The sequence below is a fragment of the Nesterenkonia aethiopica genome, assembly GCF_039534665.1.
Classification (GTDB): Bacteria; Actinomycetota; Actinomycetes; order Actinomycetales; family Micrococcaceae; genus Nesterenkonia; species Nesterenkonia aethiopica.
In genome coordinates, this window is the sequence record NZ_BAAAVT010000008.1 from 114449 (window position 1) to 170000 (window position 55552).

The window sequence follows — 55552 nt, forward strand, 5'->3', positions numbered from 1 at the left end:
GCCCGGCCAGCTCAAGGCGCAGGTCGGTTCCGGTGCGCTGACCGTCCGGGTGGTCGAGCCCGCAGACCGGGAGCAGGCGGCGGAGCTGCTGGCTCGCACGATCGAGGCCGAGGTCACCCGGGAGCCTGATCCGACGGCGCTGACCGCGCGGCTCAATGAGCGATCCCGGGCCGCAGCGGCCCTGAGCGCCCTGGAGGAGGCGCATATCGACGTCGAGACCTTCGCCCTGGGCCAGCCCAGCCTGGACGAGGTCTTCCTGGCGCTGACTGGGCATCGCGCCGAGCACGAAGGCGAAGAGGAGGGGGCCGCCGCCGACGAGACCGACGGCGGCCCAGACGACCAGGCGGAGGCGACCATCCGATGAGCATCAACGGGACCACCACGCTGCACGAGTCCGAGCGGATCCGCCACATCCTGGTCAGCCCGGAGGACCGCCCCGCCCGGGCCGGTGCCTTCAGTGCCTCGATGACCTATGGCTGGCGCGCGCTGCTGAAGATCAAGCACGTCCCCGAGCAGCTCTTCGACGTCACGATCTTCCCGATCATGATGACGGTGATGATGACGTACGTGTTCGGCGGGGCCATCGGTGAGGCGATGGCGGGAGGCGACTCACAGTCCGCCGTCGACGCCTACGTGCAGTTCCTGATCCCCGGGGTCTTCGTGCAGACGTTGGTGATGATCACCATGTACACGGGGCTGACCCTGAATCGGGACATCTCCAAGGGCGTCTTCGACCGCTTCCGCTCCCTGCCCACCTGGCGGCCCGCGCAGCTGGTGGGCGCGCTGCTCGGCGACCAGGTGCGCTACACCATCGCGGGGGTGATCATCCTGGTGGTGGGCGTCATCATGGGATTCCGCCCCGGCGGTGGGCTGACCGGTGCGGTCGCGGCCTTCGCGCTGCTGCTGGTCTTCAGCTTCTGCCTGTCCTGGGTGTGGACCACGGTGGCGCTGCTGATGCGCACCGAGCAGGCCGCCATGGGGGTGTCCATGTTCATCTTGATGCCGCTGACCTTCGTGTCGAACATCTTTGCGGATCCGCAGACCATGCCGGGCCCCGTGCGGGCCTTCGCGGAGATCAACCCGGTTTCCACCGTCGTCGCCGCGGTCCGGGATCTCATGGACGGCACCTACGACGTCGGCGGCCTGACCATGGTGCTGGTCTACTGTGCGGTGCTGGTGGTGGTCTTCGGGCCGCTGTCCATGCTCATCTACAACCGGAAGAGCTGAGCGGCCCGGGTGTGCCCGGCGCGGCTCATTTGATGAAGCGGATGCTGATCGGATACCGGTAGGGACGCCTGTTGTAGGCGGCGATGGCCGCCATGATCCCGAAGACGATCGCGCAGACCCAGGCGATGAAGATGATCAGCGCGCCGATGAGGATGACGGTCAGGATGCCGCCGACCACATAGGCGATGAACAGCGTGATCTGGAAGTTCAGGGCCTCCTTGCCGTGGTCGTCGATCATCCGGCTGCGTTCGCGGAAGACGAGCCACACCACCAGCGGGACCAGCCAGGACAGGAACACGCCGCCAAGGTGGACGGCCACGCCCCAACCCTGCTCCTCACCGGGGGTGAGCGGCCGCACAGGACCGGCCGGCACCCCGCCGTAGGCGGACTGCTGCGGCTGTCCGGGCCCGGGCTGTCCGGGGTCTGCCGGGTGGGGCTGTCCCGGGGCGTTGTGGGCATCCTGCGGGTCCACGGGCTCAGGGCCCTGCCCAGTCGGGGGCTGTGTCATGGCTCCTCCTCGCATCGTGATGAGCGTCCAGGTGATGCTCAGCTTAGTGCGCGGGCGGCTCAGTGGATACGGTGGTCAGCATGCGAGAGCTGTCTGTGACCGAATCGGTGCCGGAGGACGTCGTCACCCTGGTCCGTGAGGCGCGCCAGGTGGTGGCGCTCAGCGGAGCCGGAATGTCCGCCGAATCCGGCGTGCCCACCTTTCGGGAGGTCCAGCGCGGTCTCTGGGAGCGGTTCTCCGCCGAGGAGCTGGCCACCCCGGACGCCTTCGAGGCGGATCCGGCCCTGGTGTGGACCTGGTACCGCTGGCGGCAGGCACTCATCGCCGCGGTCGAGCCGAACCCCGGGCATCGCGCGCTGGCGGCCTGGCAGCGCCACCTCGCCGACCAGGGCGGTTGGCTGGCGGCGGTCACGCAGAACGTCGACGACCTCCACGAACGTGCCGGCACGGACGTCCTGGCCCACCTGCATGGCAGCATCACCACCCATCGCTGCGCCGACTGCCAAGAGCCCGTCGAAGTTCCCGACCCGGCCTACGATGGGTTCACAGTCCCGCCCGAGCCTGAGCAGCCTCCCCGCTGTCCGGCCTGCCAGGAGGGGCTCGCGCGCCCCGACGTCGTCTGGTTCTCGGAGATGCTCCCGGCGGAGGCCTTCGACGCCGCCACCGCCGCCATCCGCGCCAGCGACCTGGTGATCGTGGTGGGCACCTCCGGCATCGTGCAGCCGGCGGCGTCGCTGCCCCTGCTGGGCCTGGAGCGTGGCGTCCCGCTGATCGAGATCAACCCGGAGGAGACCGGGCTGACGGAGGTCATGGACTTCGCGATCCGCGGCCGCTCCGGCGAGGTCCTGCCCCGGCTGCTGGCCGCCGCCGGCATCCCCCTCGACAGAAGGTGACGCGTTGACGCTGTGGGAATCCGTGCTCCTGGGCGTGATCCAGGGGCTGTTCATGTTCATCCCGGTGAGCTCCTCCTCCCACCTGGTGCTGACCCAGCACTGGATGGCGGCGACCGGCTCGCCGCTGCCGTCTCCGGAGACCCCGGAGATGCTCCTGTTCAACCTGGTGGTCCACCTGGGGACGATGGTCTCCGTGGTGGTGGTGATGCATCGTCCTCTGGGGCGCCTGCTCTCCGGAACCCTCCGGGAGCTGCGGTGGTGGGCGCGACGTCGCACCCTGCGCCACATGATCCACCTGAAGCTCATGCTCTTCGGCGTGGTCACCACCGGGGTGACCGGCGTGCTGGGACTGCTGGTCCGCGAATACGGCACCGGAGTGTTCGCCACGCCGTGGGCGGTGTCGCTGATGCTGCTGGTCACCGGGGCGATCCTGTGGTGGACGGATTCGGTGCGTGAGACCTGGCGCGGCGCGGCGCAGATGACCATCTGGGTCGCGCTGCTGATCGGCCTGGCCCAGGCCGCCGCGCTGTTCCCCGGGCTGAGCCGCTCCGGGCTGACCATCGCCATGGCGCTCGCCCTGGGCATGCACCGCAAGATCGCCGCACAGTACAGCTTCTTCGTGGCCATCCCGACCATCGTCGCCGCCACGGGCGTCCAGTCGTTGAGCCTGCTCGACCATCGGGGCCCGCTCGGGGTGGGCGTCGACGCCTATGTCGTTGCCTTCGTGGTGTCCGCCGTCGTCGGGGCCGGAGCCCTGTGGTTGGTGCTGCGCATGCTCTATCGGGGTCACTTCCGGGTCTTCGCGGTGTACGTGATCCTCCTGGCGATCGTGACCCTCATCCTCCAGCCGGAGGATGACGCGCTCGAGCTCGCGGCTGCAGACGACGCGCCGACCGTCGTCGACGAGGAGGCGGCCCCGTGATCTGGCTCTACCTGCTCGCGATCGCGCTGCTGGGCGCCGTCGTCGTGCTGCTGACAGGCCGTGTCGAAGGAGCGGCGCCGCCTGCCGAGCTGCCGCCCGGTGACGACGTCACGTCTCTCCTCGCCGCGCGAGAGGGCCGTCCGCTCACCGCCGACGACCTGCGCGGACTCCGCCTGGACCCGGCGTTGCGCGGATATCGCATGGACCAGGTGGAGGCCCTGCTGGACGCTCTCACCGCCCAGCTGGAGCAGGACTCCAGGGAGAGGGGCGAAGACACACCCGGGTGACAGGCGAAGATGCCGCGCTGATCAGGACGTTCACCGGCCGTCCGGGTGACATTCCTCCCATGTGGGGGATAATGGAGACGGATGTGTCACACATCCGCACAGAGGAACACCAGAAGGGAAGCACTCGATGGCTGCAATGAAACCGCGTACCGGCGACGGTCCTATGGAGGTAGCTCAGGAAGGACGCAGCCTCATCATGCGGGTGCCCATCGACGGTGGTGGTCGCCTGGTGCTGGAGATCAACGAGGAGGAGGCACAGGCCCTCAAGGAGTGCCTGGTCGACGCCGTGGGGGAGTGATCCCCTGTCCAGGGCCTTCCGGCTCAGCGCTTGACGGCGACGAGCAGCCCGGTCCCGGTGCCGAGCATCGTGGTGACCAGGCGCTCGTCGTCGCGCACTGAGCGTTCCACCGCGCGCCTCCGGCGGGTGGACTCTTCCCGGACCGCGGGACGTGGCAGCCGGTCGTGGTCGAGGGCGTCGTTGACGGCCAGCAGCCCGCCCGGGCGCAGCAGGCGCACCCCCTGCTCCACGAACTCGTCGAGCTCCGGGCTGTCCGCATCCAGGTGCACGAGGCAGTAGCCGCCGCTGGTCAGGCGGGGAAGCACCTCCTCTGCGCGGCCGGTGATCAGGCGGGTGCGGGCCGAGGGCACCCCTGATTCCTTGAACGTGGTCCGCGCCGCCTGCAGATGATCGGCGTCGGGATCGATGCTGGTGAGCACCGCGTCCGGCGCGGCTCCGCGCAGCAGCGACAGTCCGGAGACGCCGACGCCGGTGCCGACCTCCACGAGCCCTCGGGCGCCCATGGCGGCGGCGAGCACCGTCAGGGTGGCGGCCACGCCCTCGCTCACAGGAGTGACGCCGAGGTCCTCTCCCCGACGTCGGGCCGCCTCGAGGATGTGATCCTCAGCATGATGCTGTTCGGCGTACTCCCAGCTGGCGTGCTTGGCCGTCTGGGGACTGGTGAGGGCTCTCATAGATCCTTCCTGCGCTGACCTCGGGCTCTGCGGGAAGCGCCGAGGCGGGCCCGGACTCGGGGCCGGAGCGAGAGTCGCCGCCGGGCTCGTCCCCATCCTATAGAGCCGCGAGCCTTCTCAGGATATTCACAGCGCGCACCCAGACTCTGCTCTCACAATGGTCCCCGATGTCCCCGTCCGCCACGCGCCGTCACCTCAGCGACGACCGGTCAGCCAGGCCCCGAGCCGGCTGGCTGGTGGTGATGTGCCTCATGGTCGCCGTCATGGGGGCCGTCGTGGTGTTCGCCGCGGCATGGGTCCTCGGCGGCCGCGCCGTCTCCGCGCCGGCCTCCGTGGAGGCGCTGGCGCCCGCCGACGGCGGCGTCGGCTCCCCGGCCACGTCGGCCCCGGCCGGCGCCTCCGAGCCGCTGGTCCAGGCCGACGGGACCGCGCAGCTGCCCGGCGCCCTGACCACGACCACCGTCCACGAGCTGCGACTGGACCACCTGGACGACCTCAAGCCGCTAGGCTGGACCGTGGGGCACCTGGTGGACTTCGGCTTCGGCTTCGAGCCGCAGCGGCTGGAGACCGGGGTGGTCGACGGCGTCCGCACGGTGGAGCTGCAGTTGGCCGACGGAGCGGACCGCATCAGCGTGGCGGAGACCCGCTCGGAGTCAGAGGACGTCGGTCTCACCTCGCTGCGGGAGAAGCTGGCTCCCATCCTGGACGAGGATCTGGTGGAGCACTATCGGGTCACCCTGGGCACGGGGGAGGGCTGCGACCTCTTCGTCTCCCGGGCCGGGGACCGCTGGACTGCGGCGGTGGAGACGGACGACGCGCAGTATGTGATCACCTCGAACCTGGCCGAGTCCTCGGCGGAGCAGGTGGCGGACTGGGTGATGGCCTCCGACCGGGCTCGGGTGCAGATGCTGCCCACCGACCCTTCCGCCAGGGACCGTCTGGCCCGGGGCCTGGACGAGCTGTTCCGATGGAACGACTGAGTTCACGGTAGATTTGGTCTGTGCTTGGTATCAACGGTTACGAGCTCATCATCCTGGTGGTGCTCGCTCTGGTCATCCTCGGCCCGGAACGGTTGCCGCAGTATGCCCAGACGCTCGCTGAATGGGTCCGCAAGGCCCGGGGCATGGCTGAGGATGCCAAGAAGCAGTTCAAGGAGGAGACCGGGACCGACTTCGACGACGTCGACTGGAAGAAGTACGACCCCCGGCAGTACGACCCCCGGCGGATCATCCGCGAGGCGCTGGCTGAGGAGGTCGACACCACCCGGCGCGCCGTGGGGGAGGTGCGGGACGCGGCCCGTCTGGAGCCGCCTCGGCGCCCCCGGAGCGGTGCAAGCGGGTCCCGCAGCAGCGGGTCCGGGGGCAGCGGCGCAGGAGCCCGCGGCGCGACGCCAGGAGCCCGCAGCACGACCGGGTCTGGCCGCGACGGCGGAGCCGCCCGCCGTGCCGGCACCGCTGGGGCCGCCCACCACCAGAAGTCCGCAGACCCCCGGGAGGTCTTCGGGGCCGGGAAGGACGCCAAGAGCTCGGGCGCACTGGCGGCCGGGCTGGCCGGTGCCTCCGTCGCCGGAATCACCGGCTCGGCCTCGCTCGACGACGGCGACGGTGCGGGATCGGCCGACACGCCCCCGACGCCGGCGCCCTTCGACGTCGACGCCACCTGAGCCGGGTCCGTCAGCTCACGGTCCGTCATCCGGTGGTCCCTCCGCCGGTGCCGGGTCCGCCGGCGCTCCCTCAGGTCGGACTCGAAACCTCTGAGGACACGTCCCTCTGACGCGCCTATCGTGTGGTCCACACCTTCAGCGGAGGGCGTCACACCGCTGGACGAGGCGAGGCCGGGAGGACCACATGGGTGAGGCGACGACGGAACGACGATTCATCAAGTCCCTGGGAAGTCTGGAGACGTTCTTCCTCGGATTCGGCGCGATGATCGGCTTCGGCTGGATCGTGCTGACCGGAGATTGGCTGAACAGCGCCGGCACGTTCGGCGCTGTGACCGCCTTCGTCATCGGCGCGATCATCATGGCACTGGTCGGGCTGGTCTATTCCGAGCTGGTCTCGGCGATGCCCCTGGCCGGCGGGGAGCACAACTACCTGCTGCGAGGCTTCGACCCGCGGTTGGCGCTGCTCGGCTCCTGGGGCATCGTGGGTGGCTACATCACCGTCGTCGCCTTCGAGGCGGTGGCCATCCCTCGTACGGTGGCCTACATCTTCCCGCAGGTGCATCAGATCCCGCTGTGGACGATCGCCGATTCCCAGGTGCACTTGACTTGGGCGCTCATCGGATCCGGCACCGCGGTGCTGCTGACCTGGCTGAACATCCGCGGCATCAAGCCGGCCAGCCTCTTCCAGACCTCGGTGATCATCTTCGTGGTGGTGGTGGCCGTGGTCATGCTGGCCGCTGCGATCTTCGGCGGGGAGCCCTCCCATGCGGAGCCTCTGTTCACCGGGGGCGGGGCCGGCATCATCGCCGTGCTGGTGATGGTGCCCTTCCTCTTCGTCGGCTTCGACGTCATCCCGCAGTCCGCGGAGGAGGTCAACCTTCCGGCCCGGAAGATCGGTCGCCTGGTGGTCGTCTCGGTGCTCGCCGCGGCCGCGTTCTACATCCTGATCGTGCTGACCACCTCGGTGGCGCTGCCGGCCACTGAGATGGGCGATTTCGATCTCGCGACCGCCGACGCCATGGCGGTGCTCATGGGCTCCCAGTTCTGGGGGAACCTGGTGGTGGCCGGAGGCCTCGCGGGTCTGCTGACCTCCTGGAACGCGTTCCTCATCGGCGCCTCCCGGCTCATCTGGGCCATGGCGAACTCGGGCATGCTGCCTGCATGGTTCGCCGTGCTGCACCGCCGCAACGGCACCCCGGTCAACGCGCTGCTGTTCATCGGCGGGATCTCGGTGATCGCCCCGTTCTTCGGTGAGGTGATGCTCGTCTGGCTGGTGGACTCCGGGTCGCCGAGCATCGTGATCACCTACCTGCTGGTCGCCCTGGTGTTCCTGGTGCTGCGCCGCCGCGAGCCGGACATGCCTCGGCCCATGAAGGTCGGCAGCGGCTCGCAGGCCGCAGGGACGGCCGTCGGCGTGGCCGCCGTCGCGTCCTCCGCGCTGATGCTGATCCTCTACCTGCCGGGCATGCCGGCGTTCCTGGAGCCCCAGCCCTGGATCATGTTCGGGCTGTGGTGGCTGCTGGGCATCACCTTCATGCTCCGCCTGCCCGGCGGGGTGACGCCCGGGCCCCGGGCGGAGGAGGACCTGCTGGCCGCCCTCGCCGCCCGGCGTCGTCGCCGCTCCGGCTGAGCGCCGGACGGATCAGATGGCCTTCAGGCTCAGCTTGCCGGCGCTGCGGGCCCTGAGCAGCTGCACCCCCAGCACGGCGATCACCAGGGCCACGCCGATCACGTCGTAGAGGACGTCGGCGGAGAGCATCATCACCGCGCCGACGGCCAGCACGAGGCGCAGATACCAGGCCACGACCACCATGAAGTGGCCCTCCAGTGCGACACCCAGCAGCAGCACCGCCACCAGGGCGGAGGCGACCACCGTCACTCCGGTGAGCAGGTCGACGTCGCGCAGCAGCAGGTCCGGGTTGTAGACGAACATGTAGGGGATCACGAAGCCGGCGGAGGCCAGCTTGAAGGCCGCCCCGCCGGTGGCCATGGGCTTGCCCCCGCTAATGCCCGAGGCGGCGAAGGCCGCCAGCGCCACCGGTGGGGTGATGTTCGCGAACAGGCCGAAGTAGAAGACGAACAGGTGGGCCACCAGGGGCTCCACCCCGAGCGTGGTCAGCGCAGGGGCTGCCATGGTGGCGGTGACGATGTAGGCCGGGATCGAGGGCAGTCCCATGCCGAGGACCAGGCAGGCCAGCATCGTCATCACCAACGTCCAGAACAGCACCCCGCCGGAGAGCTGCACGATCGCCGAGGCCAGTGTCACCCCGAATCCGGAGATCGTCACCACTCCCACGATCACGCCCACCGAAGCGCAGGCCACCGCGACGCCGAGGGCCGACCGGGTGCCGTCCTCCAACGCCTGGAGGATGTCCCGCAGACTCATCCGGCTGGTGCGCCGCAGCATGGCCACGGCGATGGTCACCAGGATGGTCAGGAACGCCGAGTACAGGATGGTGCGCCCGGAGAAGAACAGCATGTAGAGCAGGAACACCAGCGGGATCAGCAGGTGGCCGCGGTCCTTGAGGACGCCCAGCACATCCGGCAGGTTCTCCTTGGCGATGCCCTGCAGCCCCATCCGGGTGGCCCGCAGGTGGATCTGCGCGATCAGGCTGACGTAGTACAGCAGTGCCGGGACGATGGCCGCCAGGGCCACGGTGGTGTATGGAACGCCGATGGTCTCGGCCATGATGAAGGCCGCCGCACCCATGATCGGCGGGAGCACCTGGCCGCCGACGGAGGCACTGGACTCCACAGCCCCGGCGAAGTTGCGGCTGTAGCCGATCTTCTTCATCAGCGGGATGGTGAACGCCCCGGTGGAGACCACGTTGGCGATGGCCGAGCCGTTGATCGAGCCCATGAACCCGGAGGCCAGGGTGGCGACCTTCGCGGGGCCGCCGCGGCCCTGTCCGGCGATCGCCAGCGCGAGGTCGTTGAACATCTGGCTCATTCCGGACTTCGCCAGGAAGGCGCCGAAGAGGATGAACAGGAAGATGTAGGTCGAGGAGACGCCGATGGCGGTGCCGAAGATCCCCTCGGTGGTGGTGTAGAACTGGTCGGCCAGGGTGTTCCAGTCGTAGCCGCGGTGCCGCAGGAGTCCGGGCAGCTCGCGCCCGTAGAGTCCGAAGAGCACGAACAGCAGCGCCAGGATGGGCAGCGCCCAGCCGGTCACACGACGGGCGGCCTCCAGCACCAGCACCACCAGCAGGGTGGCCACCACGATGTCACTGGTGGTGAACCGTCCTGCCTGGAGCACGATCTGCTCGTAGTTGCTCCACATGTACCAGGCAGGCGCCAGCGAGAGCAGCGCCAGGGCAGCATCGGGGATCCGCCACCACGCGGCCTGGGCCTTCCGCGAGGGCGGGTAGAGCATGAAGACCAGGAACAGGATCAGGCTGACGTGCAGCGACCGGTGGATCAGGGTGGGCGGCGCGCCGAAGTAGGCCGTGTAGAGGTGGTAGACGGCGGTGAAGATCGCCACCGCGCTGATCAGCAGCGCCAGGGGACGCCAGCGGGTCTGTCGGACTCGGGACTCGGCGTCGTACTTCGCGGCGGCCTCCGCAGCCTCCTGCTCGCGGGCGCGGCGCTCCTCCTCCGAGTCGGGAATGACCTCCAGGGTGCCGTCCGCGCTGATCGGCAGCTCTGTCGCGTCGGCGGAGGAGTCGTGCCGGACGCCGCCGGGTGGGCGCTCCGGGCCTGTCGCGCCGTCGTCGGAGGTCTTCTTCTCCCTGATCATGCTGGCCTCAGTTCTACGGGTTCGTTGTCGGGAAGCTGCAGGGGGTCGAGGAGATCGGTGTTCTCGTCGATGCCGATGCGATAGTCCACCCGGTGCGAGTGGATCCAGCGGATCGCCTCGAAGGGGCGGTCGATCTCGGTGATGACCACCCTGCCGTCCTCCAGGGTGACCACACCTTCGTCCAGGGGCATGCCGGCGCCGTACTCCTGGAACTCTGTGCGCACCAGCAGCAGCCCGTCGGCCTCGACGCGATAGCTGTCGGTCCACCGGGAGCGCTCGATGGAATGGACCCAGGAGTGGGTGACGACCGCTCCGGTCTCCACCGGCCAGGAAGCGTAGACCTCCTGCGTGCGCTGGTGGCGGCAGATGAGCTGACGCTCCGATCCGCAGGCGGTCAGCCCCGCCAGCGCGCTCGGTGCGGTGATGACGACGGCGGCCGCCCCACCGACTCCGGTGAGCAGCCGCCGTCGAGTCATGGCCGGGGCGCGGACGGAGCCCGGTGCGGACCGAGCTCCTCGCGCCGAGCCGAGGTCACTCGTCGTCGCCCTCGTCCTCAGCGTCGTCCTCAGCTGCGTCGTCAGCGTCGTCAGCGTCGTCAGCGTCATCAGCGTCGCCGTCCTCCGCGTCCTCGGCGCCGGTGTCCACACCCTGCTCCTCGAAGTACTGGGCGGCTCCGGGGTGCAGCGGGACGACCAGGCCGTCGGTGGCGGTCTCGAGCGTGATGTTCTCCGCCTCGGCGTGGGAGGCGTGGATGCGGTCGATGTTGTCGAACAGGGCGGCGGTGATGTCGTAGACCGCCTCCTCGCTCAGCTCCGAGGACGCCAGCAGGTGGTTGGTGACGCTGACGGTCTCCACGTCCTCCTCGTCCTGGTAGGTGCCCGCCGGGATGACGCTCTCGCCGAAGAACTCGTACTCGCTGAGCAGGTTCTCCCGGCCTTCCCCGTCGATCGGGACGGTGATGAAGTCCGTGTTGGTGGCGAGCTCGGTCAGCGACGGGTTCGGCAGACCCGAGGTGGCGAAGAGGGCGTCGATGTGTCCGTTGGCCATCTGGTCGGTGGCCTCCGCGTAGGACAGGTAGTCCTCGTTGATGTCGTCATAGGACATGTCGTAGGCGCCCAGGACCACCTGCGCGTTCAGCTCCACGCCCGAGCCGACGTCACCGACGGCCACATTGGCGCCGGCGAGGTCCTCCACCGACTCGATGCCCGCGCCGTCCCGCGCGATGAGCTGCACGGTGTTCGGGTACATCGTCATGATCGCGAGCAGACCATCGCGGGGGTCGTCCTCGAACGGACCGGTGCCCTCGAGGGCCTGCACGGTGGCATCCCCCATGGTGAAGGCGATCTCGGCGTTGCCGTCGGTGAGCAGGTTGATGTTCTCCGCCGAGGCGCCGGTGGCCTGCACAGAGGTGTCGGCGCCGAGCTCGTCCGCGAGCAGGTCCGCCATCGTGGCGCCGATCTGGTAGTACACCCCGGAGGAGCCTCCGGTGGCGATCGTCAGGAAGTCGGCGTCCTGGCTGCCGACGTCCTCGCCGCCTTCGGCCGCGGAGTCGCCGTCGTCGCCGCAGGCGGTGAGCAGCAGGGCGGAGGTCGCCAGGACGGCGCCGGCCGTCCGGGCTCGAGGATAGGTGCGGGTCATGGTGTTCTCCCTCGTGGATCTACGGTGCTGGTGCAGGTGCGCAGCACGACGTCCTGTGATGCACAGCACCATCCTAGGCGAGAGGGGTCACCGGAGCAGGGATGACGAGCCGACGCTGTCGGCGCGGAAGGAGGCGGCGGCTCAGGCCGGGCCGAACGGCAGTCGACGTTCCGTCAGGCTCCGGGGCCGCTGGGCGAGCGCGGAGGCGATGCTGCGCAGCGCCGTGCCGGCGGGGGAGTCGGGTGCGGAGAGGACGGCGGGGGCGCCGTCGTCGCCGGCCTGGCGCAGGCCCGTGTCCAGGGGGACGCTGCCCAGCAGCGGAATCTCTCGCCCCAGCTGGTCGGAGAGCCGGTCGGCGACGATCTGCCCGCCGCCGCTGCCGAACAGGTCCAGGGTGCTGCCGTCCGGCAGCGTCATGGGTCCCATGTTCTCCACGACGCCGGCGACCTTCTGCTCGGTCTGGGTGCTGAGCGCCCCCGCCCGCTCGGCGATGGAGGAGGCGGCGGCCTGCGGGGTGGTCACCACCAGCAGCTCGGAGCCGGGCAGCAGCTGCGCCACAGAGATCGCGATGTCCCCGGTGCCCGGCGGGAGGTCCAGCAGCAGGACGTCCAGGTCGCCGAAGTGCACGTCGGTGAGGAACTGCTCCACGGCGCGGTGGAGCATGGGGCCCCGCCAGGCCACCGCCTGGTTGCCGTCCAGGAACATGCCGATGGAGATGGTCTTCACCCCGTGCGCCACCGGTGGCAGGATCATCTCGTCCAGGCGGGTGGGCCTGTCCGTGATGCCCATCAGGTCCGGCACCGAGAAGCCGTGGATGTCGGCGTCGATCAGCCCGACCTTCAGACCCTGGTCGGCCAGGGCGCAGGCCAGGTTCACCGTCACCGTGGACTTGCCGACCCCGCCTTTGCCCGACGCCACCGCGTAGACCCGGGTGAGGCTCTCCGGTTGGGCGAACCGGTTGATGCGTCCGGACTCGCCGCCGCGCAGCTGCTCCTTGAGCTCGGCGCGCTCCTGCGGGGTCATCACGTCCAGCTCGACGGAGGCCGTGGTCACACCCTCGGCGCGCACCGCGGCGGCGGTGACGTCGTCCACGATGCGGCTGCGCATCGGGCAGCCCTCGATGGTCAGCTTGATGTGGATCCGCGCGGCACCTTCGCCGTCCACGGAGATGTCGCCGACCATGCCCAGCTGGGTGATCGGCAGCCGGATCTCCGGGTCCAGGACCTCGGACAGTCGGGTGCGGATGCGCTCGATGACGGGGGAATCAGACACCCGCCCAGTCTAGGGGCGCGGGCCGGGTCGCGTCAGGCGCGCCCATGGTCCCGGCGGCTCGGGGCGGGCATACTGGGCGACTATGGAGGAGAGCAGGGCGCATCCGTTGCGCGGTGACCAGGAGCAGGCCTTCGAAGAGTCCTGCCGCTCGGCGATCGAGCGCCTCTCCGAGGCGGTGGACCTGGTGCTGATCCACAATGAGCGTGCGGTCCGCGGAGATCAGCCTCGCCGCGTGCTCAACCCCATGATCGTCCTGCTGGCCTTCTCTGCGCTGGAACGTCAGCTCGTGGATCTGCACCACCTGGGCCGGGGCCGGCACTGGCACGGGCCCGGCACTGCGCGGACCCCGCACGGCCGATCAGTGTTCGCGGCGGAGGGCGACGATGGCTGGCGCGCGATCCTGGCGGGTCTGACACGGTCGAGGCTGCCGGAGGAGCTGCGGGTGAAGGTCTTCTCCGGGTGGCGAGGTCGGTCACCGCAGGGCCCGAGGCTTGTCACGGGTGCCCTGGGCGCCGACGGTTCGCCCGGTGACCTCGATGAGGAGCTGCGGCGGTGGCGCACCACGCGCAACGGGATCGCCCACCATTGCCTGCCGCAGCAGATGGCCCACGACGACCACGTGGTGCCCCTCTCGGATGCGGCCACGGAGCGCACGACCACGATCCAGGCCGGCGCCGCGCGGGCATGCCTGGCCACGATGGTCCAACTGGTGGACCAGATCACCGTCCATGTGGCCGCGGCGGCAGACTTCCCTGCCGACGCCGTGCCGAGACCGCCCGGCTGGTGGTTTGCCGACGATCCGCCGCAGCGCGTCCGCGGAGTGAGGGATCCGGGACGGCTGTGGGGTCCGCATGACCTCCCGCGCGGGCTCGTCCACCAGCTGGGGCGCTGAGCGCCGCACAGGTGCGCCCAGTGCGAACTCACAGCCGGGCGAGGACCGACCGCGTCCGGGACGGGGCAGAATGGTGGCATGGCGACCAATGCTCCGATGACATCCCCCCAGAACAGCGGGCTGCCCCGCGGTGAGCTCCTGGGCCGTTACCGGTCCTATGAGGATGCCCAGAAGGTGGTGGACCACCTGGCCGCCGCCGACGGCTTCGACATCAAGGCGCTCTCCATCGTGGGCAACGACCTGCGGACCGTCGAGCACATCCGCACCCGGCTGTCCTATCCGCGGGTGGCCGGCGCCGGTGCGGCGCAGGGCGCCATGTTCGGGGCGTTCATCGGACTGCTCATCGTGCTGTTCAGCCCGGAGTCCGGTCTTCCGGACCTGCTGCTGGCGGTCCTGCTGGGCACGGCGATCTGGATGATCGTCGGGGTGATCAGCTACGCGATCCGCAAGGGGCGACGGGACTTCGCCTCGTCGTCGCAGCTGGTGGCGACCACCTTCGACGTCGTCTGTGACTTCTCCGTGGCCCACCGGGCGCGGCAGCTCGTCCCCGGCGCGGGAGTGCGCGGAGTGACCGCCTATGACGACCCCACATCCCAGCCCTTGGCTCCGAACCAGCCGGCGCCGAACCAGCAGCCGTCGGCAGGTGCCGCCGTCGCACCTCCGGCCGCGGGCGCCCCGGAGGGCGCCGGCGATCCTGGTCTGCAGGGCGGCGCCTCGGCGGCGCAGCCTCGCGCGGGCTACGACGACCTTCCTGACGGCAGGCCCCGGTTCGGCGTCCGTGTGGACCAGCAGCCCGTGCAGGAGCAGCCGGCGCAGGACCAGGCTGCGCAGGCGCAGCTGGGCGACGACCGCCCTGCAGCTGACGGGGCACAGGAGGGCCGGCCCCAGGAGTCAGACCGTCAGTGATCGGCGGACAGTGCCTCAGGCCTCAGCGCCGCGCCGCCCGGTGATGGCCTGCCAGAGGAACGCCACGATCACGCCGCCGCCGATGGCGAACAGCCAGGTGCCGAGGTCGAAGAAGGCATCGTTGACGTTGACGCCGAAGATGGCGGAGGCGATGAATCCGCCGACCAGTGCGCCCAGCACACCGGTGATGAGTGCGGCGATCCACCCTCCGGGCTGCTTGCCGGGCAGGATCGCGCGGGCGATCGCGCCCGCGATGAGACCGAGGATGAGCCAGCCGATGATACTCATAGAAGCCTCCTAAGCAGGTCGTCAGGACCTTTCTGGTCCGTGACGTCAGGATAGGACTGCTCGCCGACGGCTGACCAGCAATGATGAGCCGCCTTCACCGTGATCGTCAGGGGCAGCGCGATCCCGTCGACCGTCGAGGGGTCAGATCCGCGCATATCTGCGCCCGAGTGACGCGCGTCAGCAGCGTGAGACGTGCGCAAAAGTGACTCCTGGAATCGGCAGGTGCTCGGAGGACGGCCGGGCGCAGACACAGGAGAGCCCCGGGCGCCGGTGGGGCGCCCGGGGCTCCTCAGCGTGGGGGAGACCCGCCGCTCGGCCGGCCTGACCGGGTCAGGGCGGGCCTCAGCGCTCCCAGATCCCGCGCATCCACGCCTCCACGTCCTCGGCGGTCCGAGGGAGCGCAGCCGAGAGGTTCTCGGCACCGTCGGCGGTGACCAGCACGTCGTCCTCGATCCGTACCCCGATGCCGCGGTACTCCTCGGGCACCGCGAGGTCCTCGGCCTTGAAGTACAGGCCGGGCTCGATGGTGAACACCATGCCCTCTTCGAGGACGCCGTCCAGGTAGAGCTCCCGCTTGGCCTGGGCGCAGTCGTGCACGTCCAGTCCCAGATGGTGGGAGGTGCCGTGCGGCATCCACCGGCGGTGGTGCTGACCCTCCTCGGACAGGGCCTCCTCGAGACTCACCGGCAGCAGTCCCCAGGAGTCCAGGTGCTCGGCGAGCACGCGCACGGCGGTCTGGTGGATCTCGCGGAAGCGGATGCCCGGCCGGACCACCTCGAAGGCGGCGTCGGCGGCGGCCAGCACGGCCTCGTAGACCCGCCGCTGCACCTCGCTGAAGCTGCCGCTCACCGGCAGGGTGCGGGTGATGTCTGCGGTGTAGAGGGAGTCGGCCTCCACGCCGGCGTCCAGCAGCAGAAGGTCGCCCTCGCGCACCTCGCCGGTGTTGCGGATCCAGTGCAGCACGGTCGCGTTGTTGCCGGAGGCCGCGATCGTGTCATAGCCGAGGTCGTTGCCCTCCAGGCGGGCCCGGGCGAAGAACGCCCCCTCCACCACGCGCTCGCCGCGGCTGTGGCCCACCGCGCGGGGCAGTGCGGCGACGACGTCGTGGAAGCCGGCGATCGTGGAGGCCACCGAAGTGCGCAGCTGCTCCACCTCCCAGTCGTCCTTGACCAGCCGCAGTGCGGAGAGGTGCTCGGCCAGCTCGGCGTCCAGCGAGTCGGAGGCCTCCAGGTCCACGCCGGTGTTGATGCGGGAGGTGTCCACCAGGGCGTCGACGTTGAGGTCCACCTCCCGCAGCAGCCGGATCCGGGTGCCGCCGATCTCCACGGCGCCGGCGTTCTTGGTCGCGGCCACCTCCAGTTCGGAGAGGTCGGCGGTGCGCAGGCCCAGGCGCTGGCGGAACTCGTCGAGCCCCGGGCGCGGGCCGATCCAGAACTCGCCGTGGCGGGCGTCGGCGTAGAACTCCTCGGAGTCCCGGCCGGCCATGGGCTTGAAATACAGCGTGCACTCGTGGTGGCCGCCGTCATCGCCGGCACCCTCGTCCACGGGCTCGAACACCAGGACCGCATCCGGCTCGTGGTCGACCCCCAGCCCGGTGAGGTGGGCGAAGGCCGAATGCGGGCGGAAGCGGTAGTCGGTGTCGTTGGAGCGGACCTTCAGCGGTCCCGCCGGAAGCACCAGCCGTTCCCCGGCGAAGGCTTCGGAGACCCGACGCCGGCGCTGTGCCGCGTGGTCGGCCACAGCGTCACGGTCGTGTCGGACGTCCTCGGCCGGCGCCCAGGAGGACGCCATGAACTCGCGGAACGCGTCGGAGGTGGGGCGCTGGGACCGGTTGGAGCCCCGGTCCTCGAGCGGCTGGTCGGCGGACTCGTCCGCCGTCGTCGACGGCGCCTCGCCGGGCGCCCGAGTGGAAGAAGCATGATTCTGCGAACTGAGCATGGACACCAGTGTTCCACTTAACGGCGGCCGCTCCCACCGTGGACGAGGCCACTCACCCGCTGTGGCGGATACAGTGAGTCCATGGGCGTCGACCTCCACACGCATTCGTACTGCTCCGACGGCACACAGTCCCCGGCAGACGTCGTGGCCACCGCGGCGCGGGCAGGCCTCGACGGGCTGGCGCTGACCGACCATGACACCACGGTCGGCTGGGCCGAGGCGATGCGTGCCGCCCAGGAGCACGGGATCCTGCTGATCCCCGGCATGGAGATCACCACGCTGACCGATGATCGCATCAGCGTCCACATGCTCAGCTATCTGCACGATCCGCACCACGAAGGCCTCGCCCGGGCCATCCGCGACGCCCGGACCGGACGGGTGACGCGGGCACAACGCATGGCCGAGCGCCTCAGCGTCGACTTCCCCTTGAGCTGGGATGATGTGCTGGAGCAGGTCGCCGACGGCGCCACGGTGGGGCGGCCTCATCTGGCGGACGCTCTCGTGGCCATCGGTGCGGTGGCCGACCGGCAGGAGGCCTTCGACCGGCTCCTGTTCCGCGGATCCCCGTACTACGTCAGCCAGGAGAACATGCACCCGACCACGGCGATCCGGCTGGTCCGGGAGGCCGGGGGAGTCCCGGTGATCGCCCACTCGATGGCCTCGACGCGGGGGCGGACGGTGTCGATGGATCAGCTGGAGGAGATGATCGAGGTCGGACTGGCCGGCGTGGAGGTCTGGCACCGGGACAATCCGCCCGACGGCCGACGCATCCTGCTGGACCTGGCACGGCGGCACGACCTGCTGACCACCGGCTCCTCGGACTATCACGGCGCGGGAAAACCGAACCTCATCGGAGAGAACACCACCGACCTGGACACGGTCGCGGAACTGCTGGACCTGGCCACCGGCTCTCCGGCGTACGGACGCCTTCCCGGCGTGTGAGTCCCGGCCCTCAGCTCGGCCCCGTCGCCGGGCGGGCGGTGCGTCCGCGTCGACGGGCACAGGTGTCACGCGGGGAGGGCGCGGTTCCGTACACTGGGTGTCCATGACACAGGACGCGACCACCTCCGAGCCGAGCACTCCGCAGCGCGCCAAGCGGATGCCGCGCGAGCAGCGTCGACGCCAGTTGCTGGACTGTGCGCTGCAGGTCTTCGTGGCCAAGGGGTACCACGCGGCGTCGATGGATGACATCGCCGATGTCGCCCAGGTCTCCAAGCCGGTGCTCTATCAGCACTTCCCGGGCAAGCACGAGCTCTTCCTGGACCTGCTGGACACGCACCTGGCGCAGCTGGAGCGGATGATCACGGAGGCGCTGGGGTCCACCGAGGACAACAAGGAGCGCGTCTCGGCCACCATGACGGCCTTCTACGAGTTCATCTCGCGGGAGGACGAGGCCTATCGGCTGCTGTTCACATCCGGGATGGACAACGATGAGGCCGTCGAGACCCGCATGGAGCGCTTCCATGACAATGTGGCCGCCGCCATCGCGGAGGTCATCGCGGACGACACGGGCCAGCCCATGGCGGAGGCCACCCTGCTGGGGCACGGGCTCATCGGCATGATCACCTCGGCGGCCCGTCACTGGAGCCGGCTCTCGGAGCGTCCGGACCTGGACGTCTCCTCGCAGCTGACGTCCCGTTTGGCTTGGCGCGGAATCTCGGGCTTCCCCAAGGAGCCCGACGCCGGCACGCCGGCACAGTAGGTAGTATCGGAGCGGCACAGATCGCGCCGAGCCGAAGGAGTGGCATGGAAGTTCGTATCGGAGTCCAGAACGTCTCCCGCGAGATCGTCATCGAGACCGACGCCTCAGCGGAGGACGTCGAGAAGACGGTGGCTGACGCGGTGGAGAACGCCAAGCCGCTGCTGACCCTCACGGACCGTCGTGAGAAGAAGATCGTGGTGCCGGTCGCCAGCATCGGGTATGTGGAGATCGGCTCCGACACCAAGCAGACTGTCGGCTTCGCCGCAGTCGCCGAATGAAAGAATCTATGACTGAACAGACAGCTGAATCGGCCGAAGGCACCGTGCAGGTCGACGGCGGCGAGACCGCCGAGCCCACGGTGACCTTCGCCGACTTCAACGTCCGCCCCGAGATCGTCGAGGCGCTCGCTGAGAAGGGGATCATCACACCGTTCCCCATCCAGGCGGAGACGCTGCCGATCGCCCTGGGTGGCTATGACATCATCGGGCAGGCCAAGACCGGAACGGGCAAGACCCTCGGCTTCGGCATACCCGCCATCCAGCGCGTGACCGCGCCCCACGACCCCGGCTTCGACGAGATGCCCTCCCCGGGCGCCCCGCAGGCGCTGGTGGTCGCCCCCACCCGTGAGCTCGCCGTCCAGGTGGCCGAAGACATCAAGGTCGCCGGCGCCAAGCGCGGCGTGCGGGTCGCCACCATCTACGGCGGACGGGCCTATGAGCCGCAGATCGAGGAGCTGCAGCGCGGCGTCGAGATCGTCGTCGGCACCCCCGGGCGGCTCATCGACCTGCACCGGCAGCGCCACCTGAAGCTGAAGAACGTCAACATCGTGGTCCTGGACGAGGCCGACGAGATGCTCGACCTGGGTTTCCTGCCCGACGTCGAGACGATCCTCGGCGCGCTGCCGGCCGTGCGCCAGACGATGCTGTTCTCGGCGACCATGCCGGGTCCGGTCGTCGCCATGGCGCGGCGCTACATGACCAAGCCGACGCACATCAGCGCCGCCGACCCCGCCGACGAGGGGGTCACCAAGAAGGACATCCGTCAGGTCGTCTACCGGGCCCACCACCTGGACAAGGACGAGGTCGTGGCCCGCATCCTGCAGGCCGAGGGCCGAGGACGCACGATCATCTTCACCCGCACCAAGCGGCAGGCCGACAAGCTCTCCACCGAGCTCATCGCCCGCGGCTTCGCAGCCGGCGCCATCCACGGGGACCTGGGCCAGGGTGCGCGGGAGCAGGCGCTGCGCGCGTTCCGCAACGAGAAGATCGACGTGCTCGTCGCCACCGATGTCGCCGCCCGCGGCATCGACGTCACCGACGTCACCCATGTCATCAACCTCAACGCTCCCGACGACGAGAAGACCTACCTCCACCGGATCGGCCGGACCGGCCGCGCCGGGCAGAAGGGCACCGCGGTGACCTTCGTGGACTGGGAGGACGTCCCGCGCTGGAAGCTGATCAACCGTGCGCTGAACCTCGGCATCGACGAGCCGGTGGAGACCTACTCCTCCTCGCCGCACCTGTTCACCGACCTCGACATCCCGAAGGGGACCAAGGGGCGGCTGCCGCGGCACAAGCGATCGAAGACGGGCCTGGGCGACGAGCGTCTCGAGGACCTCGGAGGTCCCTCGGCGAAGAAGGAGCGGGGTGGCTCCCGCGAGGGTCGCGGCTCCCGCTCCGGCGCTCGGAGCGAGGGCGGTTCGCGGGGCGAGGGCGGTTCGCGGGGCGGTCGGTCGCGGTCGCGTCGCCGATCGGACTCCGCAGGCGGGCAGGACCAGCAGCGCCAGGAGAGTCAGCAGAGTCAGCAGAGCTCCGGCGGTGGCTCCTCTGCCGAGGGCGGCTCGGGCGGCCAGCGTCGCCGTCGTCGTCGCCGCCGCTCCGGGTCGGGCTCCGGCTCGACAGCAGGCTCCGCGGACTGAGCTCCCGCGGGCCGGTGCGGACCTGGAGATGACGACCTTCGCCGTGGACGGTCCGTCGCTCGTGCTCGAGGGCGAGAACCTCGAGCACCTGCGGCGGCTCCCCGACGGGGCCTTCGCGATGATCTACCTGGACCCGCCCTTCAACACGGGGCGGGCCCAGCGGTCGGTCCGCACGACCTCCGTCCGGCGGCACGACGGCGGCGGACGGGTGGGGTTCGCCGGTCGCAGCTACGACACCTTCCGTGAGCTGCTGGCCGCCTACGACGACTCCTTCCCGGACTACTGGGACTTTCTGGAGCCTCGACTGCTCGAGGCCTGGCGTCTGCTGGATGACACCGGGACCCTGTACCTGCACCTGGACTATCGCGAGGTGCACTACGCGAAGGTCATGTGCGATGCGATCTTCGGCCGCGACTGCTTCCTCAATGAGATCGTCTGGGCCTATGACTATGGTGCCCGGACGAAGAAGCGCTGGCCGACCAAGCACGAGACGATCCTGGTCTATGTCAAGGATCCTCAGCGCTACCACTTCGACTCCGCCGAGGTCGATCGCGAACCGTACATGGCTCCGGGCCTGGTGACCCCGGAGAAGGCCGCCCGGGGCAAGCTGCCCACCGACGTCTGGTGGCACACCATCGTCTCGCCCACGGGTCGGGAGAAGACCGGCTATCCCACGCAGAAGCCCGTGGGGCTCGTACGCCGCATGGTGCAGGCCTCCTCCCGACCGGGCGACTGGGTGCTGGACTTCTTTGCGGGCTCGGGCACGCTGGGGGCCGCCGCTGCGGAGACCGGCCGCCGGTTCGTCTGCATCGACTCCTCACCGCAGGCGGTCGACGTCATGGCCCGGCGTCTGGGCGACCACGCCGAGGTCCACCGGGCGGATCCTCCGCCTGCTGCGTCGGCTGACATCGAGGGCCAGCGTGAGGGTGCTGCGTCATGATCGAGTTCGACCATGTCACCAAGACCTACGCGGACGGCACGACGGCGGTCCGGGACTTCAGCCTGACGGTTCCCTCCCACACCACCACGGTGCTGCTGGGGTCCTCCGGATGCGGCAAGACCACCCTGCTGCGAATGGTCAATCGGATGGTGGAGCCGACCTCAGGTGAGGTCCGCATCGATGGGGAGACGGTGTCCTCGCGACCGCCGGTGCAGCTGAGGCGCAGCATCGGCTATGTCATGCAGCACTCCGGGCTCATGCCGCACCGCCGGGTGGTGGACAACATCGCCACCGTTCCGCGTCTCAACGGTGTCTCCCGGGGTGCCGCGCAGGAGCGGGCTCGTGACCTGATGGAGTTGGTGGACCTGGCCCCCGAGCTGGCACGTCGATACCCGGCCCAGCTCTCCGGAGGGCAGCAGCAGCGGGTCGGCGTGGCACGCGCCCTGGCCGACGACCCCAACATCCTGCTCATGGACGAGCCCTTCGGCGCGGTGGACCCGCTGGTCCGGGTGGAGCTGCAGTCCCAGTTGAGGCGCCTGCAGGTTCAGCTGCGCAAGACCATCATCTTCGTCACCCATGACATCGACGAGGCACTCGCCCTGGGGGATCAGATCGTCGTGCTGCGCAGCGGCGGGGAGGTGGCCCAGATCGGCACGCCCCGGGAGCTGGTGGAGGAGCCCGCCGACGCCTTCGTCTCCCGATTCCTGGGACTGCAGGACGGACGACGGCGACTGCATGCCTCCCCGCGGGTCGGCGGCGGCTGGACGGTCGTCGACGACACCGGGAGACCGGTCGGGCTGATCGAGGGCGAGGACGGCACGGAGCCTGCGGCCCCGTCGCCAGAAGGTTGCTGATGGACTGGGCCCTGGCGAACCTGCCGCGCATCCTGAGCCTGACGGTCGACCATCTGCTGCTCAGCCTTCCCGCCGTCGCGGCGGCCTTCCTTCTGGCCCTTCCGCTGGGGCGTGTCGCCGATCGGCTCGGACGCCTGCGTGAGCCTCTCCTGGGCTCGGTGGGTCTGCTCTATGCGATTCCGTCGCTGCCGTTGTTCATCGTCCTGCCGATCCTCATCGGGACCGGGGTGCGGGACGCTCTCAATGTGACCGTCGCGCTCACGCTGTTCGGTCTGGCGCTGATGGTCCGTTCCGCCGCGGATGCCTTCGGCGCGGTCTCCCACGACGTCCGGCTGGCCGCGGTCGCGGTCGGGCAGTCCCGCTGGGGCGCCTTCCTCACAGTGGAGCTGCCTCTGGCCGGGCCTGCGCTGCTGGCGGGGCTGCGGGTGGTCTCCGTGAGCACCATCAGTCTGGTCAGCGTCTCCGCGGTCCTGGGTGTGGCGAGCCTCGGCTCCCTGTTCACCGACGGGTTCCAGCGTGGCATCGTGCCGTCCATCGCCGCCGGCATCATCATGACCGTGCTGCTCGCCGTCGTCGTGGACCTGCTGCTGGTGGGCCTGGGCCGGCTGGCGATGCCCTGGCAGCGTGCCCAGGCGAGGCGGGCCGGCTCATGACCCATCTGGTGGAGGCGCTGCAGTGGGTCCTCAGCGCCGAGTCCTGGGCGGGTCCGGGCGGTCTCGGAGTCCGCACGGCCGAGCACCTCTGGTACACCCTGCTGGCGCTGGTGCTGTCCACGGCGATCGCCCTTCCTGCCGGGCTGGTCATCGGCCACACCGGGCGGGGCCGGGCGCTGGCCGTGCTCTCCACCGGGGCCGCCCGTGCTCTGCCGACCCTGGGGATCATCACCTTGGCCGGCCTCGCGGTGGGGATCGGGCTGAAGGCCCCGATGATCGCCTTCGTGGTCCTGGCGGTGCCCTCGATCATCGCCGGCGCCTATTCGGGGGTGGAGGCGGTGGACCGCCGCGTGGTCGACGCCGCGCGCGCCCAGGGGCTCAGCCCGTGGCAGGTGCTGGTGACCGTGGAGGTGCCGCTGGGGCTGCGGCTGATCCTGGGCGGGGTGCGTCTGGCAACCCTGCAGGTCATCGCCACCGCCACCCTGGCCGCCTACGTGGGGGCCGGGGGACTGGGGCGGCCGCTGTTCCTGGGCCTGCGCAACCATGACTATGCCATGATGCTGGGAGCGTCCCTCGTGGTCATCGCCGTGGCGATCCTCGTCGACGCCCTGTTCATCGCAGCCCTACGGATTCTCAGGAGGATCCCCGGGATCCACTGAGCTCCAGGAGAGGATGGTCCCCGTGTCCTGCTCGAGCCCCGCCCCCGGCCGTCTCGGCCGTCCTGCCCTCGTCTCCGCCGCCCTGCTGGGACTCGCCGCGCTGGCTCTCAGCGCCTGCGGAGCCGAGGATCCCTTGGCGGACGGGGGCGACGACGACGCCGGCGCCGAGGGCGGAGCGCTGGTGGTCGGCTCCCAGCAGTACTACTCGAACACCATCATCGCGGAGCTCTACGCCCAGCGGCTCGAGGCGGGCGGCCACGAGGTGGACCGGCAGTTCGACATCGGCCAGCGCGAGGTCTACATGCCGGAGCTGGAGGCCGGGGACATCGACGTGTTCCCCGAATATGCCGGGAACCTCCTGCAGTACGTGGACGCGGAGGCTGAGGCCTCCGACCTGGAGGAGATCCTCGCCGGACTGGAGCAGAGCCTCCCGGAGGGGATCACCGCGCTGGCGCCTGCCGAGGCCACCGATCAGGACAGCTTCGTGGTGACCGCCGAGTTCGCACAGGAGCATCAGCTGCGCAGCGTCGGTGACCTTGCGGACGTGGATGAGGATCTGCGGATCGCGGCGAACTCGGAGTTCGAGACTCGTCCCTACGGGCCTGAGGGTCTGCAGGAGGTCTACGGGGTGGAGGTCACCCTGGTCCCGGTGGAGGACTCCGGTGGGCCGCTGACCGTGCAGGCGCTGCTCGACGGGGACGTGCAGGTGGCCGACATCTATTCCGCCGATCCAGCCATCGAGGAGAACGGCCTCGTCATGCTGGAGGACCCGGAGGATCTGGTGCTGCCGCAGAACATCCTCCCGCTGGTCTCCGACTCCGTGGGGGACGACGCCGCGGCGCTCATCGAGGAGGTCACGGCCGAACTGACGCAGGAGGAGCTCAACGGGCTCAACGCCGTCAGTGTGGACGACCAGGCGTCGGCCGCCGACGTCGCCGCCGACTGGCTGGCGGAGAAGGGCCTCGACGAGGCCTGAGCCGCGGAGCAGGGCCCGGCCTCGCCGGGGAGTCGATGGCGCGTGTCTGCGGGAGGTCTCACCCCGTCGCGCAACTCATATGAACACATGAACATAGATGACGACATATGACGTGGAATCTTCGTTTTCCGTCTGGCGTCCAGTAGCGTGGTGCTCACACCAGCAACCATCCAGAGCGGCTGAGAGATCTGGCTCGACGACGCCGCAGCAACCCGGGAGAGCCGGGTGCTAACGCCAGGAGCGATGGAGGAGCATGAGCACTGACGTGTCCGCCGTGTCCGCCCGCCGGCCGAAGAAGCGCCCGAACGGGCAGTGGAAGGTCGACGGCACCGAGCCGCTGAACCACAATGAAGAGTTCAAGCAGGCCGACAACGGGCTGAACGTCCGGGAGCGCATCGAGACGATCTACTCGAAGCAGGGCTTCGACTCGATCGACCCGGACGACCTCCGCGGCCGCTTTCGCTGGTGGGGCCTCTACACCCAGCGTCGCCCCGGCGTGCCGGCCGGGGCCCACAACTCGCTGCCGCCCGAAGAGGTGGACGACAAGTACTTCATGCTGCGGGTCCGCATCGACGGCGGCGCCCTCACCACCGAGCAGCTGCGTGTCATCGGGGAGATCTCCCGAGACTTCGCCCGGGACACCGCCGATGTGACCGACCGGCAGAACATCCAGCTGCACTGGGTGGCCGTGGAGGACGTCCCGGAGATCTGGCGCCGCCTCGAAGCGGTCGGCCTGGGCACCACCGAGGCCTGCGGAGACACCCCCCGGGTGATCCTGGGCTCCCCGGTGGCCGGCATCGCCGCCGATGAGATCATCGACCCCACCCCTGTCATCCAGGAGATCGCTCGGCTCTACATCGGCGATCCCGAGCTCGCGAACCTGCCGCGGAAGTACAAGTCGGCGATCACCGGTCACCCCAGCCAGGACGTGGTCCACGAGATCAACGACTTCGCCCTGGTGGGCGTCGTGCACCCGGAGCATGGCCCCGGCTACGACCTGTGGGTCGGCGGCGGGCTCTCCACCAACGCCCGGCTGGCCGAGCGACTGGGAGTCTTCGTCCGCCAGGAGGAGGCCGCCGAGGTCTGGCATGCCGTCACCCAGACCTTCCGCGACTACGGGTTCCGTCGCCTGCGCAACAAGGCCCGGCTGAAGTTCCTGCTGGCCGAATGGGGGCCGGAGAGGTTCCGCCAGGTCATCGAGGACGAGTACCTGGGCCGTACGCTCACCGACGGGCCGGCCCCGTCCGCCCCGGACACTCCCGGGGACCACGTCGGCGTGCACCGGCAGAAGGACGGCCGGTGCTACATCGGCGTCACCCCCACCGTGGGTCGGGTCTCCGGGACGCTGCTGATCGAGCTGGCGGACCTGCTGGAGCGTCACGGCTCCCACCGTCTGCGCACCACGCCGCACCAGAAGCTCGTGGTCCTCGACATCGCCGAAGACGACGTCGAGACGGTCTGTGCCGCCTTGGCCGAGCTGGGGCTGGATCCCCGGCCCAGCGTCTTCCGGCGCTCCACCATCGCGTGCACCGGCATCGAATTCTGCAAGCTGGCCATCGTGGAGACCAAGACCACGGCGGCCCGGACCATCGATGCCTTGGAGGAGCGGCTGGCCGACGTCGCCGAGCAGATGCCGGAGCGGCTCACCCTGCACATCAACGGCTGCCCCAACTCCTGCGCCCGCATCCAGACCGCGGACATCGGGCTGAAGGGGCAGCTGCTGCCCGACGCCGACGGGGAGAAGACCCCCGGCTTCCAGGTCCACCTGGGCGGCGGGCTCACCTTCGTGGACCGCGATGAGGCCGGTCTCGGCCGGACTGTGCGAGGGCTGAAGGTCACGGCGGAGGAGCTCGTGGACTACGTGGAGCTGCTGGTCCGCCGGTACCTGGACGGCCGACAGACGGGGGAGACCTTCGCCCAGTGGAGCCACCGGGTGGACGATTCCGAGCTGCAGAAGAGAGAGGTCGAGCTGGTATGAGCGCCGCGACCGACACCGCCCTCACCCAGGAGCTGCGCGCCCTGGCCGCCGCCGGCGCCGAGGAGCTCGGCTGGGACGCCCCCGCCGAGGAGGTGATCGGCTGGGCGGCACGGCATGTGGACACCGCCGACGTCGCCGTCGCCTGCTCCATGGCCGACGCCGTCCTGCCGGCGCTGGTCGCGAAGCAGCTGCCCGGTGTGGACGTGCTGTTCCTGGAGACCGGCTATCACTTCACCGAGACGCTGGCCGCCCGGAATGAGGTCGCCCGTCGTCTCGACGTCACCGTCGTCGACGTCACCCCGAAGCTGACCGTGGCGGAGCAGGACGCCGAGTACGGCAAGGACCTGTTCGGCAGGGACCCGGCCGCCTGCTGCCGGATGCGCAAGATGGAGCCTCTCGGGGAGGCGCTGAGCGGCTACAAGCTCTGGTTCACCGGAGTGCGCCGGGATGAGGCGCCCACCCGCGTGGACACGCCGCTGGTCACCTTCGACGAGCTCCACGGACTCATCAAGGTCAACCCGGTCGCCCCCTGGACCTTCGACGACCTGGTCGACCACTCGAACCGCCATGACCTCCCGGTCAACCTGCTGCTGCAGAACGGCTATCCGTCCATCGGGTGCCGACCCTGCACCCAGAAGGTCGCCCCGGGGGAGGACCCCCGCTCCGGACGCTGGGCCGGCAGCGGCAAGGTCGAATGCGGCATCCACACCACCACCGCCACAGGAGCCTGAGATGACCACCGCCACCGCCACGGCCCCACGGGCCGCCGACGTCGTCGACCTCGCCGGCCAGTCCGCGCTGGCCCGCCTGGAGGCCGAGTCCATCCACATCATCCGGGAGGTCGTCGCCGAGTTCGATCGGCCGGCCATGCTGTTCTCCGGCGGCAAGGACTCCGTGGTCATGCTGCACCTGGCCGCCAAAGCGTTCTGGCCCGGGAGGATCCCCTTCCCGGTGGTGCACATCGACACCGGTCACAACTTCGAGGAGGTCCTGGACTTCCGTGACCGCACCGTGGAGCGCCTCGGCCTGGAGCTGGTGGTCGGCAGCGTCCAAGAGCTCATCGACGCCGGCGAGCTCACCGAACGCGCCGACGGCACCCGCAACCCGCTGCAGACGGTGCCGCTGCTGCGCACCATCGCGCAGCGCCGCTTCGACGCCGTCTTCGGCGGCGCCCGGCGGGACGAGGACCGGGCCCGGGCCAAGGAACGGATCCTCTCGCTGCGCGACGAGTTCGGCCAGTGGGATCCGCGCAGCCAGCGCCCCGAGCTGTGGAACCTCTACAACGGACGCCACCGGCCGGGCCAGCACGTGCGGGCCTTTCCGATCAGCAACTGGACCGAGCTGGACGTGTGGCGCTACATCGCCGCCGAGGACATCGAGCTGCCTCCGCTGTACTACGCCCACGACCGCGAGGTCTTCCACCGTGACGGCATGATCCGGGCCGTGGGTCCGCACAGCCGACCCACCGCGGCGGAGCCCACCGAGGTGCTGCGCGTGCGCTACCGCACCGTCGGTGACATGTCCTGCACCGGGGCGGTGCTCTCTGAGGCCGCGGACAACACCGCGGTGCTCCACGAGGTGGCCGCCGCCACCATCACCGAACGCGGCGCGACCCGCGCCGACGACAGGCTCTCCGAGGCCGCCATGGAGGACCGCAAGAAGGACGGATACTTCTGATGACCGCCACACTGTTCCGGCTGGCCACCGCCGGCAGCGTCGACGACGGCAAGTCCACTCTGGTGGGCCGCCTCCTCCACGACGCCCAGGCCATCCTGTCCGACCAGCTCGACGCCGTCGCCCGCTCCTCCAAGGAACGGGGCTTCGGCGACGACGGCGCGGAGCTCGACCTCGCCCTGCTGACCGACGGCCTGCGCGCCGAACGGGAGCAGGGGATCACCATCGATGTGGCCTACCGCTACTTCGCCACCGATCGGCGCAGCTTCGTGCTGGCCGACTGCCCCGGGCACGTCCAGTACACCCGCAACACCGTCACCGGCACCTCCACCGCGGATGCCGTGGTGCTGCTGGTGGACGTCCGACACGGCGTGGTGGAGCAGACCCGCCGCCATCTGGCGGTCGCCCACCTGCTGCGGGTGGAGCACGTGATCATCGCGGTCAACAAGATCGACGCGGTGGACTACCGGGAGGACGCCTTCCGGACCGTGGAGGCCGACGTCGCCCGCATCGCGGCCGAGCTGCAGGCCGACGACGGGGGAGGCTCCGGCGCCACCGCACCGATCGTGGTGCCGGTCTCCGCCCTGCGCGGAGACAACGTGGTCGCCCCGTCCGCCCACACCCCGTGGTACGACGGCGAGGCGCTGCTGCCCATCCTGGAGCAGCTGCCGGACGCCGACCACGCCCGCCGCCGCACCGAACCGCTGCGGCTGCCCGTGCAGACCGTCATCCGGCCGCACTCGGAGTTCCGCGGCTACGCCGGGCAGATCGTCTCCGGGTCGTTGGCAGCCGGAGATGAGGTGCTCATCCAGCCCGGCGGCCACCGCACCACGGTGAGCGCAGTCCACCGCACGGCTCTGCAGGCGCGTGCCGCCGGTGAGGAGGCCGCCGCCGAGGGAACGGGCACCGTGGACGCTGCTGACCGGGCCGCCGCGCCCGAGTCCGTGGTGGTGGAGCTCCAGGACCAGTTCGACGTCGCCCGCGGCCACCTGCTGGCCGCGCCGGAGGCGCCCGCCGTCGAGCGCGACGAGCTGACCCTGTCCCTGGCCTGGCTGGGCGACGGGGCGCTGACCGACGGTGCCCGGGTGCTGGTCAAGCACGGCACCGAGACGGTCAAGGCACTGGTCAGCGAGGTGACCGACCGGCTCGACCTGGCCAGCCTGACCTCTCGGCCCGCGGACCAGCTGGTGCTCAACGACATCGGCACCGTGACCGTGCGGCTGGCCCGTGCCCTGCCTGTGGACGACTACGCCGTGGCCAAGCGCACCGGCGCGGTGCTGCTGATCCACCCGGAGAGCGGAGACACTCTCGCCGCGGGCATGGTGCGCCTGCCCGCCGCTGCGGACACCGAGGCCCAGGACGACGACGCCTGGTTGGCGGAGTGAGCCATGGGCCGCGTCCGCATCACCGCTGAGCAGACCACGGCCCCTGACGGCCGGGTGCTCACCCGGGCCCCCGGCCCGCGCCGGCTGCTCGCCGTCGTCGTCGGGGCCGGCACGGCCCTGCTGGTGGGCAGCACGGCCGTGCTGGCCACCACCTGGCCGCAGGAGGACGAAGAGCCCGAGGCAGTCTCGGCCGAGGAGCTCTACGCCGGTGACCAGCGGGCTGAGGAGCTGCGGCTGGGCTACTTCCCCAACGTCACCCACGCACCGGCCCTGGTGGGGCTGCAGGAGGACCTGTTCGCCGAGCACCTGCACGGCACGGCGTTCCATGCAGAGACCTTCACCGCCGGTCCGGCCGCGCTGGAGGCGCTCACCGCGGGGGCGGTGGACGCCGCCTTCATCGGTCCGAACCCGGCCATCCACTCCTACGCGCAGTCCGGCGGGGAGAGTGTGGTCGTGGTCTCCGGTGCCGCCAGCGGGGGAGTGCAGCTGATCGTCCGGGAGGGCATCGACGCTCCGGAGGACCTGGTGGGACGCGAGCTGGCGACGCCGCAGCTGGGCGGCACCCAGGATGTGGCCGCCCGTGTGTGGCTTCACGAGCAGGGCCTCACCGATGAGGTGGACATCACCCCCACGGACAACCCGCAGGTGCTGCGGCTCTTCGAGCAGGGTCGCGTCGACGCCGCCTGGGTGCCCGAGCCCTGGGCCTCCCGGCTGGTGGAGCAGGCGGGCGGTCAGGTGCTGGTGGACGAGCGCGAGCTCTGGCCCGAAGGAGAGTTCCCCACCACGGTGCTGGCGGTCAACCGCGAGTACGCCGAGGCCCACCCGCAGACGGTCAAGGACCTCGCCGCGGCCACCGACGCGGCGGTGGCCTGGCTGCAGACCTCCGAGGAGGCTGAGGTCCACAGCACGCTCAATGCGCAGCTGAGTGAGGACGTGGGCCTGGAGCTGCCTGAACCGGTGCTCACCCGGGCACTGGCCCACGTGACGTTCACGACCGACCCGGTGGCCTCGGCCTTCCCCCAGCTGGTGGAGGACTCCGTGACTGCCGGGACCGGGCACGACGTCGCCCTCGACGGGCTCGTGGTCCCCGCGCCGGTGGAGCCCGGCTCACCTGAGCCGACTGATGATTCTGAGCCGAGTGATGACTCTGAGCCGAGTGATGACTCCGCGCAGACCGATGATGACGGCGTCCCGAGCGCCGGACAGGAGGACCGATGAACGAGGCCGTGGTGTTCGACACCGTGGACAAGTCCTTCGCTGAGGGCCCCGAGGTGCTCTCGGAGGTCAGCTTCGACATCGCTGAGGGCGAGTTCGTCTGCCTGCTGGGCGCCTCCGGGTGCGGCAAGTCCACTCTGCTGAGCATGATCGCTCAGCTGGAGCGGCCCACCGGCGGCGCCATCGAGGTCACGGAGGGCGGGGCGGCCTTCATGTTCCAGGACGCCTCCCTGTTCCCGTGGCTGACCGCTGAGCAGAACATCATGCTCGCCCTGCGACTGGCCGAGGGGCGCTGCCAGATCCGCCAGCGCAAGGTCCGCCGCCAGCGGGCCGCCGAGCTGCTGGATCTGGTGCGGCTCTCCGAGCACGCCCACCGCCGCCCGCACGAGCTCTCCGGGGGCATGCGGCAGCGCGTGGCGCTCGCCCGAGCCCTGGCCCAGGAGCGGCCCGTGCTGCTCATGGACGAGCCCTTCGGCGCCCTGGACGCCATCACCCGGTCGCTGCTCCATGAGGAGCTGCTGCGCATCTGGCGGACCACCGGGCGCACCATCGTCTTCGTCACCCACTCGGTGGACGAGGCCGTGCACCTGGGCCAGCGCGTGCTGCTGCTGTCCTCCCGCCCCGGGCGGATCATCGGGGAATGGGAGGTCGCCGAGGAGGACCGTGAGGGAGCCCGTCGCGCCGTGCTGGTCGACGAGATCACCGAGCGGCTGCGGAACGAGGTGGGACGCCATGGTGGCGACACCCACTGAGGAGCACACGCGCCCCGACCCGGATCGCCAAGCTCCTGAGCAGGTCGAGCTGCTCCGACACGCGTCCTCGACCGGCTCAGGCCGTGGCCGGGGAGACGACGTCGCCGACCTCTCCCGCGGGCTCGACGCACTGGAGACAGCCGGGGGAGCGCCCCGACGGCGACTCGATCCTCAGTCGGTGCTGCTGCCGGTGGCCGCGCTCGCCGTCGTCGTCATCGCCTGGCAGCTCTATGTGATGACGGGGCACCGGCGCACGGACATGGTGCCCGGGCCGATCGACGTCGCCGGGACCGCCTGGGAGCTGTGGCGGACCGGTGCGTTCTGGGAGGCCGTCAGCACGTCCCTGGGCCGCGGTCTGGCGGGGTTCGCGCTGAGCATCCTCATCGCGACTCCCATCGGGCTGATCATCGCCCAGGTGCGGATGCTGCGCCAGGCCTTCGGACCGCTGATCTCCGGGCTGCAGGTGCTGCCCTCGGTGGCCTGGGTGCCCGCGGCGGTCATCTGGTTCGGCCTGACCGACGCGACGGTGTACTTCGTGATCTTCATGGGCGCCATCCCGTCGGTGGTCAACGGCCTCATCGCCGGTGTCCGGCAGGTCCCGCCGCAGCACCACCGGGTGGGACGGGTGCTGGGGGCGAACCGCTGGCAGATGACCACCCGCATCCTGCTGCCGGCCATCCTGCCCTCCTATGTGGGCGGACTTCGCCAGGGGTGGGCGTTCTCCTGGCGCTCGCTGATGGCCGCCGAGATCATCGCCACCGGAGGCTCCATGGGCTTCGGGCTGGGCACGCTGCTGGACCAGGGGAGGGCGCTGGCCGACATGTCGGTGGTGCTGACCGCGGTGCTGATCATCCTGCTGGTGGGGGTGGTCGTGGAGCTGCTGGTCTTCGCCCCCATCGAACGCCGGCTGCTGACGACGAGAGGACTGTTGGAATCATGACTGAGCACACCACCCCGCGCACCGGGCACGTCGCCCTCATCGGCGGAGGACCCGCGCAGCCGGATCTGATCACCCACCGGGGTCACGAGCTGCTCATGGCCGCCGACGTCGTGGTGGCCGACCGGCTCGGCCCCCGTGGGCTGCTCGACGAGCTGCGCGAGGACGTCGAGGTGATCGACGTCGGCAAGACGCCCGGGCGGCACACCGCCACCCAGGACGAGATCAACGCCCTGCTCGTGGACCGGGCGAGCCGCGGACTGCGCGTGGCCCGGCTCAAGGGCGGCGACCCCTATGTGCTCGGCCGCGGCTCCGAGGAGCGCGAGCACTGCCGACGCCACGGCATCACCGTGGAGGTGGTCCCCGGGATCACCTCGGCGGTGGGGGTGCCGGCGGAGGCCGGGATCCCGTTGACGCACCGGGGTCTGTCCCGCGGCTTCACCGTGATCACCGGACACGACGACCTCGACGTCGTCCCGCGCTCCGAGCAGCACACCCTGGTCATCCTCATGGGCGTCTCCACCCTGCGGCGCACCGCCACGCAGCTGATGGTCAACGGGCACGACGCCTCCACACCGGTGGCGATCATCGAATCCGGAGGCATGGAGGACCAGCGGGTGACCCTGTCCCGGCTGCACGCCGTCGCCGACGTGGCGGCCCGGCGCCAGGTCGCCAACCCGGCGGTGATCGTCGTCGGCGCCGTGGTGACGCTGGCCGACGACTGGCCGCAGCAGCTCGACACCGCCACACCCGCCGCCCCCGCCGCGGCGGCCCTGACCTCCCTCTGACGAATCGAAGGACTGACACCACTATGAGCACTGACATCACGCATCGCATCGCCGTGGTCGGCGCCGGCCCCGCCGGCGTCTACGCCGCCGACATCATCGCCCGCTCCGAGCAGGGCGAGCACATCGCGATCGACCTCTTCGACCGGTACCCGGCGCCCTTCGGGCTGATCCGCTACGGCGTGGCCCCGGACCACCCGCGCATCAAGGGCATCATCAAGGCCCTGCACAACGTCATGGACCGCGGCGGGATCCGCTTCATCGGCAACGTGGACTACGGCACGGACATCACCCTGGCCGAGCTGCAGCAGCACTACGACGCCGTCATCTTCTCCACCGGCGCGATCGATGACGCCGCCCTGAACATCGAGGGCATCGACCTCAAGGGCTCCTTCGGGGCCGCGGACTTCGTCTCCTGGTACGACGGGCACCCGGACTACCCCCGCGAGTGGCCGTTGGAGGCGAAGGAGATCGCCGTCATCGGCAACGGCAACGTGGCCCTGGACGTGGCCCGGGTGCTGTCCAAGCACGCCGATGACCTGCTGACCACCGAGATCCCGGACAAGGTCTACCAGGGGCTGGCGGCCTCGCCGGTGACCGATGTGCACGTCTTCGGACGTCGTGGGCCCGCCCAGGTGAAGTTCACCCCGCTGGAGCTGCGCGAGCTGGCCCACAGCCGTGACGTCGACATCGTGCTCCACGCGGAGGACTTCGAGTTCGACGAGGCCTCGGACGAGGCGATCAAGTCCAACAACCAGGTCAAGACCATGGTCAACACGCTCACCAACTGGCTGGTGGAGCAGGAGGAGCGCGACGAGGACCCGCAGCGGCAGCCGGCCTCCCGTCGGCTGCACCTGCACTTCCTGCATTCCCCCGTGGAGATCGTCTCCGGTGAGGGGGAGCGTGAGGGGCACGTGGACGCGATCCGGTTGGAGCGTCAGGAGCTGGACGGCACCGGCAACGTCCGAGGCACCGGGGAGGTCCTGGAGTACCCGGTCCAGGCGGTCTACCGCGCGGTGGGCTACTTCGGCTCCCCGCTGGCGGACATCCCCTTCGACGCCGACCGCGGCGTCATCCCGCATGAGGCCGGCCGTGTGCTCGGCGAGGACGGCGCGCCGCTGCCGGGGGTCTACACCACCGGCTGGATCAAGCGAGGGCCGGTCGGGCTGATCGGCCACACCAAGGGTGACGCCCTCGAGACGGTGGGCTGCCTGCTGGAGGATCTGCCCTCTCTGCCGGGGCGCGGAGCTGCCGACGGCGCGGCCGAGGCGGGTGACATCGTCGAACTCCTGGAGTCCCGCGGGGTGCAGACCACCTCCTGGGAGGGCTGGCTGCAGCTCGACGAGCACGAGCGTGCCCTGGGCGAGCAGTTCGGGGAGCTGCCGGACGGCACGACTCGTGAGCGGGTGAAGGTCGTGGAGCGCGACGAGATGGTCGGCGTCTCCCGGCAGGGCAGCGCCGTGCGCGTCTGAGCCGGTCCTGCCTCCTGGCGTTGAGCTGGTGCGTTCGGGCGGAAACGTCAGTGGGTGATCGTGGTCTGCTGGTACAGTGCCAGGCGGGGGTGGTCGCCGATGAGGCAGTATGTGCTGGACATCAGGGCGATGAACGGGGGCTCGCCGGGGCGGGTGGCACGGGCTCGGTACACCAGAGCCGCACAGTCTGCGCCCAGCCGGATCAGCTCCGCATCTGAGATCTCGTAGGTGTCCCAGGCGGGCGCCGCATCGAGGGAGCGCACGACGTCGTCACGGCCCAGCACCATGCCGTTGACCAGCACCATCCGCCCCTCGGGGGTCATCAGCTCGCCGTAGAACGCGCCGCCTCGGTTCTCGCACAGGGCGGTCCAGCCGTCGTGCTCCAGGGTCAGCAGGGTTGACAGATCGAGCATGAGGGCACGGTAACAGCTGGGGCACTGGCCCGGACACCCTCCGTCACCGGTGTTGCCTACGCCGGCACCCGCGCTGAGTTGGTCTGGAGTTGTGGGTACTCGACTCGATCGAGTCGAGTACCCACAACTCCAGACCAACTCACGAGAGGGAGAGGGCGAGCGGACAGGAGGGCGAGCGGGAGGGAAGGCGAGAAGGCGACAGGGGCGGGCTCCAGGGAGCCGTGGTCAGGAGGCCTGGGCCTGGGTCAGCCGCTGTGCGACCTCCAGGCGCTCCACGGCGAACTCGCCGGGGCGGTGATGGGGGCAGAAGCCGCCGTCGGGGACCTTCTGCAGGTGGGCGGCCATCTGGGCCAGCTCCGCCGGGGTGAACTCCTCGGCGCGACGGCGCTTGGCGGGCTGCTCCCGCTCGGGCCGCTCCCGCGGCTCGACCTCCAGCCCGAAGATGTCCTGCAGGGCCTGCACGTAGTCCTCGGTCCGGCCCTCGGCCGCCAGCTCCCGGGCACGGACGGTGGGGGTGTGGAGCAGCTTGCGCACGATCCGCCGCACCGCGAACTCGACCTCCTCGGCCGCGGCGGTGCAGCCATGCTGCTTCCGGACCTTCTCCATCTCCGCGTCCAGGACGGACTGGGTGTGGCGGCGCAGGGCCACGATGGCGTCGTCTGCGCTGCGTTGCTGCCGCTCGGTCAGGTACTCCTGGACGGCGGCGTCCACCACCTCGCGAGCCTGCTCCAGCGAGTCCTCGGTCTCCGCCGGGGCGGCCATCTTCACCGACTCCAGAGTGATGAGCTCGACGCCGGGCAGGTCGGCGACCTCAGGGGTGAAGTCATGGGACAGGGCCAGGTCGATGACGGTGAGGTCCTTCTCCCGGCCCTCGGGTCCGATGCCGGCCAGCGTCCGGATCTCCTGGGCGGTGATCTGCCGGTTCCCGCCGGAGCAGCCGATGATCACATCCGCCGCGGAGAAGGCCTCGGAGAGCTCCTCCATCTTCAGCGCCCGGGCTGCGGCGCCGCGCTCGGCCACGAACTGCTCGGCGCGGCCGGATCCGGAGAACACGGCGATGTCGCGCACGCCGCGCTCCTGCAGCTGGGCCAGGGAGGTCCCGGCGTAGGCGCCGGTGCCGATCAGCACCACGCAGGCGTCGCGGTAGAACGCGGCACCATCGCCGCGCATGTCCCCGGCGATGTCCAGGGACACCGAGACGATGGACCGGCCGCGGGAGCCCAGCGCGGTGCGCGCTCCCACGTCCTTGGCCGTCCGGGTGGCCGTCTCGAACAGGCGGGTGAGGTGCCCGGAGACGGTCCCGGCGTTCTGCGCGTCGGCCAGAGACTTGCGGACCTGGCCGGCGATCTCGCGTTCGCCGATGACGGCCGAGTCCAGCCCGGCGCCGACCTGGAAGAGGTGGCTGACGGCGTCGTCCTCCACCAGCGTGCGGAAGGTGGAGGCGATGGTGTCACGGTCCACGCCGGAGGTCTCGGCGACGGCGTCGATGAGCTCCTCACGACTGGCTTCCAGAGCGGCCGGATCGTCCGAGGAGGCCTCGGCGTAGATCTCGAGACGGTTGCAGGTCGCCAGCGTCACGGCAGGCACATCGACAGAACCGGCCACATCGGCCGCTCCTGAGCTGAGGATGCCGACGGTCTCGAGATCGAGGTCGGCGTGGGTAGCCACGAGGGAGAACAGAGTCACGACAGGCTCAATTCTACAACCCGTCGTAGAAAGAGGCAGAATTGGGGGCATGGCTTCTGAAACATTCTCCGGCATGGCCGCCTCCTCGCCGATGACCGCGCCCGTGCGGACCTCCGCGGTCCGCCGCGCTCAGGCGCAGGCTCAGGCCGGCGACGTCCTGCCCTCCGACCACCCGCTGACCAGCGGCGTCACCGCGGAATCCCCGCTGCTGGTGGAGTATCGCGGCGGACGCGACGCCGCCGGAGACCCCGCGCGGCCTGGCCGCCGCCCCGTGTGGTTCATGCGTCAGGCCGGCCGCTCGCTGCCGGAGTACCGCGCCCTGCGGGAAGGCACCTCCATGCTGGACGCCTGCCTGGACCCGGAGATGGCGGCAGAGATCACACTGCAGCCGGTGCGTCGCCACGACGTCGACGCGGCGATCTTCTTCTCCGACATCGTCATTCCGCTGCGCCTGGCCGGCATCGACGTGGAGATCGTGCCCAACGTGGGCCCGGTGCTGGCCCACCCGGTGCGCACCCGCGCCGATGTGGAGGCCCTCCCGCAGCTTGACGACGACGCCTTCGCGCCCATCACCGAGGCGGTGGCCCGGACCGTGGAGCAGCTGGGCTCCACTCCGCTGATCGGCTTCGCCGGAGCACCGTTCACGCTGGCCGCCTACATGGTGGAGGGGCGGCCCTCCCGGGATCACCTGGGCCCGCGCACCATGATGCACGCCGACCCCGAGACCTGGGACGCCCTGGCCTCCTGGGCCGCCGACGTCTCCGGCCGTTTCATGCGCGCCCAGCTGATGGCCGGGGCCTCCGCCGCGCAGCTCTTCGACTCCTGGGCCGGCTCTCTGGGCCGGGACGACTACGCCGCCCACGTGCAGAAGCACTCCGCCGCCGCGTTCTCCCACGTCGCCGGACTGGGCGCCCCGCTGATCCACTTCGGCACCGGCACCGGCGAGATCCTGGACCTCATGCTTCAGGCCGGTGCGAAGGCGTTGGCGCAGGGGGTCCCCGGGGACGACGAAGGAGTCTCCGGGGGGTCGCCATCGCCGGTCGTGGGCATCGACTATCGGGTGAACCTGGCCGAGGCCACGCGCCGCCTGGGTGAGCAGACCCCGCTGCAGGGCAACATCGACCCGGCGCTGCTGACCGCCGACTGGGACGTCCTCGAGGCCCATGTGCGCGACGTCGTCGCCGCCGGCGCGGGCGCGGCCGGGCATGTGCTCAACCTGGGCCACGGAGTGCCGCCGAGCACGGACCCGGAGGTCCTGACCCGCGTGGTCTCGCTGATCCATTCGATCTCTCCGGCGGAGATCGAGCCGACGCGCGCATGAGCCGCTCCGTCGCCGTCGTCGGCGGAGGGATCGCCGGCCTGGTCGTCGCCTGGGACCTGCTCCGCGGCGGCTGGCAGGTGACGCTGTTGGAGGCGGAGCCGCGTCTGGGCGGAGCCATCGGCACCCACCGGCTGGGTGGGATCGAGGTCGACGCCGGCGCGGAGGCCTTCGCCACGCGTTCGCCCGCCGTGCCGCGGCTCGTCGAGGAGCTCGGCCTGGGTGAGCAGGTCATCGCGCCGACGCCGGACGGTGCCTGGCTGCAGCTGCCGGATCTGGCCGCGCCGCTGCCTGCCACGGGGATCCTGGGCATCCCGGCCGACCCGTTGGCCGACGACGTGGTGCGCATCCTCGGGCGTGAGGCCGCGGAACGCGCCTCCGCCGATCTCACGGAGCCCGTGGAGGCATGGCGGCACCGGGAGGACATCACCGTCGGTGAGCTGGTCCTCGACCGGATGGGGCCCGAGGTGCTGGAGCGGCTGGTCACCCCCATCGTCTCCGGGGTCCATTCGGCCCGTCCGGAGGAGCTCGACGTCGGCAACGCGGCGCCCGGGCTGGTCGAGGCGATGCTGCGGGAGGGGTCCCTGGCCCGCGGGGTGGCCGCGGTGCGTGCGCAGGCACCGCCGGGGTCTGCGGTGAATTCGCTGCACGGCGGGATGGCCACGCTCATCCGGGCGCTGGAGCAGCAGCTGCGAGCCGGTGGGGCGGACATCCGCCTGCGGGAGCCTGTCACCGCGCTCGCCGGGCTGCGCGCCGCCCATGATCATGTGGTCCTCGCCGTGGACGCTCCGGCCGCCGCACGCCTGGTGGAGCCTGTTCTGGGCCCGATCGCAGCCGAGGACGCCGACGCCGACGTGCCGGGCGGCTCCGGATCCGGATCCGGATTCGGAGCCGGAGCGCCGGAGCCTCGCGGCCGCGGCGTCGCCCTGGTCTCGATGCTCCTGGACGCCCCGGAGCTGGACGGGCGCCCGCGGGGCACCGGCATGCTGGTGGCCCCGGGCGTCGACGGCGTCGGGGCGAAGGCGATGACGCATGTCTCGGCGAAATGGCCGTGGGTGGCGGATGCGCTGGGCGCCGGCCGGCATCTGGTGCGCCTGTCCTACGGACGGGTGACCGACGCCCCCGGCTCCGGAGCGCTGGGGATGCACTCGAGCGACGCGGAGCTGCTGGCTGCCGCCAGGTCCGACGTCGGCACGCTGTGCGGAATCGGTGGACTCGGGGATCGGGTCGCGGAGGCTGATGTGGTGCGCTGGGAGAAGGCGCTGCCGCAGGCCACGGCCGGGCATGCCCGGCGCATTCGGGGGATGCGCGGCGAGCTGGCCGGCTCCGCGGTGAGCGTGGTGGGCAGCTGGTTCTCTGGGACCGGTCTGGCCCGGGTGGTGCCGGATGCGCGCGCGACCGCCGCCGACATTCTCGCCACATGAGACTCGCCACATGAGACCGGGTCCGTCTGTCACGGACCACAGATTTTCTACATAATGTAGAAGAACGATCGCGCGCCGTGTCAGGCCCTCCCGATAGGGTTGGGGCGGCGCCGAGAAGCAGGAGGAGAGCATGAGCTACGGCCGCAACGCGCAGAGGACCCCGGAAGAGGTCAACAGCTCGGGCAAGGACTGGTACACCCTGTACACGGTCTTCGCCCGCACGGACAGCTCGACGGAGGCCGTCCGCGGCCCGCAGGCCGGCACCGAACAGATCGCCCCGCGGGCCCGGGAGTTCGACGACGCCGTCGCCGCCCTGGCCGAGGACGAGGTCGTCCTGCGCGGCGTGTACGACGTCTCCGGGATGCGTGCCGACGCCGATGTGATGACGTGGTTGACCGCCCACTCCGCCGAGGCCCTGCAGGCGGCGCTGCGCCGTCTGCACCGCACCGGGCTGCTGGGCTCCTCCCGCATCGTGTTCTCGGCGATGGGCGTGCACCGCACCGCGGAGTTCGCCCGCAGTCACGTGCCGGCCTTCACCCTCGGCGTGGACGCCGAGGACTGGCTGGTCGTCTACCCCTTCAACCGGTCCTACGACTGGTACCTCATGGACCCGAAGAAGCGCGGCACCATGCTGCGCGAGCACGGCATGCTGGGCCAAGAGTTCCCCTCCGTGCTGGCCAACACCACCAGCGCCTTCGCCCTGAACGACTGGGAGTGGCTGCTCGGCCTGGAGTCGCCGCACCTGACCGACCTCGTGGACATGATGCGTCGTCTGCGCGAGTCGGAGACCCGATACCACGTCCGGGACGAGACTCCGTTCTACACCGGACGCCGCCTGAAGAGCACTGACGAGATTGCTGAGGTTCTCATCTGACATGACCACCGCACCTGAGAGCATCCCCCAGGCCCCCGCCGAGGGCGAGCGCGCCGTCTACGACGCCGTCCTGCTGGCCAGCTTCGGCGGTCCGGAGGGTCAGGACGACGTCATCCCGTTCCTGCGCAACGTCACCGCCGGCCGCGGGATCCCGGACGAGCGCCTCGAGGAGGTCGCCACCCACTACCGCGCCAACGGCGGCGTGAGCCCGATCAACGAGCAGAACCGCCAGCTCAAGAGCGCGCTGGAGCAGGAGCTCGCTGAGCGCGGGATCGACGTCTCGATGTACTGGGGCAACCGCAACTGGGGCCCCTACTTCACCGACACCTTCCGCCAGATGCACGACGCGGGCCACCGTCGCGTGCTGGTGCTGGTGACCTCCGCCTACGCCGGGTACTCCAGCAACGACCAGTACCTGGAGGACTTCGAGCGGACGCTGAAGGACACCGGGCTGGAGGGCGAGCTGACCCTGGTGAAGGTCCGTCAGTTCTTCTATGACAAGGCCTTCACCCATCCCAACGCCGAGTTCCTGGCTGCCGGCGTCAAGGACGTCCGGGCCCAGCTGGAGGCGGGTGGGAAGCCCGAGGGCCGCATCAAGGTCCTCTTCGTGACCCACTCGATCCCCACGGCGGTGGCGGAACGGCAGGGTCCGGCCCGGATCAAGGAGATCTTCGGCACCGACGTCTACACCGCCCAGCACCAGGCCCTGGCCGACCACCTCATGGACTCCGTGGAGGAGGCCGCCGGGCTGGACCACCAGGTGGTGTTCCAGTCCCGGTCCGGCGACCCGCGCACTCCGTGGCTGGAGCCGGACATCAATGACCAGATCGAGGAGGACGCGGACTCCTACGCCGGTGTGGTGGTGATGCCCTTCGGGTTCATCTCCGACCACATGGAGGTGATCTGGGACCTCGACACCGAGGCCAAGGAGACCGCCGAGGAGCACGGCCTGGCCTTCCACCGGGCGCCGACCACCGGTGTGCACCCGGAGTTCGTCTCCGGTCTGGTGGACATCCTGGGGGAGTACATGCTCGACGCAGAGGGCCGTCCGCTGGCCGCCGGCGAGCAGACCGTGCCCGGTGACTGGAGCGACCTCACCGGCGACGGCGGCTGGGGCACCCCGCTGGAGGACCCCTCCGCCTGAGAGGATGGTCCTGGCACCACGCCGTGGCCGCTGCCGGAACAGGCAGCACCGATCCGCCGCGGAGGGCCTCCGCTCCACCGGGAGCGGAGGCCCTCGCCGCATGATCCGCAGGAGGACGAGTGATGGAACAGTTCCGCGTCGGCACCCGAGGCAGTCGGCTGGCGATGACCCAGACCACCACGGTGGCCCAGGCGCTGAGCGATTCCTCCGGGCTGGGCCATGAGCTCATCACGGTGCGCACCGACGGGGACATCCTGACCGGTCCGCTGGCCCAGATGGGCGGCACCGGCGTCTTCGCCTCCGCGCTGCGCCAGGCCCTGTTCGACCGCACCTGTGACGTGGCCGTCCATTCGCTGAAAGACCTTCCGGCCAAGGACCTCGACGGGCTGAGCATCGCCGCCGTGCCCGTGCGGGAGGACGTCCGTGACGCGCTCTGCTCCGCCGGGGACGCGCCGCTGACCGAGCTGCCCGACGGGGCGAAGGTCGGCACCGGCTCCCCGCGCCGTGCCGCCCAGCTGCTGGCCGCCCGCCCCGACCTGCAGATCGTAGACATCCGCGGCAACGTCGGCACCCGGCTGGCGCGGGTGCGGGGCCGGGAGGACGCCGCGGAGGTCTCCACCCAGGCGCCTGACGCCGCCCGGGGTGACCTGGACGCCGTCGTGCTCGCCGGCGCCGGCCTGCGCCGGCTCGGGCTGGAGCACCACATCTCCGAGCTGCTGGACCCGGGGGTCATGCTGCCGGCCCCCGGCCAGGGGGCGCTCGCCGTGGAGGTCCGCGCCGAGGACGCCGTCGGCCAGGCGCCGTTGGCCATGGCGCTGCAGGCCTACGACGACGCCGCCGCCCGCCTGGAGACCACCGCCGAGCGGGCGCTGCTGGCCCGGCTCAACGCCGGATGCTCCGCCCCGATCGGCGGACTCGCCCGCTTCTCCGAGGACACCGACGGGCCCGCCGTGCTGCAGCTGCGCGCCGTGGTGTGCGCACCCGACGGCTCGGCCGTCCAGCGGGCCCAGGCCGAGCTGCCCCTCGACGCGGCCGGGGGGTCGGTGCCGCGGGCCGTGGAGCTCGGCACGCAGGTGGCCGAGCAGCTGATCGCCGAGGACAGCGGGCTGCTCGCCCATGTGATCGACACCTGAGCCCCTCCGGAGGGCGGAGCGGCTCATCCTGCAGGATGAGCCCAGGTTCCACCTCTGCTCCGATGTGCCGGGGCGGCCCGTCGGCGGATGCTGGAGGCATGATCACTTCCGCTCCGCCTGTGCTGCAGGCCCACTCGCTGTCCAAGACCTATGACTCCGCCCAGGCGCTGGTCGACGCCGGGCTGACCGTCCGCCCTTCAGAGTCGGTGGCCATCATGGGCCCGTCCGGGTCCGGCAAGACCACCCTGATGCATGTGCTCTCCGGCATCCTGCCTGCGGACACCGGCGAGGTGCAGTTCAGCCCCGCGGCGGGACAGGCCCCTCTGAGGATGTCCACCATGGACGCCGAGCAGCGTGCCCGGCTGCGCCGGGAACACATCGGCTTCGTGTTCCAGGAGGGGCTGCTGCTTCCCGAGCTGACCGCCCTCGAGAACGTCGCCGTCGCGCTCATGGTCTCCGGCACGCCGCGGGCCGCGGCCGAGCAGCGGGCGGCCGGCTGGCTCGCCGCCCTGGGCCTGGCCGGATTCGAGCAGCGCCGCCCCGGGCAGCTCTCCGGCGGACAGGCCCAGCGGGTGGCCATCGCCCGGGCCCAGGTCAACGAACCGGCCGTGGTGTTCGCCGACGAGCCCACCGGGGCGCTGGACTCCGCGACCTCCGAGTCAGTGCTGGACGCCCTGCTGAGCTCCACCGTCTCCCGGGGAGCCCCGCTGGTCATGGTCACCCATGACGAGTCCGTGGCCGCCCGCTGTTCGCGGCTGATCCGCCTGCAGGACGGCCGCGTGGTCCACGACTCCGCGGAGGTGGCCGCATGAACCGCCTGTTCCTGTCTCGGCTGTTCAGCCAGCGGGAGGTCTGGACGCTGCCGGTGGCCGCCTTCACGATCTCCAGCGGCATCGCCTACATGGTGGTGGGCGGGGCGGCCTGGTTCTTCCGGATCGACGGGGAGCTGGCCGGCCTCTACATGGTGCTGGCCGCCGTCGCGCTGGTGCTGCTGACGGTGCCCATGGTGCTCCTCATGGCGTCTTCTGCGCGGCTGATGGCCCGCCGTCGGGACGAACGGCTCTCCAGCCTGCGGCTGCTCGGAGCCTCCGGCCGTCAGCTGCGCGGTCTGGCGCTGGCCGAGTCCGCGGTGCTGGCGGTCGCCGGCGTCGTCGGTGGGGCCGTCCTGTACCTGGCGCTGATGCCGCTGGTCGGGCTGCTGCCCTTCGCCGGCGAACGCATGGGGGTGGACGGGCTGTGGATGGGCCCGCTCATGCTGGGGGGCACCGCGGCCGTGCTGGTGCTGGTGGCGGTGGCCAGTGCGGCGGTCGGGATGCGACGCATCGAGATCACGCCTCTGGGCGTGCGCACCCGCACCCTGCCGGCCCGCGTCCACTGGGTACGCCTGCTCCTCGCCGGTGCGGGTTTTGTGATCGCCCAGACGCTGGCTCAGGTGTTGGGCGTGGGGTCCATGGCCGTGGTGCTGACCATGGTGCTGGCGGCGATCGCGGTGCCGTTGGTGGCGATCCACCTGCTGGGGCCGTGGGTGCTGAAGATCGTCACCGGCTGGCAGCTCCGCCGGGCGGGGACGGCGGAACGGCTCATCACCGCGCGCAGCGTGCTGGAGTCGCCGCAGCAGATGTGGCAGCAGGTCGGCGGCGTCGCGATCACCACCTATGTGGGGGTGATCGCCGGCGCCGGGATGGGCCTGGCCTCCCTCGGGGCGAGCGGCTCGGTGGACCCCACGGACCTGATGCTGCTGGGTGATGTCCAGCGCGGCGTGCTGCTGACGCTGGCGGTGTCGTTCGTGATGACAGCCTGCGCGGTGGGCATCAGCCAGACCGCCCAGGTGCTGGACCGGCGGGACCTGTACTCTTCGCTGGCCAAGATGGGCTTCGAACTGCCCCAGCTGGCGGCCATCCGCCGGCTGGCGGTGATGCGCTCGCTGCTGGCGGTGGTGCTCATCGCCGTGCTGGCCGCGGCGACGACGGCGCTGCCGCTGGTGGGTGCTGCGGTGCTGCTGGCTCCGGCCTCAGCCGCCACCGTGGCCGGTGTGCTGGTGCTCGGTGTGCTGGTGGTGCTGCTCGGCGTGCTCGCCAGCCGACCCACGCTTCGTCGGGTCATCGCCGTCTGAGGAGACGGCCTCGGACTGAGCGGGCCGCTGCGGACTGGGCCGTCCTGGACCGATGCCACTAGGCTCGGAGAGGCCCTGTCCGCCGACCACTTCTCAGGAGTCGCTGTGCGCATCGTCCTCACCCGCTGGCCCCATCAGGCCGGGCAGCTGGAGGCCGGGCTGCGCGAGGTCGGGGTCGACGTCGGGTTCCTCCCGGTGACCGAGCAGCGGCTGCCGCAGGACCTCGGGGAGCTGCAGGCCGCCGTCGCCGACCTGGCCGCGGGGCGTGTCGACTGGCTGCTGCTGACATCACGCACCACCGTCTGGGCTCTGCAGCAGGCGGGCTGGGACGGCACTGTGCCGTCGGGGACCAGGATCGGGGTGACCGGGTCTGGCACCGCCCAGGCTCTGCCCCGCGGATCCGAGGACGTGTGGATGCCGCACCGCGAGGCCAGCGCTGCGGGAATCCTCACCTGCCTCCCGGACGCTGAGCCCGGAGAGCGGGTGCTGCTGCCGCAGTCGGCGCAGGCCCGGCCGCAGCTGGTGGAGGGGCTGAGAGCCTCCGGTCGTGACGTCACCCAGGTGACGGCCTATGAGACGGTCAGCAGGGTGACGGACGGGGGTCTCCCGCCGTCGCAGGACCCCGGGGCCCTGGGGCCGGGAGATCTCACCGACGCCGACGTCATGCTGGTCACCAGTTCGTCAGCGGCCCGGGCGTGGTCGCAGCTGAAGCTCGCCGACGGCGTGAGGCCACGGCTGCTGGCGATCGGGCGGCCGACCGCCGTCACGCTGGCTGAGCTGGGGCTCCCGGCACGCACCTTGGACGGGGTGTCGGCCGGCGCGGTGATGCGCGCGCTGCGGCGAGGGTGAGGGGCGTGCCGTCGTCGGGATGGGGCCCGGGCGCTGTGCGCGAACACTCAGGGCAGCTGACGGCAGCGCTCCGGCCGCTTCACTAGAATGGGCGGGGATGTCGCTGGCAGTGCCGCCGCATGTGCCGGGTGTCCCTCGGACCAGTCCGCCGTGTCCTGTCCACCAGACCCCAGGAGTTCCTGCGTGAGTTTCCCCGCCCGCCGCCCGCGTCGCCTGCGCCGCACCCCTGCACTCCGCCGCCTGGTGGCCGAGACCCGGCTGCACCCGGCCGATCTGATCCTTCCGGTGTTCGTCCGCGAGGGGCTCACCGAGCCCAGCCCGATCAGCTCCATGCCCGGGGTGGTGCAGCACACCGAGGCCACGCTGCTCGAGGCCGCCGATGAGGCGCGTGAGCTGGGCCTGGGCGGGATCATGCTCTTCGGAATCCCCGCCGTCCGTGACGCCTCCGGCACGGCATCCCTGGACCCGGAGGGCATCCTGAACCGCAGCATCCGGGCGGTGAAGGAGCGTGTGGGGGAGGAGCTGCCGGTGATGAGCGACCTCTGCCTGGACGAGTTCACCGACCACGGCCACTGCGGGGTGCTCACCGCCGACGGGGCGGTCGACAATGACGCCACGCTGGAGATCTACGCGCAGATGGGTGTGGCCCAGGCCGAGGCCGGCGCCGACGTCGTCGCGCCCTCCGGCATGATGGACGGCCAGGTGGCGGTGATTCGCCAGGCGTTGGACGACGCCGGCCACCAGGACGTGCCGATCCTCGCCTATTCGGCCAAGTACGCCTCGGCCTTCTACGGTCCCTTCCGGGAGGCGGTGGACTCCCAGCTCTCCGGGGACCGACGCACCTACCAGATGGACGCGCCCAACCGGACAGAGGCGCTGCGCGAGGCGGAGCTGGACATCACCGAGGGTGCGGACATGATCATGGTCAAGCCCGCCACCGCCTACCTGGACATCCTGGCCGACGTCGCCGAGATCAGCGACGTGCCCGTGGCGGCCTATCAGGTCAGCGGTGAGTACGCGATGATCGAGGCCGCCGCCGCCCAGGGGTGGATCGACCGCCGGGCCGTGATCCTGGAGTCCATCACCGCCATCCGCCGCGCCGGCGCCACGAACGTGCTGACCTATCACGCCGCCGAGATCGCCGGCTGGCTGCGCGAGAATTCCTGACCTGTAGACCCTGTGATGCGAGAGGACTCCGTGACGAACCCCCAGACCAACCAGCAGCTCTTCGACTCCGCCCGCGACCTGATGCCCGGCGGGGTGAACTCCCCGGTGCGGGCCTTCGGCTCGGTCGGAGGGACCCCGGCGTTCATGGTCTCCGCCGAGGGGCCCTACCTCACCGACGCCGAGGGCACGCAGTACGTGGACCTCGTCGGCTCCTGGGGGCCGGCGCTGCTGGGGCACAAGCACCCGCAGGTCATCGAGGCCGTGCACGCCGCCGTCGACGCCGGCCTGGGCTTCGGCACCTCCCATCCCGCCGAGACGCGACTGGCCGAGCTGGTGCGCTCCCGGGTTCAGGATGAGGCCGGGCGCGGCGCGGAGATGATCCGCATGGTCTCCACCGGCACGGAAGCCACGATGACGGCCATCCGCCTGGCCCGAGGCGCCACCGGACGGAACCTGGTGATCAAGTTCGCCGGCTGCTACCACGGGCATTCGGACGGGCTGCTGGCCGCCGCCGGCTCAGGCGTGGCCACCCTGGGGCTGCCCGGCTCGGCCGGGGTGACCGAGGCGCAGGCCTCCGAGACCATCGTGATCGAGTACAACGACCGCGCCGCCCTGGAGCAGGTCTTCGCCGAGCGGGGCGACGACGTCGCCGCCGTCATCACCGAGGCCACCCCGGCGAACATGGGCGTGGTGCCCCCGGGGGAGGGCTTCAACGCCTTCATCCGGGAGATCACCTCCCGGCACGGTGCGCTGATGATCTTCGACGAGGTCATGACCGGCTTCCGCATCACCGAGGCCGGGTACTGGGGCGCCTCCGGCCGGGTGGAGGGCTGGCTCCCGGACCTGTTCACGTTCGGGAAGGTCATCGGCGGGGGGCTTCCCACCGCCGCGGTGGCCGGACGGCGCGAGATCATGGAGCACCTGGCGCCCACCGGGCCCGTCTACCACGCGGGCACGCTCTCCGGAAACCCGGTGGCGATGGCCGCCGGTGTGGCCACCCTCGAGCACGCCACCGCGGAGGTGTACCAGCACATCGACCGGCAGGCCGACGTCGTGGCCTCCGCCTTGGGAGAGGCGCTGGACGCCGCCGGGGTGGACCACTCCATCCAGAAGGTCGGCTCCCTGTTCTCCGTGGCCTTCGGCACCTCGGCCACCGGAGTGAGCAACTACGCGCAGGCGCAGGCCCAGGAGGCCTTCCGTTACGGGCCGTTCTTCCACGCCATGCTGGAGGCCGGCGTGTACCTGCCGCCCAGCGTGTTCGAGGCCTGGTTCCTCTCCGCCGCCCACGACGACGTTGCCGTCCAGAGGATCCTCGACGCCCTGCCGAAGGCGGCCGAGGCTGCCGCCGCCGCATAGACAGATCGAGTGGCCACGAATCACCGGATCTCCGGGGTGACACGCCGTGTCAGAGCCCCAGATGCCGTGATTCGTGGCCACTCGTTGTTCTGCGGGCTGCGTCAGCTCGCCGACCGGCGGATGGTGCCGTACTTCAGAGCGGACCAGAAGTCTCCCCGCACGTAGCGCTGCTCCGGGTCCGGGTCGAAGTCGAAGCTGCGCGCCTGGCCCTTGCTCAGCGCCTCGGCCACCAGACGCCGCCGGCGCTGGCTGGCTCGGACCTGGTCTTCGAGCGTGGCGAGGTCGTAGCGGGTGTCCAGCTCACCGCGCAGGGCGGTGACGACGTCGGCGTAGGCCGGGTCGTCGGCCACATTGCGCAGTTCGTCAGGATCGGCCTGCAGGTCGAACAGCTGATCCGGGTCGCCGGGGCAGGTGATGAACTTGTGCGGCCCACGGACGATGGTCAGCTGCGGGCGCACGGTGCCTTCGGCGAGATACTCGATGACGACGTCCCGGCTGTACGGGTCGAGCTCTCCGGCGGCCTCCTTCTGGGCGATCTCCAGCATGGAGTCCCCGCGGGTCTCTGCCGCGGGGGCCTGCCCCAGCTGCAGCAGCGTGGGCATCAGGTCCAGCAGGGAGACCGGGGTCCGGTATCGGCCCTTCTGCACCAGGTGCTCCGGTCCGTGGATGATCATCGGGACTCGTGCGGACTGCTCGTAGGGGGACATCTTGTACCAGAGGCCCTTCTCACCGAGCATGTCGCCGTGGTCGGAGGTGACGATGATGACCGTGTTGTCCATCAGCCCCAGCTTCTCCAGCTGCGCCCGGATCCGTCCTACGTGGTCGTCGATGTAGCTGACGGCCGCGTAGTAGGCGTGACGGGCCCGCCGCACCTCGTCGATGCCGGGGTCCCGGAGGTCGAAGCCGCTCATCGCCCGCAGCCGGTGGCTGTGCGGGTCGGAGGCCGGGTCCGGGACCTCCGGATGGGCGGGGTCCGGGATGTCTCCGTCGCCGAACCGGTCCCAGTGCTCCTGGGGCGGCTCGTAGGGGTCATGCGGGTGGATGAAGCTGGACACCATCAGGAACGGCCGAGCCTGCTCTCCGTGGGCTTCGGCCCACTGGCGGGCCCGGACCCGGTCGTTGAGATGGCGCAGCGTGCGGAAGGCCACCTCGTCGTCGAAGTCCTGCTGGACCGAGGCTTCTGAAACCCCGGCGTCGAAGACGGCCTCGGCGTCGTGGTACCACTGCAGCTTCTGGTCGAAGGGCAGGTCCCAGTCCGGGACCATGTCCAGGTCCGCCGGGTAGACGTCGGTGGTGAGCCGCTCCTCGAATCCGTGGTGCTGGTCGGCGCCGATGAAGTGCATCCGGCCCACCAGGGCGGTGTGGTAGCCGGCGTTGCGCAGGTGGTGCGCGAAGGTCGGCTCGGAGGAGGCGAAGTCATCGCCGTTGTCGAAGCAGCCCAGCTCGGAGGGCATGGTGCCGGTCATCATCGAGGCACGGGACGGCGCACACAGCGGAGTGTTGCAGTAGGCCCGGTCAAAGACCGCGCCCTCTGCGGCCAACGCGTCGATGTGCGGCGTCTTGGCTGCCTCGTCGCCGTAGGCGCCCAGGGCCTGGGCGGCCATCTGGTCGGCCTGGATGACCACGATGTTCGGAGGGGAGACGGTAGCTCCGTCAGCAGGGGGAGACACGGTTCCGTCGTGGTGGGAGACGTGCTCTTCAGTCATCCTGCATCCCTCCTTCTGGGTCTGCGCGTGAGTGTGGACGCCCGTGGAGGCACGGGCCGTGGCCAGCGTACATGTTCGCGATGGTTAAGGTGGTGGGGATGGCTTCGACAGATGATGCACCCACCTGCTGCGCCGCCTCCCGTGGGGCGTCCGGTCCTGCTTCTCCCGCGGCTTCTGATGTCTTATCCGACGACGGCGGTGCGGTGGGCTCTGCCGTCCCAGGCCCCGGCAGAGCTGAGCTGAAGGCACTGGCCTCCGAAGCTCCAGGCGAGTTGGCCCTGGTGGGGCTCGACGGCGGGGCATTCCGGATGGGCAGTGAGGATGCGCTGGCCTACCCGCAGGACGGGGAGGGACCGGTGCGGTCGGTGGAGGTGGAGCCCTTCGCGATCTCGGCGACCACAGTCACGGTGGCGGAGTTCGCGGTGTTTGTGCTGGCCACCGGGCACGTCACCGATGCCGAGCGGTGCGGAGACTCCCTGGTGTTCGCCGGGAAGCTGGCGCCCCAGGCGGCTGAACGGCTGCCTCGGGTGGCGGAGGCTCCCTGGTGGTGTCAGGTGCCGGGGGCGACGTGGTTCGCGCCGGAGGGTCCGGGGTCCTCGGTGCGCGGCCGAGAGGATCACCCGGTGACTCATGTCTCGCAGCGGGATGCGGTGGCCTATGTGGACTGGTTGGGCGCCCGGCTGCCTACGGAGCAGGAGTGGGAGTTCGCCGCCCGCGGGCGTCTGGATCAGCAGCCCTACCCGTGGGGCGCGATGCGCGACCCAGACGGTGTGCGGCGGATGAACATCTTCCCGGGCACCTTCCCGGATGAGCCGGGCGGCCCGGTGGGGACGGTTCCGGTACGGTCCTTCGAGCCGAACGGCTACGGACTGTTCAACGTGACCGGCAATGTGTGGGAATGGACGGCGAGCAGGTGGTCTGGCGAATCGGATGAGCCGGTGATGCGCGGCGGCTCGTACATGTGCCACGAGTCGTACTGTCGGCGGTACCGGACCTCGGCCCGCAGCTCCGCGACGGCGGACACGTCCTTGGGGCATGCCGGGTTCCGGGTGGCGTTGAGTCGGTGATCTCGGGGCCGGAGCGGGGTCTGTGGCGTCGGGGTGATGAGGTCAGGTGAGTTCGGAGTGTTTCTGGGGGTCGTGGGAGATCACGGACTGCAGCGGTGCGACGGCGAGTGTGGCGATGGCCAGGCAGGCGAGGGCGTAGCCGACGTGGCTGTTGAGGGAGTCGCGCAGATGCGGAAGCACCCACATGAGCACGGCCATGAGGGCGGCCGTAAGGGCCATCATCGGCATCGCGGCGCCGGTGAGGCGCGTGGCGCCGTGGGAGCGCATCCAGTAGTGGATGGACCCGATCACGGCACCACCGAAGAGGACGGTGTTCAGGAGAAACAGGATCCAGTAGCCGGTTGAGCGGTCTTCGGAGAGAACCGGCAGGGACCCGTGGCCGAAGAAGAAGGCGGTTGCGGAGACTGTCAGCAGAAACGCGGCCCAGCCGTCATGGGGCGCCCCGAGCGCGGGCTTCTCCGGGGAGGCGTCCTGAATCTGTGCTGTCTGTGAATCAGCCATGGAACCACCTCATCACATGGGCCAACTCGGGTCCACGACGGCGTCCGGGCGGGTCTTGCGGAAGTACTCCTGCAGGGACGCGGCCTGTTCGGCCTTCCAGCCGATCTGCAGCTGATGAAGGTCCGCTGCGGGGATCTGGATCTGCGGGTATTGAGCGGCCAGGGCGTTGCCGACCTCGACGGCGGCCCAGGCGTCCGGGGCGGCCGAGTGGGCGTCGTCGAGCTCCACCTGATAGTGCGTGGAGAGGTGGCCCAGCGTGCGCTTGCCGCGTCGGAACTGATCGACCTGCTTGTCGATGACCAGCGGGTCGATGACCGGGAGGGCGGTGGGGAAACCGACGCCGTGGCGCTGAGCCTCCTGGGCCAGGACGGTGAGGTCATAGGGGGCGTTGAAGATGACTACCGGTGTGCCCGAGGCGAACTCCTGGGAGAGCGCGTAGACGATCTGGGGGATCGCTTCGGCCGCCAGTTGGCCCTCGGCCTGTGCCCGTTCGGTGGTGATGCCGTGGATGGCGGTGGTCTCGGCCGGGATCTCCACACCCGGGTTCACCAGCCACTCCTGCACTCGGACGGAGGAGGCGGGCGCGGTCAGGCCCGGGGAGACTTCGTCGTGAGGTTCGAAGATCACCACGGCGGCAGAGACGATCCGGGCGACCCGGGGGTCACGAGAGGTCGTCTCCAGGTCGAAGCCGACCCGGCGGCCCAGGTGCCAGGAGTCGCCGTTGGCGGGGAGGTCGAAGAGCATCGGGTTGTCCACACCTCCACACTATCTCGGGGGTGTGACACGGCTGATCGCGGCGTGCCGCGATCGGAGGACGACACTCCTGAGTTCTCCACAGGCCAGGACATGAGGGCCCATGCGATGGCCGGTGTCGCTAGGGTGTGATGGTGGCAGAACTGAACGACTCATGGAGAGTGACGTGAACGGAGCAGGACGAAAGGTCGCGCAGAGGCGAGTGGGGTCGCTGAGCATGGCAGTGGTATGCGGGCTGCTGCTGACGGGGTGCGGGCCGTCTGATGAACCTGAGGGGGCGGAATCGACGGCCTCGACGGAAACCGATCAGGTGGATGAGGGCAGCGAGAGCGGCGAGGTGACGGAGGAGGCTGCGGAGGCTGAGCCGGAGCCGGAACCGGAGCCGGTGCCGGCGTCCTCTGAGGGCCCGGCGGAGAACTGGCCCGAGCCTGAGATTCCCGATGAGGTGTATCAGGAGACCGGGGATGGGGCGATCGCCATGCTGGAGCACTGGGTCGAGACTCGCAACTACTTGCAGCTCACCGGAGATGACGAGCCCATGTGGGAAATCTCATCTGAGGACTGCGAGCACTGTCAGAACGTGACGGAGCGGATGACCGGGGTCTACTCGAGTGGAGACAACTGGTACGAGAGCGAAGGATCGTCCATTGACAGGGCCTTCGCAACCAACGTCGTCGATTCCCGCGCTTACGTCGCATTCGAGTTTTACGAGGGGATCTTTGTCGCTTACAAGGATGGCGACGAGCTGGGTGAAGGTGGCGGCACGACCTTCGAGGTTGCTGAAGCCGCCCTCGACTTCATTGACGGACGCTGGGAGCTCCAGGAAGTCAACGTCGAACCTTCGGACGATTAAAAGTGCATGGCTGGCGGGAGCAGCACTTCAGAAGTCAGATGATCATGCGAAGGCTATTCTCGGGAACGTTGATCTTCATGGTGGCAACCGGCATGCTGTGGGGCGTTGCTCATGCCTCAGCATCGCCACCGGGGGCTGAGGAGTTCTTCGGCGATGCCTCCGAGGACACATTCGAAATCCGCGGAGTCCGGGACGTGAATCCGGATGACTCTGGAGATGCGGCGCCTGACGGCGACGGAAACGAATCCGGCACCCCGGAAGACACCAATTCGGACGGCGGGCTATCGCCTGTGCGTGATCCGGCAGCGGCTGATGAGCAAACGGAACTAGACGTCAACGCGTACTGTGCGAACGAGGTAGGAGCAGCCCTGGAAGACTGCCGTGAGGTACTGAGCCGCCTGTGTTACAACCAAGGTCAAAATGTGGGGTCTGTCGAGGACGATCAGGGCAATGCAGGCCTCCGGTGTGTGACCACTGGCGGGATCATCGGTGATGACGACGAGGAGGATGACGTCGTCGACCTTCTCGCCCAGCTGCCGGGTGCCGTCGAGGAGGAGTTCTCGACTCTGCAGATCGACGGCGGCTCGGTGTCCTTCGAAGAGTCGCTGCTGGGTTTCGGGTACCTCAATCGGCACACGCACATGTTCGCGGACGTGGAGGAACAGATCGTCGAGACGGAGCTGCTGGGCTTCGACGTGGAGATCCGCGCGATGCCTGAGAGCTTCCAGTGGGACTACGGCGACGGGAACCAGCGCACCACCTATCAGTCAGGCGAGCCGCTGCCGGAGTACTGGGCGGGTGAACCGGTGGACAAGACGGATGCCGAGACGCCGACCAGCCATGTGTACACCGAGACCGGGGTCTTCGACGTCACTCTGACCACGACGTTCTCCGGCCAGTACCGCGTCGACGGCGGAGAGTGGGTCGTGATCCCGGGGGCCTCGGACGTCGCCTCGTCGCCGGGGGAGGCCGACATCTGGCGACAGTCCAGCCGCAATGTCTCGGGTCCTTGCCGGAGCCAGGAGGAGTGGGGTTGCAACGGGCCGGTGGAACTGGATCCCGGAGACAGGCCGCCCAAGATCTTCCAGGATCAGTATGACGAGCACGGCAACTGGATCGGCGAGCATCCCTGATTCCCGGAATCACCTGGCTCTGTTCCTCCTGAACCAGACATGTCACACCCCTCTGATTGAATGAGTGGCATGGAGTTCGATGCGTCCCAAGGTCAGGTCCTCGCCGCAGTCGCCGAGCCCGGACACGGCCCCGTCCTGGTTCATGGGGGCCCTGGCAGCGGCAAGTCGACGTTGACCGCTGAACTGGCCCTGCGGCATCTGGAAGCCGGCCTGGACTCGCACCGGCTCCTCGTGCTCTCGCCGACTCGGGCGTCCTCGGCGGCGCTGCGGGACGAGATCGAGACCTCCTGGGCGCGCCGCGACAGCACCGGTCGGGGCGGGTCGCTCTCGGAGCAGCCGTCGCGGTCCTTCGCCTCCTACGCCTTCTGGCTCCTCGGCGAGGCGCGACGCCGGGAGATCCTCTCTTTCCGAGCCCGGCAGCCACGCCTGCTCTCCGGTGCTGAGCAGGACAGCATCATCCGGGAGCTGCTCGCACCGGATCCCACCACGGGGCTGGCCGCCGCCCACTGGCCCCCCGCGCTGCGTGAAGCGGCAGGCACCGACGGTTTCCGCAAGGAGATCCGTGAACTCTTCGACCGGGCCGCCGAGTACGGGGTCTCCCCGGACCAGCTGCGTGCGCTCGCAGACGCCTGCGGCCGCCCTGAATGGCGGGCCGCTGCGGACCTCTATGAGAGCTACCGCGAGGACCTCGACGCCGGTTCCAACGCTGACGCTTTCGACCCCGCCGGGCTGATCAACGAGGCCTGTAACCTGCTGGAGGAGAATCCGGAGTTCCTCCACGATGAACGGGTCCGGCTGCAACGGGTGGTCGTCGACGACGTCCACGAGGCGACCCCCAGCGTGTTCCGTCTGCTGCGACTCATCGGAGCAGGCCAGGACGTGATCGCCTTCGCCACCCCAGAGACTGCGGTGCAGGGGTTCCGCGGCGCTCGCCCCGACAAGCTGCGCAGCTGGACGATCGCCCCGCAGCGCCTCACCGCTGAAGCGGCAGAACGCAGCGGCATGACGCTCAACCCGGAG

General features: G+C 70.2%; 56 protein-coding genes and 1 riboswitch (2 of these 57 cut by a window edge). Of the genes, 43 read left to right on the plus strand and 13 right to left on the minus strand.

Annotated features, from left to right (window positions below; translation table 11 throughout):
* Both ABD658_RS07680 and ABD658_RS07685 read left to right on the plus strand, forming a co-directional pair.
* A protein-coding gene (locus ABD658_RS07680) for an ATP-binding cassette domain-containing protein (RefSeq protein ID WP_344682416.1) crosses the window boundary here: on the plus strand, nt 1-364 show its 3' end. Its footprint begins 668 nt before the window's first position; 364 of the gene's 1032 nt are visible here — the last part of the coding sequence; the start codon falls outside the window, past its left edge; the stop codon is at nt 362-364.
* A complete protein-coding gene (locus ABD658_RS07685) occupies nt 361-1227 on the plus strand; it encodes an ABC transporter permease (RefSeq protein WP_070161667.1) in 867 nt (288 codons plus the stop codon). Before ABD658_RS07680 ends, ABD658_RS07685 begins: the two co-directional genes overlap by 4 nt.
* A gap of 25 nt (nt 1228-1252) precedes the next feature.
* Here ABD658_RS07685 and ABD658_RS07690 read toward each other — a convergent pair whose 3' ends face one another.
* The gene (locus ABD658_RS07690; RefSeq protein ID WP_311025694.1) at nt 1253-1735 is read right to left on the minus strand and encodes a DUF4870 domain-containing protein; all 483 of its coding nucleotides are present in this window, start codon (nt 1733-1735) and stop codon (nt 1253-1255) included.
* An 80-nt stretch (nt 1736-1815) separates the two neighbouring features.
* On the opposite strand from ABD658_RS07690, the gene ABD658_RS07695 reads away from it, so the two are divergent.
* From ABD658_RS07695 to ABD658_RS07710, 4 genes are all read left to right on the plus strand, one after another.
* A complete protein-coding gene (locus ABD658_RS07695; protein ID WP_344682413.1) occupies nt 1816-2628 on the plus strand; it encodes an SIR2 family NAD-dependent protein deacylase in 813 nt (270 codons plus the stop codon).
* A gap of 4 nt (nt 2629-2632) precedes the next feature.
* Nucleotides 2633-3550 (plus strand): undecaprenyl-diphosphate phosphatase, encoded by a 918-nt coding sequence (locus ABD658_RS07700; RefSeq protein ID WP_344682411.1) that lies wholly within the window; start codon nt 2633-2635, stop codon nt 3548-3550.
* Nucleotides 3547-3837, plus strand: a complete 291-nt coding sequence (locus ABD658_RS07705) for a DivIVA domain-containing protein (protein WP_344682409.1) — start codon at nt 3547-3549, stop codon at nt 3835-3837. Before ABD658_RS07700 ends, ABD658_RS07705 begins: the two co-directional genes overlap by 4 nt.
* 127 nt (nt 3838-3964) lie before the next feature.
* A complete protein-coding gene (locus ABD658_RS07710; RefSeq protein ID WP_070161663.1) occupies nt 3965-4135 on the plus strand; it encodes a DUF3117 domain-containing protein in 171 nt (56 codons plus the stop codon).
* A gap of 23 nt (nt 4136-4158) precedes the next feature.
* Here ABD658_RS07710 and ABD658_RS07715 read toward each other — a convergent pair whose 3' ends face one another.
* The gene (locus tag ABD658_RS07715) at nt 4159-4809 is read right to left on the minus strand and encodes an O-methyltransferase (protein ID WP_344682406.1); all 651 of its coding nucleotides are present in this window, start codon (nt 4807-4809) and stop codon (nt 4159-4161) included.
* Between the two features lie 167 nt (nt 4810-4976).
* On the opposite strand from ABD658_RS07715, the gene ABD658_RS07720 reads away from it, so the two are divergent.
* The 3 genes from ABD658_RS07720 to ABD658_RS07730 all read left to right on the plus strand — a co-directional run bounded on the left by ABD658_RS07720 (nt 4977) and on the right by ABD658_RS07730 (nt 8102).
* Nucleotides 4977-5789 carry a hypothetical protein gene (locus tag ABD658_RS07720; protein WP_344682404.1) on the plus strand — a complete coding sequence of 271 codons (813 nt, stop codon included), beginning with the start codon at nt 4977-4979 and terminating at the stop codon, nt 5787-5789.
* Between the two features lie 20 nt (nt 5790-5809).
* Entirely contained in the window at nt 5810-6472 is a 663-nt protein-coding gene (locus tag ABD658_RS07725) for a twin-arginine translocase TatA/TatE family subunit (RefSeq protein ID WP_344682402.1), read from the plus strand.
* A gap of 184 nt (nt 6473-6656) precedes the next feature.
* A complete protein-coding gene (locus ABD658_RS07730) occupies nt 6657-8102 on the plus strand; it encodes an APC family permease (RefSeq protein ID WP_311025700.1) in 1446 nt (481 codons plus the stop codon).
* Nucleotides 8103-8114: 12 nt separating this feature from the next.
* Here ABD658_RS07730 and ABD658_RS07735 read toward each other — a convergent pair whose 3' ends face one another.
* The 4 genes from ABD658_RS07735 to ABD658_RS07750 all read right to left on the minus strand — a co-directional run bounded on the left by ABD658_RS07735 (nt 8115) and on the right by ABD658_RS07750 (nt 13118).
* Entirely contained in the window at nt 8115-10208 is a 2094-nt protein-coding gene (locus ABD658_RS07735) for a TRAP transporter permease (protein ID WP_344682399.1), read from the minus strand.
* Complete coding sequence (locus ABD658_RS07740; protein WP_344682397.1) at nt 10205-10684, minus strand: DUF1850 domain-containing protein; 480 nt, start codon at nt 10682-10684, stop codon at nt 10205-10207. The genes ABD658_RS07735 and ABD658_RS07740 overlap by 4 nt, the downstream gene beginning before the upstream one ends.
* Nucleotides 10685-10739: 55 nt before the next feature.
* Nucleotides 10740-11846 (minus strand): TAXI family TRAP transporter solute-binding subunit, encoded by a 1107-nt coding sequence (locus tag ABD658_RS07745; RefSeq protein ID WP_344682395.1) that lies wholly within the window; start codon nt 11844-11846, stop codon nt 10740-10742.
* 141 nt (nt 11847-11987) lie between these two features.
* Complete coding sequence (locus ABD658_RS07750) at nt 11988-13118, minus strand: Mrp/NBP35 family ATP-binding protein (protein WP_344682393.1); 1131 nt, start codon at nt 13116-13118, stop codon at nt 11988-11990.
* Nucleotides 13119-13200: 82 nt separating this feature from the next.
* Between ABD658_RS07750 and ABD658_RS07755 the strand changes: the two genes are divergently transcribed.
* Together ABD658_RS07755 and ABD658_RS07760 are read left to right on the plus strand one after the other, a co-directional pair.
* Nucleotides 13201-14010 (plus strand): hypothetical protein, encoded by an 810-nt coding sequence (locus ABD658_RS07755; protein WP_344682391.1) that lies wholly within the window; start codon nt 13201-13203, stop codon nt 14008-14010.
* A 96-nt stretch (nt 14011-14106) separates the two neighbouring features.
* Nucleotides 14107-14916: a YflT domain-containing protein gene (locus ABD658_RS07760; protein ID WP_344682389.1), complete on the plus strand. Its 810-nt coding sequence runs from the start codon at nt 14107-14109 to the stop codon at nt 14914-14916.
* Between the two features lie 15 nt (nt 14917-14931).
* Here the strand turns inward: ABD658_RS07760 and ABD658_RS07765 are convergent, their stop codons facing one another.
* Together ABD658_RS07765 and ABD658_RS07770 are read right to left on the minus strand one after the other, a co-directional pair.
* The gene (locus ABD658_RS07765; protein WP_344682387.1) at nt 14932-15204 is read right to left on the minus strand and encodes a GlsB/YeaQ/YmgE family stress response membrane protein; all 273 of its coding nucleotides are present in this window, start codon (nt 15202-15204) and stop codon (nt 14932-14934) included.
* Nucleotides 15205-15546: 342 nt separating this feature from the next.
* A complete protein-coding gene (locus ABD658_RS07770) occupies nt 15547-17142 on the minus strand; it encodes an aminopeptidase P family protein (protein WP_344682385.1) in 1596 nt (531 codons plus the stop codon).
* A gap of 81 nt (nt 17143-17223) precedes the next feature.
* Here ABD658_RS07770 and ABD658_RS07775 point away from each other — a divergent pair, with 81 nt between their 5' ends.
* From ABD658_RS07775 to ABD658_RS07860, 18 genes are all read left to right on the plus strand, one after another.
* Nucleotides 17224-18084, plus strand: coding sequence for a PHP domain-containing protein (locus ABD658_RS07775; RefSeq protein ID WP_311025708.1), 861 nt, complete (start codon nt 17224-17226; stop codon nt 18082-18084).
* A gap of 103 nt (nt 18085-18187) precedes the next feature.
* Complete coding sequence (locus tag ABD658_RS07780; RefSeq protein ID WP_070160779.1) at nt 18188-18844, plus strand: TetR/AcrR family transcriptional regulator; 657 nt, start codon at nt 18188-18190, stop codon at nt 18842-18844.
* Nucleotides 18845-18888: 44 nt separating this feature from the next.
* Complete coding sequence (locus ABD658_RS07785; protein ID WP_070160761.1) at nt 18889-19122, plus strand: DUF3107 domain-containing protein; 234 nt, start codon at nt 18889-18891, stop codon at nt 19120-19122.
* Nucleotides 19123-19130: 8 nt separating this feature from the next.
* Entirely contained in the window at nt 19131-20762 is a 1632-nt protein-coding gene (locus ABD658_RS07790) for a DEAD/DEAH box helicase (protein WP_344682380.1), read from the plus strand.
* A gap of 28 nt (nt 20763-20790) precedes the next feature.
* The gene (locus tag ABD658_RS07795; RefSeq protein ID WP_344682378.1) at nt 20791-21702 is read left to right on the plus strand and encodes a DNA-methyltransferase; all 912 of its coding nucleotides are present in this window, start codon (nt 20791-20793) and stop codon (nt 21700-21702) included.
* Nucleotides 21699-22556 (plus strand): ABC transporter ATP-binding protein, encoded by an 858-nt coding sequence (locus tag ABD658_RS07800; protein ID WP_344744224.1) that lies wholly within the window; start codon nt 21699-21701, stop codon nt 22554-22556. The genes ABD658_RS07795 and ABD658_RS07800 overlap by 4 nt, the downstream gene beginning before the upstream one ends.
* Nucleotides 22556-23209, plus strand: coding sequence for an ABC transporter permease (locus tag ABD658_RS07805; RefSeq protein ID WP_344682376.1), 654 nt, complete (start codon nt 22556-22558; stop codon nt 23207-23209). Before ABD658_RS07800 ends, ABD658_RS07805 begins: the two co-directional genes overlap by 1 nt.
* Nucleotides 23206-23868 (plus strand): ABC transporter permease, encoded by a 663-nt coding sequence (locus ABD658_RS07810; protein WP_344682374.1) that lies wholly within the window; start codon nt 23206-23208, stop codon nt 23866-23868. Before ABD658_RS07805 ends, ABD658_RS07810 begins: the two co-directional genes overlap by 4 nt.
* Nucleotides 23869-23881: 13 nt before the next feature.
* Complete coding sequence (locus ABD658_RS07815) at nt 23882-24844, plus strand: ABC transporter substrate-binding protein (protein WP_425574495.1); 963 nt, start codon at nt 23882-23884, stop codon at nt 24842-24844.
* Nucleotides 24845-25007: 163 nt separating this feature from the next.
* Nucleotides 25008-25094, plus strand: a riboswitch (SAM riboswitch).
* Nucleotides 25095-25097: 3 nt separating this feature from the next.
* Nucleotides 25098-26822 (plus strand): nitrite/sulfite reductase, encoded by a 1725-nt coding sequence (locus ABD658_RS07820; RefSeq protein ID WP_344682370.1) that lies wholly within the window; start codon nt 25098-25100, stop codon nt 26820-26822.
* Nucleotides 26819-27553, plus strand: a complete 735-nt coding sequence (locus ABD658_RS07825; RefSeq protein ID WP_344682368.1) for a phosphoadenylyl-sulfate reductase — start codon at nt 26819-26821, stop codon at nt 27551-27553. The genes ABD658_RS07820 and ABD658_RS07825 overlap by 4 nt, the downstream gene beginning before the upstream one ends.
* A gap of 1 nt (nt 27554) precedes the next feature.
* On the plus strand, nt 27555-28499 hold the full coding sequence (cysD, locus tag ABD658_RS07830; protein WP_344682366.1) for a sulfate adenylyltransferase subunit CysD: 945 nt from the start codon (nt 27555-27557) through the stop codon (nt 28497-28499).
* Nucleotides 28499-29881, plus strand: a complete 1383-nt coding sequence (locus tag ABD658_RS07835) for a GTP-binding protein (protein ID WP_070160747.1) — start codon at nt 28499-28501, stop codon at nt 29879-29881. The genes cysD and ABD658_RS07835 overlap by 1 nt, the downstream gene beginning before the upstream one ends.
* 3 nt (nt 29882-29884) lie before the next feature.
* The gene (locus ABD658_RS07840) at nt 29885-31099 is read left to right on the plus strand and encodes an ABC transporter substrate-binding protein (RefSeq protein ID WP_344682363.1); all 1215 of its coding nucleotides are present in this window, start codon (nt 29885-29887) and stop codon (nt 31097-31099) included.
* Nucleotides 31096-31848, plus strand: a complete 753-nt coding sequence (locus ABD658_RS07845; RefSeq protein ID WP_085437697.1) for an ABC transporter ATP-binding protein — start codon at nt 31096-31098, stop codon at nt 31846-31848. Before ABD658_RS07840 ends, ABD658_RS07845 begins: the two co-directional genes overlap by 4 nt.
* Nucleotides 31829-32788: an ABC transporter permease gene (locus ABD658_RS07850; RefSeq protein WP_311025718.1), complete on the plus strand. Its 960-nt coding sequence runs from the start codon at nt 31829-31831 to the stop codon at nt 32786-32788. Before ABD658_RS07845 ends, ABD658_RS07850 begins: the two co-directional genes overlap by 20 nt.
* Nucleotides 32785-33573, plus strand: coding sequence for a uroporphyrinogen-III C-methyltransferase (cobA, locus tag ABD658_RS07855; protein ID WP_070158367.1), 789 nt, complete (start codon nt 32785-32787; stop codon nt 33571-33573). Before ABD658_RS07850 ends, cobA begins: the two co-directional genes overlap by 4 nt.
* A gap of 23 nt (nt 33574-33596) precedes the next feature.
* Complete coding sequence (locus ABD658_RS07860) at nt 33597-35042, plus strand: FAD-dependent oxidoreductase (protein WP_344682359.1); 1446 nt, start codon at nt 33597-33599, stop codon at nt 35040-35042.
* 47 nt (nt 35043-35089) lie between these two features.
* Here the strand turns inward: ABD658_RS07860 and ABD658_RS07865 are convergent, their stop codons facing one another.
* Both ABD658_RS07865 and ABD658_RS07870 read right to left on the minus strand, forming a co-directional pair.
* The gene (locus ABD658_RS07865) at nt 35090-35455 is read right to left on the minus strand and encodes a nuclear transport factor 2 family protein (RefSeq protein WP_344682357.1); all 366 of its coding nucleotides are present in this window, start codon (nt 35453-35455) and stop codon (nt 35090-35092) included.
* 225 nt (nt 35456-35680) lie between these two features.
* Nucleotides 35681-37141 (minus strand): glutamyl-tRNA reductase, encoded by a 1461-nt coding sequence (locus tag ABD658_RS07870; protein ID WP_344682355.1) that lies wholly within the window; start codon nt 37139-37141, stop codon nt 35681-35683.
* 49 nt (nt 37142-37190) lie between these two features.
* Here ABD658_RS07870 and hemE point away from each other — a divergent pair, with 49 nt between their 5' ends.
* The 10 genes from hemE (at nt 37191) to hemL (ending at nt 48519) form a co-directional block, all read left to right on the plus strand.
* A complete protein-coding gene (gene hemE / locus ABD658_RS07875; protein WP_344682353.1) occupies nt 37191-38462 on the plus strand; it encodes a uroporphyrinogen decarboxylase in 1272 nt (423 codons plus the stop codon).
* Entirely contained in the window at nt 38459-39883 is a 1425-nt protein-coding gene (locus tag ABD658_RS07880) for a protoporphyrinogen/coproporphyrinogen oxidase (protein ID WP_344682351.1), read from the plus strand. Before hemE ends, ABD658_RS07880 begins: the two co-directional genes overlap by 4 nt.
* Before the next feature lie 130 nt (nt 39884-40013).
* Nucleotides 40014-40757, plus strand: coding sequence for a hydrogen peroxide-dependent heme synthase (gene hemQ / locus ABD658_RS07885; RefSeq protein WP_344682349.1), 744 nt, complete (start codon nt 40014-40016; stop codon nt 40755-40757).
* Nucleotide 40758: 1 nt separating this feature from the next.
* On the plus strand, nt 40759-41901 hold the full coding sequence (locus ABD658_RS07890; protein WP_344682347.1) for a ferrochelatase: 1143 nt from the start codon (nt 40759-40761) through the stop codon (nt 41899-41901).
* Nucleotides 41902-42023: 122 nt separating this feature from the next.
* Nucleotides 42024-43034, plus strand: a complete 1011-nt coding sequence (hemC, locus tag ABD658_RS07895) for a hydroxymethylbilane synthase (RefSeq protein WP_344682345.1) — start codon at nt 42024-42026, stop codon at nt 43032-43034.
* 98 nt (nt 43035-43132) lie between these two features.
* Nucleotides 43133-43846: an ABC transporter ATP-binding protein gene (locus ABD658_RS07900; protein WP_344682343.1), complete on the plus strand. Its 714-nt coding sequence runs from the start codon at nt 43133-43135 to the stop codon at nt 43844-43846.
* Nucleotides 43843-45147: an FtsX-like permease family protein gene (locus tag ABD658_RS07905; protein ID WP_344682341.1), complete on the plus strand. Its 1305-nt coding sequence runs from the start codon at nt 43843-43845 to the stop codon at nt 45145-45147. The genes ABD658_RS07900 and ABD658_RS07905 overlap by 4 nt, the downstream gene beginning before the upstream one ends.
* A gap of 105 nt (nt 45148-45252) precedes the next feature.
* A complete protein-coding gene (locus ABD658_RS07910) occupies nt 45253-45996 on the plus strand; it encodes a uroporphyrinogen-III synthase (RefSeq protein WP_344682339.1) in 744 nt (247 codons plus the stop codon).
* A gap of 183 nt (nt 45997-46179) precedes the next feature.
* Nucleotides 46180-47163 (plus strand): porphobilinogen synthase, encoded by a 984-nt coding sequence (gene hemB / locus ABD658_RS07915; RefSeq protein WP_344682337.1) that lies wholly within the window; start codon nt 46180-46182, stop codon nt 47161-47163.
* Nucleotides 47164-47178: 15 nt separating this feature from the next.
* Nucleotides 47179-48519 (plus strand): glutamate-1-semialdehyde 2,1-aminomutase, encoded by a 1341-nt coding sequence (hemL, locus tag ABD658_RS07920; RefSeq protein ID WP_344682335.1) that lies wholly within the window; start codon nt 47179-47181, stop codon nt 48517-48519.
* Nucleotides 48520-48620: 101 nt separating this feature from the next.
* On the opposite strand, the gene betC is transcribed toward hemL, so the two are convergent.
* Complete coding sequence (gene betC / locus ABD658_RS07925; protein WP_344682333.1) at nt 48621-50225, minus strand: choline-sulfatase; 1605 nt, start codon at nt 50223-50225, stop codon at nt 48621-48623.
* A gap of 203 nt (nt 50226-50428) precedes the next feature.
* On the opposite strand from betC, the gene ABD658_RS07930 reads away from it, so the two are divergent.
* Complete coding sequence (locus ABD658_RS07930; RefSeq protein ID WP_344682331.1) at nt 50429-51292, plus strand: formylglycine-generating enzyme family protein; 864 nt, start codon at nt 50429-50431, stop codon at nt 51290-51292.
* A gap of 42 nt (nt 51293-51334) precedes the next feature.
* Here ABD658_RS07930 and ABD658_RS07935 read toward each other — a convergent pair whose 3' ends face one another.
* The gene (locus ABD658_RS07935; protein WP_070159354.1) at nt 51335-51793 is read right to left on the minus strand and encodes a hypothetical protein; all 459 of its coding nucleotides are present in this window, start codon (nt 51791-51793) and stop codon (nt 51335-51337) included.
* A 12-nt stretch (nt 51794-51805) separates the two neighbouring features.
* Nucleotides 51806-52549 (minus strand): 3'-5' exonuclease, encoded by a 744-nt coding sequence (locus ABD658_RS07940; RefSeq protein WP_344682327.1) that lies wholly within the window; start codon nt 52547-52549, stop codon nt 51806-51808.
* Nucleotides 52550-52712: 163 nt separating this feature from the next.
* On the opposite strand from ABD658_RS07940, the gene ABD658_RS07945 reads away from it, so the two are divergent.
* From ABD658_RS07945 to ABD658_RS07955, 3 genes are all read left to right on the plus strand, one after another.
* The gene (locus tag ABD658_RS07945) at nt 52713-53399 is read left to right on the plus strand and encodes a DUF6318 family protein (RefSeq protein WP_344682325.1); all 687 of its coding nucleotides are present in this window, start codon (nt 52713-52715) and stop codon (nt 53397-53399) included.
* 467 nt (nt 53400-53866) lie between these two features.
* Complete coding sequence (locus tag ABD658_RS07950; RefSeq protein ID WP_344682323.1) at nt 53867-54532, plus strand: hypothetical protein; 666 nt, start codon at nt 53867-53869, stop codon at nt 54530-54532.
* A gap of 69 nt (nt 54533-54601) precedes the next feature.
* Nucleotides 54602-55552, plus strand: partial view of an ATP-dependent helicase gene (locus ABD658_RS07955; protein ID WP_344682321.1) — the start only. It continues 2529 nt past the right edge of the window; only the first 951 of its 3480 coding nucleotides appear in the window; the start codon lies at nt 54602-54604; the stop codon falls past the right edge of the window.

Bases quoted from the DNA above. Each gene is read 5' to 3' on its own strand.
- betC (WP_344682333.1), bottom strand. From the start codon at position 50,225: ATGACTGAAGAGCACGTCTCCCACCACGACGGAACCGTGTCTCCCCCT.
- ABD658_RS07790 (WP_344682380.1), top strand. From the start codon at position 19,131: ATGACTGAACAGACAGCTGAATCGGCCGAAGGCACCGTGCAGGTCGAC.
- ABD658_RS07860 (WP_344682359.1), top strand. From the start codon at position 33,597: ATGAGCACTGACATCACGCATCGCATCGCCGTGGTCGGCGCCGGCCCC.
- ABD658_RS07905 (WP_344682341.1), top strand. From the start codon at position 43,843: ATGAACCGCCTGTTCCTGTCTCGGCTGTTCAGCCAGCGGGAGGTCTGG.
- hemC (WP_344682345.1), top strand. From the start codon at position 42,024: ATGGAACAGTTCCGCGTCGGCACCCGAGGCAGTCGGCTGGCGATGACC.
- ABD658_RS07780 (WP_070160779.1), top strand. From the start codon at position 18,188: ATGACACAGGACGCGACCACCTCCGAGCCGAGCACTCCGCAGCGCGCC.
- ABD658_RS07695 (WP_344682413.1), top strand. From the start codon at position 1,816: ATGCGAGAGCTGTCTGTGACCGAATCGGTGCCGGAGGACGTCGTCACC.
- ABD658_RS07800 (WP_344744224.1), top strand. From the start codon at position 21,699: ATGATCGAGTTCGACCATGTCACCAAGACCTACGCGGACGGCACGACG.
- ABD658_RS07815 (WP_425574495.1), top strand. From the start codon at position 23,882: ATGGTCCCCGTGTCCTGCTCGAGCCCCGCCCCCGGCCGTCTCGGCCGT.
- ABD658_RS07735 (WP_344682399.1), bottom strand. From the start codon at position 10,208: ATGATCAGGGAGAAGAAGACCTCCGACGACGGCGCGACAGGCCCGGAG.
- ABD658_RS07715 (WP_344682406.1), bottom strand. From the start codon at position 4,809: ATGAGAGCCCTCACCAGTCCCCAGACGGCCAAGCACGCCAGCTGGGAG.
- ABD658_RS07935 (WP_070159354.1), bottom strand. From the start codon at position 51,793: ATGGCTGATTCACAGACAGCACAGATTCAGGACGCCTCCCCGGAGAAG.
- ABD658_RS07810 (WP_344682374.1), top strand. From the start codon at position 23,206: ATGACCCATCTGGTGGAGGCGCTGCAGTGGGTCCTCAGCGCCGAGTCC.
- ABD658_RS07685 (WP_070161667.1), top strand. From the start codon at position 361: ATGAGCATCAACGGGACCACCACGCTGCACGAGTCCGAGCGGATCCGC.
- ABD658_RS07890 (WP_344682347.1), top strand. From the start codon at position 40,759: ATGACCACCGCACCTGAGAGCATCCCCCAGGCCCCCGCCGAGGGCGAG.
- ABD658_RS07720 (WP_344682404.1), top strand. From the start codon at position 4,977: ATGTCCCCGTCCGCCACGCGCCGTCACCTCAGCGACGACCGGTCAGCC.
- ABD658_RS07785 (WP_070160761.1), top strand. From the start codon at position 18,889: ATGGAAGTTCGTATCGGAGTCCAGAACGTCTCCCGCGAGATCGTCATC.
- ABD658_RS07775 (WP_311025708.1), top strand. From the start codon at position 17,224: ATGGGCGTCGACCTCCACACGCATTCGTACTGCTCCGACGGCACACAG.
- cysD (WP_344682366.1), top strand. From the start codon at position 27,555: ATGACCACCGCCACCGCCACGGCCCCACGGGCCGCCGACGTCGTCGAC.
- ABD658_RS07710 (WP_070161663.1), top strand. From the start codon at position 3,965: ATGGCTGCAATGAAACCGCGTACCGGCGACGGTCCTATGGAGGTAGCT.
- ABD658_RS07770 (WP_344682385.1), bottom strand. From the start codon at position 17,142: ATGCTCAGTTCGCAGAATCATGCTTCTTCCACTCGGGCGCCCGGCGAG.
- ABD658_RS07835 (WP_070160747.1), top strand. From the start codon at position 28,499: ATGACCGCCACACTGTTCCGGCTGGCCACCGCCGGCAGCGTCGACGAC.
- ABD658_RS07865 (WP_344682357.1), bottom strand. From the start codon at position 35,455: ATGCTCGATCTGTCAACCCTGCTGACCCTGGAGCACGACGGCTGGACC.
- ABD658_RS07900 (WP_344682343.1), top strand. From the start codon at position 43,133: ATGATCACTTCCGCTCCGCCTGTGCTGCAGGCCCACTCGCTGTCCAAG.
- ABD658_RS07745 (WP_344682395.1), bottom strand. From the start codon at position 11,846: ATGACCCGCACCTATCCTCGAGCCCGGACGGCCGGCGCCGTCCTGGCG.
- ABD658_RS07840 (WP_344682363.1), top strand. From the start codon at position 29,885: ATGGGCCGCGTCCGCATCACCGCTGAGCAGACCACGGCCCCTGACGGC.
- ABD658_RS07820 (WP_344682370.1), top strand. From the start codon at position 25,098: ATGAGCACTGACGTGTCCGCCGTGTCCGCCCGCCGGCCGAAGAAGCGC.
- ABD658_RS07845 (WP_085437697.1), top strand. From the start codon at position 31,096: ATGAACGAGGCCGTGGTGTTCGACACCGTGGACAAGTCCTTCGCTGAG.
- ABD658_RS07730 (WP_311025700.1), top strand. From the start codon at position 6,657: ATGGGTGAGGCGACGACGGAACGACGATTCATCAAGTCCCTGGGAAGT.
- ABD658_RS07880 (WP_344682351.1), top strand. From the start codon at position 38,459: ATGAGCCGCTCCGTCGCCGTCGTCGGCGGAGGGATCGCCGGCCTGGTC.
- ABD658_RS07690 (WP_311025694.1), bottom strand. From the start codon at position 1,735: ATGACACAGCCCCCGACTGGGCAGGGCCCTGAGCCCGTGGACCCGCAG.
- ABD658_RS07825 (WP_344682368.1), top strand. From the start codon at position 26,819: ATGAGCGCCGCGACCGACACCGCCCTCACCCAGGAGCTGCGCGCCCTG.
- ABD658_RS07755 (WP_344682391.1), top strand. From the start codon at position 13,201: ATGGAGGAGAGCAGGGCGCATCCGTTGCGCGGTGACCAGGAGCAGGCC.
- ABD658_RS07765 (WP_344682387.1), bottom strand. From the start codon at position 15,204: ATGAGTATCATCGGCTGGCTCATCCTCGGTCTCATCGCGGGCGCGATC.
- ABD658_RS07850 (WP_311025718.1), top strand. From the start codon at position 31,829: ATGGTGGCGACACCCACTGAGGAGCACACGCGCCCCGACCCGGATCGC.
- cobA (WP_070158367.1), top strand. From the start codon at position 32,785: ATGACTGAGCACACCACCCCGCGCACCGGGCACGTCGCCCTCATCGGC.
- ABD658_RS07795 (WP_344682378.1), top strand. From the start codon at position 20,791: ATGACGACCTTCGCCGTGGACGGTCCGTCGCTCGTGCTCGAGGGCGAG.
- ABD658_RS07740 (WP_344682397.1), bottom strand. From the start codon at position 10,684: ATGACTCGACGGCGGCTGCTCACCGGAGTCGGTGGGGCGGCCGCCGTC.
- ABD658_RS07805 (WP_344682376.1), top strand. From the start codon at position 22,556: ATGGACTGGGCCCTGGCGAACCTGCCGCGCATCCTGAGCCTGACGGTC.
- ABD658_RS07760 (WP_344682389.1), top strand. From the start codon at position 14,107: ATGACATCCCCCCAGAACAGCGGGCTGCCCCGCGGTGAGCTCCTGGGC.
- hemL (WP_344682335.1), top strand. From the start codon at position 47,179: ATGCGAGAGGACTCCGTGACGAACCCCCAGACCAACCAGCAGCTCTTC.
- hemE (WP_344682353.1), top strand. From the start codon at position 37,191: ATGGCTTCTGAAACATTCTCCGGCATGGCCGCCTCCTCGCCGATGACC.
- hemQ (WP_344682349.1), top strand. From the start codon at position 40,014: ATGAGCTACGGCCGCAACGCGCAGAGGACCCCGGAAGAGGTCAACAGC.